We start from the raw sequence: 54,758 nt of genomic DNA on the forward strand, positions 1-54,758 counted from the left end.
GCACCGGACGCGCGGCGGGGCGGGGCTCCGGACGACGTGCGGCGCGGGCGGCGGCCCGGGCGGCACGGCGGGCGGCCAGCCGCTCGCGGCGCGCGGCGGCCCGCAGCACCAGGAGGTAGGCGACGACCGCGAGGTCGAGCACACCCTGCGCGATCCACAGCCACGGGCTCCAGACCAGTGCCCCGACCAGCGCCAGCAGCGTGAGCGCCACCAGCCCGGCGAGGGTCCGACGGCGCACCGCGTGCACGTCGACCCGCAGCTCCCCCGAGGTCAGCAGCTCACCGCGGTCGATCGAGACGCGCTCGGTCTCGGCGTGGACCGCGGGGTCCACCGCCCGACGCCGCTGCAGCGTCCGGCCGGAGCCGGCCAACCCGGCATGGGCCGGCTGCGAGTTGCCGCGCGTCACCACCATGGGCACCAGCACGACGAACCACAGCACGACCAGAGCGGCCAACAGCACGCCCGAACCCATCCAGAACACCACCCGTCACATGAGTAACTGCCCGGCGAAGTTAAGGCCTGGACCAACCCGGACGAGGGAGGCGCGCGGGCGTGTCTCTGTTGTGTTGTGTGACGGGAGTGCCGGTGGGGCGGCGTGTCGACATGGCGCCACCCGCGGACGCCCGGCGGGTCTGGTATGCGCCCGCGGTCAGCCGGACGCGCGGGCGCGCCAGCGGCTGAGCACGCCCGCGGGGGCGTCCTCGGCCAGCAGGGCGAAGGTGAGGTGGTCGCGCCAGTCCCCGTCGATGTCCAGGTACCGGCGCAGCAGGCCCTCGGAGCGGAACCCCAGCCGCTGCACCAGCCCCTGGCTCGGGCCGTTCTCGGGTCGGATGTCGGCCTGCAACCGGTGCAGCCGGCCCGGCCCGAACGCGTGGTCGCACACCAGCGCGACGGCCAGCGAGGCCATGCCCCGCCCGGCGACCGAGCGGTCGATCCAGTAGCCGAGGTTGCCCGAGCGCAGCGCCCCGCGGACGACGTTGTCGATGGTCACCTGCCCGGCCAGCCGTCCCTCGACCCGGACGACGAACGGCAGCGTCGTCCCCGCCGCGGCCCGCCGCAGCACGGCGCGGCGCATCGCCCGGTAGGCCTGCGGCGTGTGGCGGGCCGCCCAGGGCGCGGCGGCGGTCGGCTCCCACGGGGCCAGCCAGTCCTCGTTGGCCAGCCGCACCCGGCTCCACTCCTCGGCGTCCCGGCGCTGCGGCGGGTGCAGCTCGACGGGTCCCCATGCCAGCCGTGCGGGCCAGCCGGGGTGCAGGGCGGGATCGACCACGGGCGGTCAGCCGCCCAGCAGCAGGGGCATGACGGTGACCAGGCCGCCCGGTGCGACCTCGGTGACGTCCTCGTCGACGACGATCAGGCAGTTGGCGCGCGCCATGCGGGCCAGCATCGCCTCGTCGCCGTCCCCCAGCGGCTCGACGACGTAGCCGCCGTCGGGGTGCCGCATGACCTGGCCGTGCAGGTACTGCCGGTAGCCCAGCGGCGAGAGCAGCCGCTCGGCGGCGATCGCCTGCACGGTCCGGCGGAACAGCTGCCGCTTGCCGAGCATCATCCGGATCGCGGGGCGCACGAAGACCTCGAAGGCGACCAGGGCGGCGACCGGCTCCCCCGGCACGCAGATCACCGGGACCGAGTCGCGGCCCAGCCGGCCGAACGCCTGGGCCGGCCCGGGGTGCATGGTGACCTGGGTGAAGTCCATCTGCCCCAGCTCGGTGAGCACCTCGCGCACCTGGTCGGCCTCGCCCGCCAGCGTGCCGGAGACGAGGACCAGGTCGCTGCGCAGCAGCTGGCTCTCGATGACCTCGCCCAGCCGGCGCCGGTCGGCGGGGAGGATCCCCCAGCGGTAGGCCTCCGCGCCGGCGTCGCGGGCGGCCGCGGCCAGCGCGTAGCTGTTGACGTCGACGACCTGGCCCGGGCCCGGGGCCGTGCTGATGTCGACCAGCTCCGACCCGGCGGAGAGGACGGCGACCCGCGGCCGGGGGCGCACCTGCACGCGGTCGCGCCCCACCGCCGCCAGCAGGCTGATCTGCGCCGGCCCGATCGGCGTCCCGACCTGCACCGCCGTGGTGCCGGGCGCGACGTCGTCCCCCGCGCGGCGCACGTACCCGCCGGGCTCGACCGGCGCGTGGACGGCGACGGTGACCACGCCCCGGTCGGTCCACACCGCCGGGACGACGACGTCGGCGCCGGCCGGCAGCATCGCGCCGGCGGCCACCTTCTGCGCCATGCCGGGGCCGATGGACGTCGTCCCGCTGGGACCGGCGACGGTCTCCCCCACCACCGACAGCTGCGCCGGCACGGCGAGGCTGGCGCCCTCCACGTCCATGGCGCGCGCGGCGTACCCCTCGAGGGCGGCCTGGTCGAAGGCCGGCAGCGCGCGCTGGCTGACCACCTCCTCGGCGCACAGCAGGCCCTGCGCGTCGAGCACGGCGAGCTCGATCGCGTCTGGTTGCGGCACGGCGGCGAGGATCTCGTCGAGGTGCTGCTCCACGGTGCGCGGCGGAGCGGGCTCCGGCGCGACCGGCGGCGGCGGGACCAGGCCGCGCTCGATCGCCGTCGTCTCGTGCCGCGGGACCGCCGGCGCATCGCGCACGACGGTGCCCTGCCGCAGGTCCATCGCCGTGGTGTCCCGCTGTCGCGGGAGCATCCCGCCCGTGCCGTCCTCGGTCATCCCCACCACGGAGGTCGATGTTCCCCCTTCGGAGGCCGCGATCAGGCCTCCGACGCGCCCTTGCCGGGCAGGTCGGCGACGAAGTCGGCCAGCCAGGCCCGCAGCGGGGGGCCGAGGTCGTCGCGCTCGGCGGCCAGCTGGATGACCGCCTTGAGGTAGTCCAGCCGGTCGCCGGTGTCGTAGCGGCGGCCGCTGAACACCACGCCGTGCACCGGCTCGCCGCGCTCGACGAGGGTGGCCAGGGCGTCGGTCAGCTGGATCTCGCCGCCGCGGCCGGGCGGGGTCTCCCGCAGCACGCCGAAGACCTCGGGGGCCAGCACGTAGCGGCCGATGATCGCCAGGCTGGAGGGTGCCTCGTCGACCGGCGGCTTCTCCACCAGACCGGTGATCGTCACCACGTCGGAGCCGGCGTCCTCGACCGCGACCGCGCCGTACTTGTCGATGTTCTCCCGGCCGACGTCGAGCAGCGCCACGACCGAGCCGCCGTGCTCGGCCTGGACCTGCAGCATCTGCTCCAGCAGGTGGTCCCGCGCGTCGATGAGGTCGTCGCCCAGCAGGACGGCGAACGGCTCCTCGCCGACGAAGGCCGCCGCCTGCAGCACCGCGTGCCCGAGCCCGCGGGCCTCGCCCTGCCGGACGAAGTGCACCTGCGCGACCTCGGTGGAGGCGTGCACCGCCTGCAGCCGGTCGGCGTCGCCCTTCTTCTCCAGGGCGGTCTCCAGCTCCGGCTGGCGGTCGAAGAAGTCCTCGATCGCGGCCTTGTTGCGCCCGGTGACCATGAGCACCTCGCCCAGGCCCGCGCGCGCCGCCTCCTCGACGATGTACTGCAGCGCCGGCCGGTCGACCACGGGCAGCAGCTCCTTGGGCACCGCCTTGGTCGCCGGCAGGAAGCGGGTGCCCATCCCGGCCACGGGGATGACGGCCTTCCGCGTCGGTCGGGGGCTCGCAGTCGCCATGGGGCGGAGCCTAATCACGGGCCGGGTGATCGGCCCCGGCGTGCGGTGGAGACGGGGCCGTCCGGCGGCTGGCAGGCGCTACCGGCCGCTCACTGACACGCTGGTCGGCGTCCTCGTCACCGTCGACGGAGGAGAGTCCGTGTCCCCCGAGATCGTCACCATCATCGCGCTGGTCGTGATCTTCGCGATCGCCACGTTCCTGCCGATCAACATGGGGGCGCTGGCGTTCGTCGCCGCCTTCCTGGTGGGCACCCTGTCGGTGGGGCTGACCACCGACGAGATCCTGGCCGGCTTCCCCGCCGAGCTGGTGGTGACGCTCATCGGCGTCACCTACCTGTTCGCGATCGCGCAGAACAACGGCACGGTCGACCTGCTGGTCCGCGGCGCGGTGAAGCTCGTCGGCGGCCACGTCGCGGCCATCCCGTGGATCATGTTCTTCGTCACCGCGCTGCTCACCGCGATCGGCGCGCTCTCGCCCGCCGCGGTGGCGATCATCGCCCCGATCGCCCTGACCTTCGCCGCCCGCCACGGGATCAACCCGCTGCTCATGGGCATGATGGTCATCCACGGGGCGCAGGGCGGCGGGTTCTCGCCGATCAGCGTCTACGGCGTCACGGTCAACACGATCGTGGAGGACGAGGGCCTGCCCAGCAGTCCGGTGACCGTGTTCCTCGCCAGCCTGCTGTTCAACATGGCGATCGCGGTCGTGCTGTTCGTCGTCCTCGGCGGCCGGCAGCTGCTGGGCCGGAAGGTCGCCGCCGAGCAGCCGGTGCACGCCGCGCACGGCCCCGACCCGGTGGTGCGGGGCCACGGCGCCGCACCCGGCCCGGCGGTGGGCGGGGGCGGCGGCGGCGCGGGAGACGGCGACGACCCCGACCGCCCGCAGCGGGTCACCCCCGACCAGGTCCTGACGCTGGTCGGGCTGGCCGCGGTCGCCGTCCTCGCCCTGGTCTTCGACCTGGACATCGGCTTCGTCGCCATCACCGTCGCGACCGTGCTCGCGCTCTTCGCCGCGGCCCGGCACAAGGGGGCGGTGAGCCAGATCAGCTGGTCGACGGTGCTGCTCATCGCCGGCGTGCTGACCTTCGTCTTCGTGCTGCAGGAGGCCGGGACGATCGACTACGTCGGCGAGGCGGTCATCGGGCTCGGTGTCCCGCTGCTCATCGCGCTGCTGCTCTGCTACATCGGCGGGGTGGTGTCGGCCTTCGCGTCGTCGACGGCGATCATCGGTGTCGCCATCGCGCTCGCGGTGCCGTTCCTGCAGGCCGGGGACATCGGGGCCGTGGGCGTGGTGGTCGCCCTGTCGGTGTCCTCGACCATCGTCGACGTGAGCCCGTTCTCCACGAACGGGGCGCTGGTGCTGGCCAACGCGCAGGACGTCGACCGGGACCGCTTCTACAAGCAGATCCTCGCCTACTCCGGGATCGTCGTCGTCGCAGGGCCGTTCCTCGCCTGGCTGGTGTTCGTCGTCCCCGGGTGGCTGTGAACCCGCTCTGGCCGTAGATACCTCAGCGCTGAGAGACTGGCCCGCGCACCGCCGCGGGGCGGGCATCGAGCCAGGGAGATCGACATGTCCGGACCCCTCGACGGCACCCTCGTCGTCGACCTGACCCGCGCCCTCGCCGGGCCGCACGCCGGGATGATGCTCGGCGACCTCGGCGCCCGGGTGATCAAGGTGGAGAACCCCGGCAGCGGGGACGACACCCGCGGCTGGGGCCCGCCCTTCGTCCAGCCGGACGAGGGCGACCGGGAGTCCACGTACTTCCTCTGCACCAACCGCAACAAGGAGTCGGTCACCCTCGACCTCAAGGACGAGGGCGACAAGGACCTGCTGCGGGAGCTGATCCGCCGCGCCGACGTGCTGCTGGAGAACTTCCGCCCCGGCACGCTGGCCCGCCTCGGCTTCGGCACGCAGGTACTCGAGGAGCTCAACCCGCGGCTGGTGACCCTGTCGATCAGCGGGTTCGGCCACGACGGGCCCGAGGGCGGGCGGGCCGGCTACGACCAGATCGCCCAGGGCGAGGGCGGGCTGATGTCGCTGACCGGCTCCGGCCCGGACGACCCGCAGCGGGTCGGCGTCCCCATCGGTGACCTGCTGGCCGGCATGTACGGCGCCTACGGCGTGCTCGCCGCCCTGCTGGAGCGCGAGCGCACCGGCCGCGGCCAGGTGGTGCGCACCTCGCTGCTGGCCGCCATCGTCGGCGTGCACGCCTTCCAGGGCACCCGCTGGACCGTGGCCGGCGAGGTCGGGCGCGCGCAGGGCAACCACCACCCCTCGATCGCGCCGTACGGGCTGTTCCACTGCCGGGGCGGCAGCGTCCAGCTCTCCTGCGGCTCGGAGGGGCTGTGGCGCAAGCTGTGCGCCGAGTTCGGCCTGGACGCCGACGCCCCCGGGCTGGCCACCAACGGCGACCGGGTGGACAACCGCCCGCAGGTGATCGAGCTGCTCGAGGGCGCCTTCGCCGACATCGCGCCCGAGGAGCTGCTGGCCCGGCTGGCCGCCGCCGGCATCCCGGCGGGCAAGGTCCGCACCCTCGACGAGGTCTACACCTGGGACCAGACGCTGTCCCAGGGCCTGCTGGTCGACGTCGAGCACGCCACCCTCGGCCGGCTGCAGCTGCCCGGCCCGCCGCTGCGGTTCTTCGCGCCCGGCCCGGACGGCGAGACCGAGACCACCCGCCGCGACCACGCGGCCCCGCCGGTGCTCGGCTCCTCGAACGAGACGATCCGCGCCTGGCTGGAGTCGTGACGGGGCCGCTGGACGCCCGGACCCTGCGCGACCTCGTCCTCGACCCCGGCTCCTGGAAGAGCTGGGACTCCCCCATCGACGTCGGCGACGTCCCCGGCTCCTATGCCGCGGAGCTGGACCGCGCGGCCGAGAAGGCCCACCAGGACGAGGCGATCATCACCGGCGAGGGCCTGCTGCGCGGGCGGCGGGTGGCGGTCATCGCCGGGGAGTTCCGCTTCCTCGCCGGCTCGATCGGGGTGGCCGCGGCCGAGCGGCTGATCGCCGCGGTCGAGCGGGCCACCGAGGAGGGGCTGCCGCTGCTGGCCGCGCCGGTGTCGGGCGGCACCCGGATGCAGGAGGGCACGGTCGCCTTCCTGCAGATGATCGGGATCACCGCCGCCATCGCCCGCCACAAGGAGGCCGGGCTGCCCTACCTGGTCTACCTGCGGCACCCGACGTACGGCGGCGTCCTCGCCTCGTGGGGGTCGACCGGGCACGTGACCATCGCCGAGCCCGGGGCCTCCATCGGGTTCCTCGGCGCCCGCGTCTACGAGGCCCTCTACGGCGAGCCGTTCCCGGAGGGCGTGCAGACCGCCGAGAACCTGGCCGCGCACGGGCTGATCGACGCCGTCGTGCCGCACGAGGAGATCGCCGAGGTGGCCGACCGGGCGCTGCGGGTGCTGGCCGCCCGGCAGACCTGGCACCACGACGTCCGCGACGCCGAGCGGCTCCGCCCCGAGGACGGCCGGGACACCGACGACCCCGAGGACGGGCGGACCGCCTGGGACGTCGTCACCGCGTCCCGGCGGGCGGACCGGCCCGGCGTCCGGCGGCTGCTGCGGACGGCGGCCACCGACATCGTCGGCCTGTCGGGCACCGGCGCCGGCGAGAAGGACCCCGGCCTGCTGCTCGCCCTGGCCCGCTTCGGGGGCGCCCCCTGCGTGGTGCTCGGCCAGGACCGGCGCGGGCAGTCGCTGACCGCGCCGCTGGGCCCGGCCGCGCTCCGGGAGGCCCGCCGCGGCATGCGGCTGGCCGCCGAGCTGCGGCTGCCCCTGGTGACGCTCATCGACACCCCGGGCGCGGCGCTGTCGAAGGACGCCGAGGAGGGCGGCCTGGCGGCCGAGATCGCCCGCTGCCTCCAGGACCTGGTCATGCTGAAGGCCCCGACGCTGGCGGTGCTGCTCGGTCAGGGCACCGGCGGCGGCGCGCTGGCCCTGGTGCCGGCCGACCGGGTGCTGGCCGCGGCCAACGGCTGGCTCGGCCCGCTGCCGCCGGAGGGCGCCTCGGCGATCGTGCACCGCACCACCGAGCGGGCCGGCGAGATGGCCGCCGCGCAGGGGGTCCGGGCGACCGACCTGTGGCGGGCCGGGATCGTCGACCGGGTGGTGCCCGAGCGGCCGGACGCCGCCGACGAGCCGGTGGACTTCTGCCGCCGGCTGGGCCGGGTGCTCGGCGAGGAGCTGGCCGACCTGCTCGGGCGGGACGACGGCGAGCGCTTCCGCAGCCGGCTGCACCGCTACCGCCACCTCGGCCGCTGAGAACGTCGCGACCGTGGACCGACGACCCGTGCGCCGGTTCCGCCCCGACCCCGGCGCGCCCCGCCCACCGGACGGCGTCTGGCCGCTGACCGTGCCCGCGATCGCGCAGGTGCTCCGCGAGGGACTGGAGCTGGGCCCGGGCGCGACCGTCCTGGTCGGCGAGAACGGCTCGGGCAAGTCGACGGTGCTCGAGGTGCTGGCCGCCGCGCTCGGACTCAACGCCGAGGGCGGCTCGGTCAACGCCCGCCACACGACCCGGCGCAGCGAGCCCGGGTCCCTCGACCTCATCGTCGAGCGCAGTCCCGGCGCCGAGCGCTGGGCCTACTTCCTCCGCGACGAGACCCTGCACGGCCTGTACAGCTACCTGGAGTCGATCGGCGACCCGAGCTACCACGAGCTCTCCCACGGGGAGGGCTTCCTCTCGCTCTTCGGCAGCCGGGCCACCCGGCGCGGGCTCTACCTGCTCGACGAGCCCGACGCCGCCCTGTCCTTCACCGGCACGCTGTCACTCGTGGTGCGGCTGGCCGAGCTGGTCGCGGGCGGGGCGCAGGTCGTCGTCGCCACCCACTCCCCCGTGCTCGCCGCGCTCCCCGGGGCGCACCTGCTGGAGGTGGGCCCGTGGGGCCTGCGGCGTGCCGACTGGGCGGAGCTGGAGCTCACGGCGAACTGGCAGCAGTTCCTGGCCGACCCGGCGTCCTTCCTGCGGCACCTGACCTGAGGTCAGGCCGCCGCCAGCCCCCACGCCCCGGCGACCAGCTCCAGGCTGCGCAGCCGCTCCTCGACGCCGTGGGTCGAGGCCGACAGCACCAGCTCGTCGGCGCCGGTGTCGGCGGCCAGCTCCCGCAGCTGCGCGACGACGGTCGCGGCATCCCCGACGATGGCGTTGCTGGCCATCGACTCGGCCGCGGACCGGTCGGGGTGTCGCTCGGCCTCCTCCAGGCTCGGCACCGGCCGCAGCCGGTTGGTGCGGAGCCCCAGCCGCATGAGCTGCCCGGGCAGGGCGAGCCGCCGGGCCTCGTCCGCGGTGTCGGCGGCGAGCACGTTGGCCGTCACGATCGTGTACGGCTGCTCCAGCGCCGGCGACGGCCGGAAGGTGTCCCGGTAGAGGCCGACCGCGGCCAGGACGTCGGGGCCGCCGTAGTGGTGGGCGAAGGCGAACGGCAGGCCCAGGTGGCCGGCCAGCTGGGCGGAGAAGCCGCTGGAGCCCAGCAGCACGATCTGCGGCGCCGAGCCCGCCACCGGGGTGGCCCGGAACCGCTCGGCCAGGCCGCCCTCGACGCGCGGGTCGCCGAACAGGCCGAGCAGGTCGATGAGGTGCTGCGGGAAGTCGTCGGCCGACAGGGCGGCCGGATCGCGGCGCAGGGCGAGCGCCGTCTCCCGGTCCGTGCCGGGCGCGCGGCCGATGCCGAGGTCGACCCGGCCCGGGTGCAGCGCCTCGAGGAGGGCGAACTGCTCGGCCACGACCAGCGGCGCGTGGTTGGGCAGCATCACGCCGCCCGAGCCGACCCGGATCCGTTCGGTGACGGCGGCCAGGTGGGCGATGAGCACGGGCGGGTTGGTGCTCGCGACCGCCGGCGTGTTGTGGTGCTCGGCGACCCAGATCCGGCGGTAGCCGAGCCGGTCGGCGGCCTGGGCCACGCGGGTGGTCGCGGCGAGGGCGTCGGCGGTCGACTGCCCCGAGCCGACGGTGGCCAGCTCCAGGACCGACAGCGGCAGCGGCGCCGTCACCGGGTGTCCGCGCCGTGCTCGACGCGCATGCTGTGGTCGGGGTCCAGACCCTCCAGCAGGACCTCCAGGACGTCCCCCAGTGCCTTCGTCTGCTCGTCGGTCAGCGGGTCGAACAGGGCCGACCGCACGGCTGCCACGTGCCCCGGCGCGACCGAGCGGACGACGTCCCAGCCCTCGTCGGTGAGGACGGCGAGGTTGCCGCGACCGTCCTCGGCGGAGCGCTCCCGGCGCACCCAGCCGCGCTCCTCCAGCCGGGCGACGGTGTGCGACAGCCGGCTCTGCGACTGGTTGGCACGCCGGGCCAGGTCGCTCATCCGCCGGCTGCGCCCGGGTGCCTCCGAGAGCATGGCGAGGACGACGTAGGCGGCGTGCGTGATGCCGGCGTCGCGCTGCAGCTGGGCGTCGAGGACGCGGGGCACCAGCTCGGCGACGGTCAGCCAGGCACGCCATGCCCGTTGCTGCTGGCTGTCGAGCCACTCCTGCGCCACGGGAGGGAACGGTACTTCGGCAGGTCGTCCTGGTACGGACCGCCCGGCGCGGCCCGTGCGGAAGCGGCCGGAGGCCACCAGGACCGCGAACGGGGCGCTAGCGTCGCGCCTTCTGAGCCGAGGGGTGCCCGATGGCGAGGATGCCCCACCCGAGGGTGCTGGCCGAGGTGCTGCGCGGCGGGAACCTCCGCGCGCGGCTGCGGGCGGCGGGGGACGCGCAGGCGGCGGTCCGCCTGCAGCTCGTCGCGGCGGCCGCCGATCTCGGGGTGCTCGACGCGCTCGTCGGGGGGCCGGTCAGCACCGCCGCGCTGGCCGACCGCCTGGGTGCGCCCGATCCCGACCTCCTGGCGGCCTACCTCCGCGTGCTGGCGGCGGCGGGGTTCATCGCGGGCGAGAGCTCGTGGGCGCTCACCCGCGCCGGGCGCGCGGTCGTCGACGACGACCAGGTGCGGGCCGTCTACCAGGGCTTCGGCGGCTACCACACCGAGCTCTACCGGGAGCTGCGACCGCTGCTCTCCGGCGGCCCGCGACGCCGCGACATCGAGGAGCAGGCCGAGGTCATCGCCCGGCTCTCCGCCGTCCTGGAGCCGCTGCTCCACGACCTGCTCACCCGGACGGTCCGCGAGCGCCGGCCGCGCCGGGTGCTCGACGTCGGGTGCGGTGCCGGCCTGCACCTGGCCGCGATGCTGGAGGCCGCTCCGGACGCCACCGGCGTGGGCGTGGACGTCGACCCCGACGCCGCGGCGCTGGCCCGGCGCACCCTGAGCGAGCGGGGCCTGGCCGACCGGGCCGGTGTCGAGGCGGTCGACATCCGGACGGCGCTCGCCGCCGGTCACCCTGGCGCCCTCCCCGACCGCATCGACCTGGCCCTGCTCGCCAACGTCGTCTACTACGTACCGGTCGACGAGCGGGTGGAGCTGCTGAGCGCGGTCGCCCGCCTGCTCGCCCCCGGTGGCGCCCTCGTGGTCGTCACCACCGTGGCGGGGCCGCAGCTGTTCAGCCGGCACCTGGACCTGCTGCTGCGGGCGCAGGAGGGCCGCATGGAGCTGCCCGCCGTCGACCTGCTGCTCGGGCAGCTCCGCGAGGCGGGACTGCAGCCGGACCCACCGGAGCGGATCGGTCCTGCCGCCGCTGCCCTCAGCGCGGTGACGGCGATCCGCTGAGGACGCCGACGTGCACCGGGGCCCCCGGACGGCTGTCTCCAGGCGACGGCATACCCCGGCGGGCGCGCGCGTTGGACGGAGTGACACTCGCCGCTCGCACGTGGACGGACGCCGGACGAGCGCGCATCATTGGCAGTCGCCGGGCGAGAGTGCCAGCCCGGCCCGTCCTGACGAGGAGCCCTCCCGCCGTGCCGACCTACCAGTACGCCTGCACCAACACCGACGGCAAGCACGAGTTCGAGGTCGTGCAGTCCTTCACCGACGCCGCGGTCAGCGAGTGCCCGACGTGCAGCAGCCCCGTGCGCAAGGTCTACGGCTCGGTGGGCGTGGTCTTCAAGGGCTCCGGGTTCTACCGCACCGACAGCCGGTCGAACTCCTCCTCCACCGAGTCGAGCAGCACGTCCTCCACCGGCGCGAAGAAGGAGTCGACCCCGGCCGCGGCCACCGCCGGCACGACCGGCAGCTCGTCCTCGACGAGCAGCTCCTCGTCCTCCGCCGGCTCCTCCGGCAAGGCCGCCGCCGCGAGCTGACGACCGCCGGTCGACCGCCGCCGGCCCAGCCGTGCCGGCGGTCCACAGGCCGGCCGGTTCTCCACAACCCGGCCACGAGCGCCCTCCCGGCGCCCGCCGGCGGGCAGCGTGGCGGTCGTGATCCGCCTCCGCCGTCCCCGCTCCCTGCTGCACACCGCCCGGCAGGCCCTCGCCGGGCTGCTGGCGGCGGCCGCCCTCGTGCTGGCCCTGCGCCCCGACCCGGCCCCGGCCGTTCCCCCCGAGGCCCGGACCGCGCCGGGGGTGGTCGCCACCGCCGACCTGGCACCCGGAGCCGTGCTGGGCCCCGACGACCTCACCGTCGTCCGCTGGCCCACCGCCCTGCGGCCGGTCGGGACGGCGGCCGAGCCGGAGCCGCTGGTCGGGCAGGTCCTCGCGGGTGGCCTGCGGGCCGGCGAGCCGGTCACCGACGCGCGCCTGGTGGGCGCCGGCCTGACGGCCCTGCTGGCCCCGGGGCAGGTCGCCGCGCCGGTGCGGCCCGCCGACCTCGCGGTCAGCGCCCTGGTCCGCCCCGGCGACCGGGTGGACGTGCTCGCCACGGCGCCGGAGGCGGCACGGGCGGAGGTGGTGGCCGCCGCGGCGCTGGTCCTGGCCGCGCCCCGGCCGGACGACGACGGCGAGGGGCTCCTGCTGCTCGCCGTCGACGGCGCCACGGCCGCCGTCCTGGCCGCCGCGGCCACGACCGCCACCCTCACGCTGAGCCTCCCGCCCCCCGGACACGCCGCCTGACGTCGGCCCCGGCAGCCGTCGGTTGTGGGTGGATGAGCGCATGTTCCGGGGCTTCAAGGACTTCCTGCTGCGCGGCAACGTCGTCGAACTCGCGGTCGCGGTGGTCATCGGGGCGGCGTTCACCGCGGTCGTGACCGCCTTCGCCGACTCGTTCCTCACGCCGTTGATCGGCCTGGTGGGCGGCGGTGGGGAGCTGGGCGGCACGTTCACCGTCAACGGCCAGACCTTCGCGTGGGGCGCGTTCCTCAGCCAGGTGCTCACGTTCGTGCTCACCGCGGCGGTCGTCTACTTCCTCGTCGTGCTGCCGATGAAGACGATCATCGAGCGGCGCCGGCGCGGCGAGGAGGCCGGCCCGGCCGAGCCCACGCAGGTGGAGTTGCTCGTCGAGATCCGGGACCTGCTGCGCGCCCAGCAAGGCGCCGGTCCCGCCCCGGCCCCGTCCAGAGGCTCGCCGTGAGCGTGTGAACGGTGAGGAGGACGGGTCCTCCGTCAGTCGCTGCCCCAGTGGGGCGGGCGGTCCTCCAGGTAGCGGCGGTCGTCGGCGGACCGGTCCTCGGGCCGCTCGCCCCAGCCCAGGTCGCGGTCGTCGGGTGCCCGGACCGGGGCCGGGGCGGGCGCCGGCGGCGGCGGCTCGACCGGCTCCCGGCCGAGGTCCACGAGCACCTCGGCGCCCGGCAGGGCGGCCAGGACCGCGCCCGGCACGGCCAGCTTGCCGGCCCGGGTGCCCGACCCGACGACGACCAGGTCCGTGGCGGCCACCGCGGCGTCGACCAGCACCGGCCAGGACGGCGGCAGCCCGATCGGCGTGATGCCGCCGTAGGCCATGCCGCTCTCGGCCACCGCGACGTCCTGCGGCGCGAACGAGGCCTTGCGCGCACCGAGGTGCCGGCGGACCAGCCCGTTGACGTCGGCGCGGGTGCTGGCCGGCACCAGGCACGCGGCCAGCACGGTCTGCCCGGCCCGGCGGGCGGCGACGACCACGCAGTTGGCCGAGGCCGGCAGGGGCACGTCGTAGGCCTCGGTGAACGCGGCGGTGTCGGCGAGGGCGTCGTCGATCTCGGCGACCCACGCCGGTCCGGCGAGCCCGCCGAGCGCGGCCGCCACCGGCGCGGCGAGCAGCTCGGGCCGGTCGGCGGCCGGGAGCCAGGTCAGGGTGCCGAGCTGCGGGGGCGTCGGGTGCGGGTCCACGCCCCGATCCTGCCCGCTGGCCGGGAACCCCCCGGACGCGGCCGGATCTGCGCTGGTGGGGGCGGGGGTGGACCGTGAGGATGGACCCATGATCGGCCAGTTGCACTCCGTCGTCCTCGACGCACCCGACGCCCACGCCCTCGCCACCTTCTACGCGCAGCTGCTGGGGATGGAGGTCGCGGGTCAGCCGGGTGACGACTGGGTCGTCGTCACCGGGCAGGGCTTCCGGCTGGCCTTCCAGCAGGCACCCGACCTGCAGCCTCCCGACTGGCCGGACCCCGACCGACCCCAGCAGTTCCACCTCGACGTCCGCGTGGCCGACGTCGAGCAGGCGGAGCCGGAGGTGCTGGCGCTCGGGGCGCGGCGCCTGCCGGGGGGCGGCGGCGACTTCCGTGTCTACGCCGACCCGGTCGGGCACCCGTTCTGCCTGGTGTGGGACGCGTGAGCGCCGGCGCGGGCGGGCCGGGGAGCGCGCTGCCGTCGGTGGACCTCAGCGCGGCCAGCCGGTTCGTGGCCGCCTCGGGCTTCGTGGTCACCGAGGTCAGCGGCACCCGGGTGGCCGGGCACGTGGACATGGGCCCGGACCAGCACACGCCGTGGGGGGTCGTGCACGGGGGCGTGTACTGCACCGTCGTCGAGTCGGCGGCCAGCATCGGGGCGAGCGCGGCGGTGCTCGACCGGGGCCAGTTCGCCGTCGGGGTCAACAACAGCACCGACTTCCTCCGGCCGGTGACGACCGGGCGGGTCGACGTCCTCGCCGAGCCGATCCAGCAGGGTCGCACCCTGCAGCTGTGGCTGGTCACCCTCACCCGCAGCGAGGACGGCAAGCCGGTGGCCCGCGGGCAGGTGCGGCTGCAGAACGTGCCGCTGCCGGGCAGCCCTCAGTAGGCGCGGGCGACGACGGCGAGCGCGCCCGGCTCGTCGTCGCCGTCCGGCAGGCCGCCGTCGGGCCGGACGAGGCAGCGCACGGTGACGCCCCGCTCGGCCAGCCGCGCCTCGCCCTCGGTTCCCAGGCGGTCCCACGGCACCCGCGCCCAGCCCTCCTGGGCGGCGGCGAGGGCGTCCTCGGCCGTGGCCGCGTCGACCGTGCGCTCGTCGAGGCGGGCCCGGGCCTCGGCGAGCAGGGCCGCCTGGTCCTCCGCGAGGGCGCGCCGGGCCCAGCCGGCCACCTCGCCGAGCGGGACCGTGCCGGTCTCCCCGGACGCGCGGCGGACCGTGCTGGCCCGGCCCTGGGCCAGGTCCCGCGGTCCCAGGTCGATCCGGATCGGCACACCCTTGAGCTCGTGGTCGACGGCGCGGCGGCCGAAGGGGACGTCGGTCCGGTCGTCCACCTCGACCCGCACCCCCTGCGCCCGCAGCTCCCCGGCCACCGTCCGGGCGGCCGCCTCGACGCCCTCCCCGGCGCGCGCCACCAGCACGACCACCTGCACGGGCGCCAGCCGGGGCGGCAGCCGCAGCCCGGCGTCGTCACCGTGGCTCATGACCAGCCCGCCGAGCAGGCGGGTGGAGGAGCCCCACGACGTCGTCCAGGCCAGCCGCCGCCCGCCGTCGGGACCCAGGAAGTCGATGCCGAAGGCACGGGCGAAGTTCTGCCCGAGCTCGTGGCTGGTGCCCATCTGCAGCGCCTTGCCGTCGCGCATCATCGCCTCGCAGGTGAGCGTGTTGACCGCGCCGGCGAAGCGCTCCCGGCGCGTCTTGCGCCCCGGCACGACCGGGATGGCCAGCACCTCGGTCATGACGTCGGCGTAGACCTCGGCGAGGATCCGCCGCGCGTAGACGGCGGCCTCCTCCTCCGTGGCGTGCGCGGTGTGGCCCTCCTGCCAGAGGAACTCCGTCGTGCGCAGGAAGAGCCGGGGTCGCAGCTCCCACCGGACGACGTTGGCCCACTGGTTGAGCAGCAGCGGCAGGTCCCGGTGGCTCTGCACCCACCGCGCCATGTACTCGCCGACGACCGTCTCACTGGTGGGGCGGACGACCGCGGGGGCCTCCAGCTCCTTGCCGCCGGCGTGCGTCACGACCGCCAGCTCGGGGCTGAACCCCGCCACGTGCTCGGCCTCGCGCCGCAGGTAGGTCTCGGGGATCAACAGCGGGAAGTAGGCGTTGCGCGCGCCCGCGGCCTTGATCCGCGCGTCGACCTCGGCCTGCACCCGCTCCCAGATCGCGTAGCCGTCGGGGCGGACGACCATCGTCCCGCGCACCGGGCCGTTCTCGGCGAGTTCGGCCTTCGCGACGACGTCCTGGTACCACCGCGGGAAGTCGGTGGACTGCGGAGTGAGGACGGGGGGTCGGGCCACGCGCGCACCCTGGCACAGCGGGCCGGTCGCGCGCCGCTCAGTTGCCGGGCAGGTGCGCCGGGTCGAGGACGACGGAGAACAGGGCGCGCGGGTCCTGCAGCGTGGCCGGCGGGCGGGCGGCCGAGCGCGGCACCACGCGGTCCCACCGGGCCGGACGGCGGTGCGGCAGCAGCTCGCGCCCCTGGAACAGGTACTCCCCCACGACCTCGCCGAGCAGCAGGCCGGCCCCGTGCTCGATCGGCACGCCGACCCGGTCCCCGGGCCGCACCTCGTCGAGGAAGGTCGACAGCTGGCGGAGGTCCTTGGCCGGGCGCCGGCCGGAGATCTCCTTGGACAGGGTCCGCAGCTCGGCCGGGGTCAGGCCGGTGGCGTCGACGTCGATGCCCGACTGGGTGCCCAGCCCGACCACGCCCGCGGCCAGGCAGGCGCCGAGTTCGTTGTGCGCCCGCGGCCGCACCACCCAGACCCGTTCCCCCTCGGGCGCTGCGGCCGGTGGGACGTCGTCCGGCTCGGGCCAGACGTAGGGCAGGTCGTCGGGTTCCGGACCGAAGCGCTCGGTGAACCGCGCCCGGTAGAACCCGGGCTCCTTGGCCAGCAGGTTGGACCGGTGGGACAGGTGCAGCGCCTCGTCCCCCACCCAGGAGGGCAGCAGCCCGGCGCGGGCCAGCTCCTCCTGCGGCGTGCCGACGACGTCGGGCGCGAACTCGGCGATCAGCGTGTGCGTGGTGTCGGCGAAGCCCCGGTCCCGCCACACCCGGACCATCGCCAGCCCGTAGGCGACCAGCCCCGCGGTGCGCCCCCGCCACATCCGGACGACGGGGTGCGAGGTCCAGCCGTAGTCGGGCAGTTCGAGGGCCCGCAACACCTGCAGCGTCTCGACCCGCTGCTTGCCGAGGCGGGGCGAGTCCAGGAGCCGGGCGCTCTCCTCGAAGTCGGCGACGGGCAGGAAGGTCTGCATCGCCACTCCTCCTTCCCGGGCCGGCGCGGGGTCAACCGCCCGGTTCGAGCGCGACCAGCGCCGCCTCCCAGCGGGCCCGGCGCGCGTCGTCGTCCTGCTCCCACCAGGCCGGGCCGCGCTCCCCCAGCCCCGTCTTGGCCAGGTGGACGCGCGCGCGGGCGGCGGCCACCGCGGCGTCGTCCCCGGCGCGGCCGGCGGTCCGGACGGCGGCGCGGGCGACGCCGAGGTGGTGCAGCAGCCGGGCGCGGACGTCCTCGGGCAGCGCCGGGTCGGCGATGCGCCAGCGCCGGCCGTCGACGACGATCCACCGGCCGTCGTCGGTGCGCTCGACCCCGCGGCTCACGCGGCCAGGCGCGCGACCAGGTCGGGCAGCACCGTGCCCAGCGGGGCGTCCACCCGGACGTCGACCTTCGCGTCCCCGCGGGTGGCGCCGAGGTTGACCAGCCCCACCGGGATGCCGAGCTTCTCGGCGCGCAGCACGAAGCGGTAGCCGCTCATCACGGTCAGGGACGAGCCCAGCACCAGCAGCGCGCCGGCGTCCTCGACCATCGCGAAGCAGCGGTCCACCCGGTCGCGCGGCACCGTCTCGCCGAAGAAGACGACGTCGGGCTTGAGCGGGCCGCGGCCGCAGGCCAGGCACTCGACCATGACGAAGCCGTCGAGGACCTCGTCGGGCAGCTCGGCGTCGCCGTCGGGGTTCACCTCGTCGGCGTGCGGCCCGAAGTGCGGGTTGGCCGCCTGCAGCCGCTCGTCGAGCGCGGCCCGGCCGGCGACGTCCCCGCAGGCCAGGCAGATCGTGCGGTCCAGGCCGCCGTGCAGCTCGACGACGTCCTGTGCCCCGGCCGCCTGGTGCAGGCCGTCGACGTTCTGGGTGATCACCCCGGTGACCAGCCCGGCGCCCTGCAGACCGGCCACGGCGCGGTGCCCGGCGTTGGGCCGCGCCGCCCGGATCTGTCGCCAGCCGACGAAGCTGCGCGCCCAGTACCGGTGCCGGCCGCGGGGGTCGCGCAGGAAGGTCTGGTAGGTCATCGGCGTGTGCCGGCGCAGCGACCCGGTGGCGCCGCGGTAGTCGGGGATGCCGGAGTCGGTGGAGAGTCCGGCTCCGGAGAGGACGACGACGTCGCCGTCCCCCACGAGCCGGGCGAGCGCGTCGAGGCCGGCCGGGTCCACGGCGGCGGGTTCGACGGCGGCGGGCGCTGCGGTCACCCGGCCATCGTCCCCTCGAATCCCGGTCGCCGCCGCCGGCTCAGCCGGCCGACAGCTCGCGCTCGAGCCGACCCAGCAGGTCCTCGTACACCCGGCGCAGCCCCTTCGGCGCGAACGTGCGCTCGAAGAAGCCGCCGATGCCGCCGGCGCCGGTCCAGGTGGTGCGCACCCGCACCGTGGTCAGCCCGGCGTCGGCCGGGTGGACGGTCCACGTGGTCACCATCGACGACCGGGTGTCGCGCTCGACGAGCGTCGTGGCGTCGGGCTGGGCCACCTCCACGACCTGGTCGCGCACCCGCTTGGAGGTGGCGGCGAACCGCCAGGCGACGCGGGTGCCCGCACCCTGACCGCCGGCCTCGACGCGGTAGTCACTGAACTGCTCGGGGAGCACCCGGCGGCGGGTCTCGGTGTAGTCCGCGAGCGCGGGGAACACCCGCTCCGCCGGTGCCCGGACCACCCGCTCGGCGGTGGCGACGACCTGTCCCATGCCCCCATCCTGCCCAGTCGCCTCAGCCGCGGGTGACCCCGGGCACCGCCTGCGGGTCCAGCCCGGTGCGCAGCCGCCAGGCGGCCAGGGCCACGCCCAGGCCGACGTGCTGCGCGGGGTCCTCCACCGGGGCGCCGAGCAGCTGCTCGATCCGGTCGAGCCGGGCGTAGAGCGACTGGCGCCGGATGCCGAGCAGCTCCGCGGTCCGCGTCTTGCTCAGCCCGGTCGCCAGGTGCGCGTCGAGGGTCCGCAGCAGCTCGGTGCCGTGCGCGGCGTCGTGGTCGACCAGCGGGCCGAGCTGCCCGGCGACGAACCGGGTGACCTCTCCCGGCGCCACGCCGGTCGCCAGCAGCCGGTGGATGGCGACGTCCCGGGCCAGCACGACCGGCTCCCGGCTGCCGATGCGCCGGCTGAGTGCCACCACCTCGCGCGCCTCGGCCACGGCGGACGGGACGTCGGCCAGCGCCTCGCCCGCGTCGGCCACGCCGACGGTGCGGATCGCGGCGGCGAGCGGCCCCGCGCACAGCCGGGCGCGCAGGGCGGCGACCGCCTCCCGCTGCCGCCGGAGCGCCGACCGCGGCCAGCCGCGGGCGAGCACCAGCACGGCGCTCCCCGCCGCCCCGACCAGGCACTGCCCCAGGACCTCCTCGGCGGCCTGCCGGACCGCGGGCACGGCCTCGCTGGCCGGGGTCCGGCGGTCGAACTCGACCGCGACCACCAGGACCGGCACGCCGGTCGCCGGCACCCACCCGGCGGCGGCCAGGCGGGCCCGCAGCTCCCCCTCCGACACCAGGACGCCGGCGACGAGGTCGGTGACCACCGCCTGCGCCAGCGAGGGCCGCGAGCCGACGTCGGGGTGCCGGCCGAGCTCCAGCGCGACCGCGACCGCGGCCCGGTCGGCGACTCCCGTCCGGCGGGCGGTGCGCCGGCCCAGCAGCACGAGCCGGCCGACCGGCCCGTGCGGCCCGCGGACCTCCGCCACCGTGCGGTCGGTCGGGTGCGCCTGGCCGGGCAGGCGGCTGCGCTCCACCACCCGGCCGTCGACGTCGACCAGCTCGGCGGGGCAGTCGGCCAGCCGGGCCACCGCGTCGAGCAGCCCGGCCAGCCCCTGCCCGGAGACCACCAGCCCGAGCAGCTCCTGCCAGACCGGCTCCCCGGCGTGCCGCCAGGAGAGCTTCCGGCGCAGCAGCAGGTCGGCGAAGTCCTCGACCATCCGCACGAACGGCACGACCTCGCGCAGCGCCAGCAGGACGACGTCCCGCCGTCGGGCCGTGTCGACCAGCTCCGGCGGGACGACGGAGAAGGTGCGCCCCACCTCCAGCGCCAGCGCCGCGCACCCCGCGTCGGCCAGCCGCTCGACGTAGTCGACGACCTGCTGCGCCGACCGGCCGTGCAGGCCCAGGCCGGTGGTCAGCAGCAGCTCGCCCCCGGCCAGCAGCCCGCCCATCTCGTACACCTCGGAGGAGTGCACCCAGCGGACGACGGCGGCGTCCGGGTCCCCCGCCAGCACCACGGGGTCGGCGGCGCGGACCGCCGGCAGCTGGAGGACCTCGGAGACGGTGGGCAGCACGGGGATGCAGCGTGCGGAGCGCGGGACACCACGTCAAGCCGCAGGCCGACCGGACCGGACACGACGCCCCTTGTCGTGCGCGGTCCCGCACGAGTTCGCTGACCCCCGACCCGCCCCCCGCCCGCCTCGCCTGGAGGACCCATGACCACAGCGGACCTGCCCACCGTCCCGCCCGACCTCGACCCCGCGGCACGCGACCGGTTCTTCCTGGGCCTCGCCGTCGAGCAGGCGCGGATCGGCTGGGAAGAAGGCGGCGTCCCGATCGGCGCGGCGCTGGTGGACGGCGACCGCGTGCTGGCCGTCGGCCGCAACCGGCGCGTGCAGATGAGCAGTGCCATCCGGCACGGGGAGACCGACTGCATCGAGCAGGCCGGGCGGCTGCCGGCGTCGGTCTACCGCCGCAGCACCCTCTACACGACGCTCTCCCCCTGCTTCATGTGCGCGGGGACGGCGCTGCTCTACGACATCCCGCGGATCGTCATCGGCGAGAACCGCGCCTTCCAGGCGTCGGAGGAGCTGCTGCGGTCGAAGGGCGTGCAGGTCGACGTCCTGGACGACGCCGAGTGCATCGCGCTCATGGAGCGGATGCTCGCCGAGCGGCCGGAGCTGTGGCTCGAGGACATCGGGGAGGAGTCGTGACCGCGCCCGACCGCGCGGCGACCCCGGCGACCGACGCGGGCGTCGTCGACCCGGACTACCCGGTCACCCCCGTCCCGGCGCACGCCCGGAAGTCGTTCTTCTCCGTGGCGGTCGTGCTGCTCGGCTTCACCGTCTTCACCCCGACGATGCTCGCCGGCGCGGCCCTGGGCCCGGCGTTCGGCTTCGGGGACCTGCTCCTGGTCATCCTCGCCGGCTCGGCGATCCTCGGGACCTACGTCGCGGTGATGGGCTGGATCGGCGCGCGGACCGGGCTGACCACCGTGGTGATGTCCCGCTACACGCTGGGCTCGCGCGGCGCGAAGCTGGCCTCGATCCTGCTGGGCGGCACCCAGATCGGCTGGTACGCCGTCGTCGTCGGGACCATCGGCGACCTCACCGCCGAGGCGACCGGCTGGGACTCCTACGGGGCCCGGGCCGCGGTGATGGTCGTGACCAGCGCGCTCATGTGCGCGACGGCCTACTGGGGCTACCACGGCATGTACTGGGTGTCGCTGGTCTCCACGCCGCTGATCCTCATCCTGGCGTTCTGGGTGCTCGCCCGGTCGCTGCAGGAGGTGGGCGGCTTCGCCGGCCTGGCCGACGTCCAGCCGACGACGTCGATGGCGATCGCCGTGGCCATCACCACCGTCGTGGGCACGTTCGTCTCCGCCGGCACCCAGGCACCGAACTGGACCCGGTTCGCCCGCCGCGGCTCGCACGCGGTGTGGGCCTGCGTCATCGGCTTCCTCATCGGCAACGGGCTGATGATCTTCTTCGGCGCGGTCGGGGCGCTGACGTTCGGCGAGGGGGACTTCGTCCTGGTGCTGTACCAGCTCGGGCTGGTCGGCTGGGGCCTGGTGCTGCTGTTCGGCAACCTCTGGAAGAGCAACGCCGACACCGCCTACGCCTTCGGCGTGGCCGGCGCGGAGCTGTTCGACCGGCCGAGCAAGGCACCGTTCGTCATCGGCGGGTCGGTGATCGCCACCGTGCTGGCCCTCACCGGCGTGCAGAACCACCTGGTCGACTACCTGGTGCTGCTCGGGACGTTCATCCCGCCGCTGGGCGGCGTCATCATCGGCGACTTCCTCGCCCGCTGGCGCCGCGGCATCCCGTCGGGGACCGTCCCGCCGGCCGTGCGGTGGCCGAACCTGCTCGCCTACGCGGTGGCCGCCTTCCTGGCGTGGCTCAGCGGCGAGCTCGGCATCGGCATCCCGCCGCTGATCGGGATCGTCGTCGCCGTGGCGCTGTCGGTGGGGCTGTCCCGGATTGGCACCGGCCGGCCCGAACCGGTCGGCGCGGGTCGCTGATCCCGAGCTCAGCAGGGGTGCACCGCACCCTGCGGCCGTGGCGTGACAGGACTCACGCCACGGCCGTTGCCTGCCCGGGTACTGGGAGGAAGTGACCGCACTGCTCCACGTCGACCGCTCCGGCTCCGGTGAGCCCCTCCTCCTGCTCCACGGCATGGGCAGCTCCCGCCGCGACTTCACCGGCGTCCTCCCCCAGCTGACCGAGCGCTTCGACGTCCTGAACGTCGACCTGCCGGGCGTCGGCCGCTCGCCCGCCCTGGCCGAGCGGCCGAGGGTCCCGGCGATCGCCGACGCGGTCGAGCGCACCCTCGACGCGGAAGGCGTCAGCCGGGTGCACGTGCTCGGCAACTCCCTCGGCGCGCGGGTGGCGCTGGAGCTGGCGCGGCGCGGCCGGGCGGCCTCGGTGGTCGCGATCGCGCCGTCCGGGCTCAACGTGCTCCCCGAGCGCCTGTTCCAGGGCGTCGGCATGGGCGCCGCCCGGGTCGTCCTGCGGACCGTGGCCCCGCTGATCGAGCCGCTGTCCCGCACCGCGCCCGGCCGGGCGGCCGTGCTGGCGCCGCTCAAGGCCACGCCGTGGACGACGTCGCCCGAGGAGGCGATCGGCGCCCGCGAGGGGTTCGCCGACTCGCGTGACTTCTGGCGCACCCTGTTCTGGGGGCTGATGCTCGACGTCCCGCGCGGGCTGGGCCGCATCGACTGCCCGGTCACCCTCGTCCAGGGCACCGCCGACTGGATCGCGTCCGGGCAGACGGTGCGCTACCTGCCGCTGATCCCGGGGTCGCGCTTCTCCCCGCTGCTGCTGGCCGGGCACGCGCCGCAGTCCGACCGGCCGAAGACGATCGTCCGGCTGGTCGAGCAGGCGGCGGAGCGGGCGGTCAGCCCGGTCGTTCCTCTGCGTTCAGGTAGGAGCAGCGGAACCGCGCGCGCGACATCGACTCGGTGAACCGGGACTCCCAGGCCGGGTCCGCGGCCGGGAAGGTCTCGAGCACTCGCTCCTCCAGCACCACCGGCAGCCCGTCGAGACCGGTGTAGGACCGGCGCAGCAGCACCCGCGTGACCCCGTCCACCTCGTCGTGGGCGGGGGTCCAGCGGGCCTGCGCGACGGCCGCGGCCAGCTCGGCGCGACGGCGCGCGGGCAGGCGGGCGGCACCGGCCGGGCGCGCCGACCACACGCCCAGCGCGTACACGAGCAGCCCGGCCACCAGCACCAGCAGGGTGAGCTCGGCGAGCAGCACCACCATGCCCCGACGGTAGCCAGCTGCGGCGCCCGTGGTGCGGTCCGCGGCGCGCCGACCGGCCCGCAACGGCGACGTGCCAGGATGGGCCCGGCGTCCCGGCCGTCTCGGCGGTGCGCTCGGCCCCGTAGCTCAGGGGATAGAGCAACGGTTTCCTAAACCGTGTGTCGGAGGTTCGAATCCTCTCGGGGCCACAACTGAACACGCAGGTCGGCGGCTCGTCAGCTGGTCTGGAGGAGCGGCTGGACGGGCCCCGGACCAGCGCACGAGCGTCGCGCGCCAGACCCGAGGAAGCCGTACCTCGATCTTCGGGCTCGCGAGGCCTACCGGTGGCTCCACACCTCGATCGCGGACCAGACGAGCAGCAGTCCCAGCAGCGGGATGAGCACCGCGTCGACGACGACGCCGACCTGGATGCGTACCACCGGCGCGAGGTCCAGCGGGTCGAACGAGCCGAGATGAGTGACGAGCAGCGCTGCGGCGATGAGCACCAGCAGGACGGCGAGGACGCGAGAGAGCGTGCGCGACGCCTTTCTGGTCGCCCAGCTCGCACCGACCCACGCGCCGATCAGGCTTCCGGCGAGCAGGTTGGCCGCCACCGTCCAGTGTTCCGCGACGTCGCTGTAGGGCACGCCGAGCAGTCGGGCCGGCAGCGCTGTCGTGACCACCACCAGGCTCATCGCCTTGTTCAGGATGACTGCCTGCAGCGCGACGAAGCCGAACAGGCCCATCAGCAAGGGGAGGCGGAACTCGGCCCCGCCCAGGCCGACCATCCCGCCGAGGATGCCGACGCCAGCACCGGTGAGAGAGGCAGCCGCCGGCGAACGTCGCGGCCCCGCGCCCGGCCCAGCCTTGGACGAAGCACTGATCGCCGGCTCCGCGCTCACCGCGTGACCGTAGGTGAAGCACCCACATCAGAGCCACGCCCGCACCGACCTCGTGAGTTGGGCACGCTCGACACTGCGGCGCGTCCCGGGTCGGAGTGGCACGTCCTCGACACCTGACCCCGCTGACGCGCCTCCGGCAACGGTTCAGGGAGGCCGCCGGCGACCAGATGGGCCTCGCCGGCAAGCTGATCGCTGAACGGCGCCTGGAAGCTGCAGTCGAGGACGGCTCGATCGGCAGGTGATCGTCCTCGACGCCTCTGCCCTGCTGGCTCTCATCAACAACGAGCCCGGCGCCGATGTTCGGAGCTCGAGCAGCCTCGTGCAACGACGCGACGATCAGCTCGGTGAACCGTGCCGACGTCCTCCGGAAGATCTCGCGTCTCGTGTGACCGCCGAGGACGTCGATGCTGCGCTGGATGCCCTCAGCGTCACGATGAGCCACTTCGGCCGCCTCGACTGGGTGTTCAGCCGGTGTTCACTCATCGACGACCATCGCATCGACAGGTATCACTACCATCCTCGTCGATGACTGGCGAAGCGCACGAGACGATGAACGGCCCCGGTGTCGCCTGTTGCACCCCGTCAGCCGGCACCGCGATGAGCGAGGAGCAGGCGGAGCAGGTCACTCCCCTCCTCAAGGCCCTGGCCGACCCGGTGCGGCTGCGCCTGGTCAGTCTGATCGCCTCCGCACAGGCCGGTGAGGCGTGCGTGTGCGACCTCAACGAGGCCTTCGACCTCACCCAGGCCACGATCAGCCACCACCTGAAGGTGCTGCACTCGGCCGGCATCGTGGATCGCGAGAAGCGCGGCGTGTGGGTCTACTACTCCGTCCGCTCCGAGGCGCTCTCGGCGGTGGCCAACCTGTTCACCTCGGCCAGCCTGGCTGGTGCGAGCGCATGAGCGACACCGTGGGCGAGACCGCCCGTCCCGGCACCGGCCTCGACGCCCCGGTCCTGCAGCGCCTGTCGACCCTCGACCGGTTCCTGGCGGTCTGGATCATCGCCGCCATGGCCGCGGGTCTGCTGCTGGGCCGCCTCATCCCCGGCCTCGACGAGGCTCTCGACGCCGTGAAGGTCGGCGACGTCAGCCTGCCGATCGCCGTCGGTCTGCTGCTGATGATGTACCCGGTGCTGGCCAAGGTCCGGTACTCCGAGCTGGACCGCGTGACCGGCGACCGCAAGCTGCTGGCCGCCAGCCTGCTGCTCAACTGGCTGATCGGCCCGGCACTGATGTTCGCCCTCGCCTGGCTGCTGCTGCCGGACCTGCCCGAGTACCGCACCGGGCTGATCATCGTGGGCCTCGCCCGTTGCATCGCGATGGTGCTGATCTGGAACGACCTGTCCTGCGGCGACCGCGAGGCGGGCGCGGTCCTGGTCGCCATCAACTCGGTGTTCCAGATCCTCGCCTTCGCCGCCCTGGGCTGGTTCTACCTGCAGGTGCTCCCGGGCTGGCTCGGCCTGTCGACGACCTCGGCGGAGTTCAGCGTCTGGGCCATCGTGCTCAGCGTCCTGGTCTTCCTCGGCATCCCACTGGTCGCCGGCTTCCTCACCCGGACCCTCGGCGAGCGGGCCCGCGGGCGGGAGTACTACGAGACCCGGGTGCTGCCGAAGATCGGCCCGATCGCCCTCTACGGACTGCTCTTCACCATCGTCATGCTCTTCGCCCTCCAGGGCGACGCGATCACCTCACAGCCTTGGGACGTCGCGCGGATCGCGCTGCCGCTGCTGGCCTACTTCTTCCTGATGTTCGGCGGCAGCTTCCTGCTCGGGATGCGCCTGGGCCTCGGCTACGCGAAGACTGCGACGCTGGCCTTCACGGCAGCGGGCAACAACTTCGAGCTCGCCATCGCCGTCGCGATCGGCACCTTCGGCGTCACCTCCGGCCAGGCACTGGCCGGCGTCGTCGGGCCCCTCATCGAGGTCCCGGTCCTCGTCGCGCTCGTCTACGTCGCCCTGTGGGCCGCCCGGCGCTTCTTCCCCGGCGACCCGACCGTCCCCGATGCTGTGAGGAGCACCCGATGACCGACCAGCCCCAGGCCGTCTACGGCCTGCTGACGCCCGAGGCGACCCTCCACCGCCTGGCCGATCAGCTCGCCGCCCGCTTTCCCGGGATCTTCACCCGAGAGACGATCGACCGCTACGTCGTCGAGTCCTACACCGCGCTGGCCCGCACCTCCACGGTCACCACGCACCTCCCGGTGCTGACCGAGCGCTTCGCCACCGAGCGCCTCACCGCCCTCGCCCAGGCCAAGGGCGCCATCGACAGCGACGTGTGCGAGACCCTCTTCGTCTGCGTGCACAACGCCGGGCGCTCGCAGATGGCGGCCGCTCTCATGGCCCTCCACGGCGGCGACCGCGTGCACGTGCGCTCGGCCGGCTCCCAGCCGATGGCCAGCATCGACGACGCCGTCGTCGCCGCCATGGCCGAGGTCGGCATCAGCCTGGGCGAGGAGTTCCCCAAGCCGCTGACCGACGACGTGGTCCGAGCCGCCGACGTGGTCGTGACCATGGGGTGCGGCGATGCATGCCCCGTCTATCCCGGCAAGCGCTACCTGGACTGGCAGGTCCGCGATCCCGCCGGACTCTCACTCGGCGAAGTGCGTGCCATCCGTGCCGACATCGACACCCGTGTCCGTGCGCTCCTGGCCGAGCTCCACCCCGCCATCACACCGGCCTGAGCCGGTCTACCGACGACGTCTCGATCGAGAGGCCCACCGTGTCTGACAAGCCCAGCGTCCTCTTCGTCTGCGTGCACAACGCCGGCCGCTCCCAGATGGCCGCCGGCTGGCTGCGACACCTCGCCGGAGATGCCGTCGAGGTGCGCTCCGCCGGCTCGCTGCCCGCCGACCGGATCAACCCCGCCGCCGTCCAGGCCATGACCGAAGTCGGCATCGACATCACCGACCAGCACCCCAAGGTGCTCACCACCGAGGCCGTCGAGGCCTCCGACGTCGTCATCACCATGGGCTGTGGCGACGCCTGCCCGATCTTCCCCGGCAAGCGCTACCTGGACTGGGCACTGGAAGATCCCGCCGGCAGGGGCGTGGAGTCGGTGCGTCCGATCCGCGACGAGATCGAGACCCGGATCCGTGGCCTCCTCGCCGAGCTGGGGAGCCCTGAGAGCGCTCACGCCTGATGCGTGCCACGCCGAGGCTCCTGTCCTGTTCGTCTGTGTGAGCAACGCAGGTGAGTCCCAGATGGCGGCCGGCCTGATGTCGGACCACGTCGGCGACGCCGTAGAGGTCGCCTCGGCGGGCACCGAGACCGAGCCTGCGCTCGACGAGCTGTCGGTGCAGTCTCTCGCCGAGGTCGGAGTGGACATCGCTGGAGAGCACCCCGAGCAGCTCACCGACGATGCACCGCGTGACGCTGACCTCGTGGTCATCCTGGGTTCCGAGGCGCAAGTCCCCGAGGTCGCCGGCACGCACGTCGAGCGCTGGGTCACCGACGAACCGTCGGAGCGCGGCATCGAAGGCCTCGAGCGGTTGTGCCTCGTGCGCAACGACATCGCTGCTCGCGTGCGAGAACTCGCCCTCGACCTCGGGATCGCGGTCAGCGGCGACTGACTCGAGCGGTGGCGGCCGCTCGCGCCGATCCTCTCCAGGCCAGCGCTGCGGCCACGACGACGAGGCCGGCGAGCAGCCCGAACACGGCGGCGTAGCTGCCCATGGCTTCGGCCAGGGCGGTTCCGGCCCACGGTGCGAGTGCCGTCGCGGCGGTGATGGGTGCGGTGAACAAGCCTGACAGCGTGCCGTAGCGGGCGGTGCCCCAGCGGTCGGCAACGACGGTGGCCTGCAGCAGCGTGCAGGCGCCGCGCGCGGCACCCAGAGCCACCGCTGCGGCGACGAGGGCCATGGCTGGCCCCTGGAGGGCTCCGAGGAGCCCGATGGTCAGCGCCGAGGCGCCGATCAAGGCCACTGTGCGACCGGTCGGTGAGGTGCGGGCACTGAGCGGGCCGTAGGCGATCCGGCCGAGCAACTGGCCGGCGCCGAGGAGCCCGAGGGTGGTGGCTGCCAGCGAGGCGGAGAAGCCTCGGCCGGTGAGCAGGGGGATCACCGTCAGGCTGGTCGCACAGAGGCCGAAGGCGGTCAGAGTGAGCGCTGCCGACAGGGTCAGGAACTCGCGACTACGCACCTCACGGGGAACACGATGCGCTCGCGGACGGTCGACGCCGCTGGGATGCGACTCGGTGGCCCAGGGCGCTCCGAGCGTGACGACGTGCAGGGGGACGGTGACGACGGCGAGGATCACCGCGAGCACCAGGTACGTCCCTCTCCAGTCGAGTCGCCCGAGGAGCGCGTTGGTCAGCGGCGCGAAGAGCGGGCTGGCCAGGCCGGCGACGAGGGTGAGGGCGGTCAGCGCCTTGACTCGGCGGTCGCCGTACCAGCGGGTGAGCGCCGCGAAGGCCGCCTGGTAGAAGACCGCGGCCATGGCAGCCCCAGCCACCAGCCAGGCCATCAGGAAGGCCGCGTAGTTCGGCGCCAGCGCGATGCCGACGACCGAGGGCACGGCGAGCAGGGAGCCACCTGTCATCACCCGACGCGGGCCGTGGCGGTCCAGCCAGTGCCCCACCGGGATGCCGGCGAGGGCGGAGACCACCAGGCCGGCCGAGAAGGCTGCAGTGGCCGCCGTTGCCGACCAGCCGGTGTCGGCGGTGATCGAGGCAAGGGCGACCGGGAAGGCGTAGTAGAGGACACCCCAGCTGGTCACCTGGGTGATGCACAGGCCGATCAACGCCCGCCGCGGCGAGGGCCGAGAACTCCCGGCGCCCGCCGCGACGGCCCGCGCTGATCCCACGCCTCGACGCTCAGCCCCCACAGGAGGGCGAGGACACCGACACCGACACCGGCGCCGGCGCACTGCCGCAACAGTTGTTCCTAGGCGCCGGCTCCTCGGCCGAGTAGCCGTGCTCCGAGCCGGTGGCGAAGCCCACTCCCCCGGTGCCGCAGCTCGCCGCCTCGGCTGCCTCGGCTGCACCGAGGTCGGTGGAGCAGACCCCCGTCTCGGGCAGAGCGAGCTCTACCCGAGAGGCGGCCTCGGTGTCGCCGGCGAGGGCCGCAGCGATGGAGCGGACCTGCTCGTAGCCGGTGGCCAGCAGGAACGTGGGCGCGCGTCCGTAGGACTTCATGCCCACGATGTAGAAGCCCTCGTCAGGGTGGGCGAGCAGCGCCTCACCGTGGGGCGGCACGGTGCCACAGGAGTGGGAGTTGGGGTCGATCAGCGGCGCCAGCGCCGACGGGGCCTCGACGCCGGGATCGAGGCTCAGGCGTACCTCGCGCAGCATCTCGAGGTCGGGTCGGAAACCGGTTGCCGCCGCGACGGTGTCGACCTGGAGGCTCATCGACGCCCCATCACGCCCGGTGCCAGCAACCGTGACCCGTCCGGTCCCATCGGCCGGCGGGGCCAGGGAAGTGATCGTGCACTCGCGGACGAGCGTCACCGCACCACCGGTGACGGCTTCCTTCAGCGTCGAGCCGAGCAGGCCGCGGGCGGGCAGGCCGTCGGCGTCTCCTCCGCCGTAGAGGCGCGCCGGCGAGCGACCGCGGATGGCCCAGGTGATCTCCGTGCCCGGCTCCTCCTCGCGCAGCTGCACCAACGCGAGCAGCGTGTTGGCCGCCGAGTGCCCCATGCCCACGACGAGCGTGTGGCGTCCGGCGAAGCGCTTGCGGTCGACCCCGAGAACGTCGGGCAAGGGGCCGGCCAACCAGGCATCGACCCGATCCTCCCCGATGGCCGGCAGCCCGGCGGCGCCGAGCGGGTTCGGCCTGCCCCATGTTCCCGAGGCGTCGAGCACCGCACGGGCGACGATGTCCACGACCTGTCCGTCGCGCACCGATCGCACCACGTAGGGCCTGCCCTCGCGACCGACGGTGCGGGTCTTGTCGACGCCCTGGCGACTGACCGCGAGCACCCGGGTGCTCGTCTGGATGCGCCCCGCCAGCTGCGGCGTCGCCGCCAGGGGAGCCAGATAGGACTCGACCAACTCGGCCCCGGTCGGGAGTTCGTCGCGATCGGGCGACTCCCAGCCCTGGGCCTCGAGGAGGCGCTGTGCGGCTGCGTCGACGTCGTACTGCCACGGGGAGAACAGGCGCACGTGGCCCCACTCGCGGATGGCCGCGCCGACGTGGTCGCCGGCCTCGAGCACCAGGGGCTCCAGTCCGCGCTCCAGCAGGTGGGCGGCCGCAGCGAGCCCGACAGGGCCGGCTCCGATGACGACGACGGGCAGGTTGGGGTCCACCGGTTGCATCCCGATCCACTCCTCGAGCAGTTCGACGCCTGTCTATGGAGGCAACGTAACAGTAGGCACTGTTGATAACAACCCCGGCATGTCATACTCCCGGCATGCGCCAGGAGCTCGACGTCCGCCTCCTCGACCCTGAGGGGTCCACCTCCGCTGCCGACCGGGCTCGCCTGCTCGCTCCGCAGCTCAAGGCCCTGTCGGATCCGAACCGGCTGCATCTACTGCTACTCCTGGCCGAGGGTCCACGATCAGTCCGTGAGCTCACCGAGCTGAGCGGGATGAGTCAGACGCTCGTCAGCCACCACCTCGCCCCCTTGCGCGAGCAGGGGCTGGTCACCATGACGCCCAGAGGCCGCAGCAACGTCTACTCCATGTGCTGCGAGGCCCTCGCCGGTCCCGTCAAACTGCTCGCAACGCTCGCGGCCCTCACTCCGGAGGGAGCCGATGCCTGCTGCACGCCCTGACCGGGCCAGACACGCCCTGAACGCAGCCCGCCCTGCACGCGCTCGTGGAAGGCGGGTCGTTCTGCCCGCCGTAGCGGCACCCGTTCGAGATCAGGTCCATCGACGCGGCGGCCGAGGCGGAAGCCGTCCGGGCCAACACCGAGATGCCGCCAGTAGCGCAGCGTGGCCACCGGTGTGCGGAGAACGACCGCCGCCTCCTGCAAGGTCAGCAGCTCAGCCGCCGTCCTCCAGTTCGCTGCTGATGGCCACCGTCAGCGGAGGAGCCAGCCGCTCCGTTGTTGCGCCCTCCACACCCCTGACCGCTTTCCACAACCGGCCTCTCAGCCGGCAAGCTCGGCCGACTGTGCCACTCAGCCACGAGACGCATTCCTGAACCGTGTGTCGGAGGTTCGAATCCTCTCGGGGCCACCCAGCGGTGCCGGTCCTACCGTGGGTGCATGACGACGCGTCCGGCGGCAGCCCGTCGGGCGGTCGCCCCGCCGGCCGAGCAGCCGGGGTCCGCGCGTCCCCGGCCGCGGCTGCGCGGGGTCGACGTGCTGCGGGGTCTCGCCGTCGTCGGGATGCTCGTCGTCGACAACCGCGGCAACGGCGCGATCCCCGACCAGCTGGAGCACGCGGCCTGGAACGGGCTGCACGTCGCCGACGTCGTCTTCCCGGTCTTCCTGCTCGTGGTCGGCGTGTCGGTGCCGTTCTCCCGGCGGGCCGACCGGCCGCGACCGGCGCTGACGCGGGTGGTCAAGCTGGCCGTCCTGGGCTGGCTGGTCGTGACGGTCAAGTACGGGTCGGCCACCGCCGGGGTGGGCGTGCTCGGCCACATCGCGGGCGCCTACCTGCTGTGCTGGCTGCTGCTGCGGCTGCCCCGCCCGGCGCAGGTGGCCACCGCCGCTGCGCTGCTGGTCGCAATGAGCGTGGCCACGGTGGCCGGGGGCGACGAGCCCGACCGGTCGTGGGGGCACACCGTGGACGCCGCGCTCGGCGTGCCCTTCTCCGCCGAGGCGCCGCACGGCTACCTGGCCGGCGCGGTGACCGTGTTCCTCGGCGTGCTCGCCGGGCGGGCGCTGCAGTCCGGCGCCGGGCGGCCCGCGCTCGTCCGGCTCACCGCGGGCGGTGCCGCGCTCCTGGCCGGCGGGCTGGCGCTGGCCGAGGTGGTGCCGGTCAACAAGCGGCTGTGGTCGCCGTCGTTCGTGCTGGTCACCGGCGGGATCGCGCTGCTGGCGCTGGCCGTCCTGCACTGGCTGGTCGACCAGCGCGGCCTGGCGCGCCCGTTCCGGCCGTTCGAGGTGCTGGGGCTCAACGCCATCGTCGCGTTCGTGTTCTCCGAGGTCGTGTTCCGCGCCGTCCTGTCGCACGGGGTCCAGCCGGCCGTCGACGCGTGGGTGAGCTCGGTCGCCGGGGCGGTCGTCTCCGCCTGGGTCTACCCGGTGCTGTCGGTCGCGGTGGTCTGGGCGGTCTGCGCCGCGCTGCTGCGCCGCGGGGTGGTCGTCCGGGTCTGAGGCCGCCTCAGTCGCCGTTCGGCGCCGGTGGCGCGCTTCCCCCGATCGGCTCGGTCACGCTGCGCTCGAGCAGCCGGTTCGCGCTGATCAGCGCGATCCCGCGGTCGGCGATCTGCTGCAGCGCGGACGGCAGCGCCCGCACCTCCAGGTCGCGTCGCTCGGCCAGCGCCACCGCGAAGGCCGCCTGCGGGTCGAACGTCCCCCGGCCGATGCCGTCGTGCAGACCGAGGACGTCGCCGGCCGCGACCGTCTGCCCCATGTAGTCGCCGATCTCCGCGACCTGCTTCTTGTCCCCCGGCCCGCGCGTGACCGACCAGATGAAGGTGTCGTAGCCGAGCTCGGCGGCGATGCGCAGCGCGAAGCCGGTGAGCTCGCCGCGCGGTGGCCGGAAGCTGGTGAAGGGCTGCCCGAGGAGGGCCTCGACCTCGTCCTTGCAGCGCACCAGCTCGTCCCGGGTCTGCTCCTGGGTGAGCGACGTCAGGTCCCGGTGGGTCCAGGTGTGGTTGCCGATCTCGTGGCCCGCGGCCACCACGTCGCGCAGCACGTCGGGGTGGTGGACGCCGTTCCAGCCCATCACGTTGAACGTCGCCGTGACCCCCGCCTGGTCGAGCGCGTCCAGGATGCGCGGGGTGTACTCCGGCGTCGGCCCGTCGTCGAAGGTGATCGCCGCGACCGGCTCGGTGACCGTGGTGTTCCAGACCACGCGGCGGGTGCCGAGCCGGGCCACCCCCTCACCCTCGTCCGCGGCGCCTCCGGCCTCCAGGAAGCGCTGCTGGGCACTCGCGGTCGCCCGGCGCCGCGCCTCGTCCTCGCCGCTCGTGACGAGGACGCCGCCGACGGCCCCCACCGCCATCCCGGCCGCACCCGCCCCGGCCCCCAGCAGGAACCCGCGTCTCGTGGTCATGGGTGAGGTCCTAGACCCCGTGCCGGGGGCCTGGGAAGCCGTCCGGGGCCGCGGGCGTCCTCGGCCGCCGGCCCGGCCCGGCGCGCCGGTGCGGTCCGCCGGTCCGCGGGTACCACTGCCGACATGGCTGTGCGCAACGCGGCGGTGGCGGCCGCGGACCAGTGGAGAGACCCCGACGACGGCATCCGCTACCCGGCCGGCGAGGTGCACGCCTGGGAGCGCGGGCGCAACGAGACCGTCTGCGGACTGTCGCTGAGCCGGTCCCGGTTGGCCCGCTTCCCGCACGTGACCTGGGCCGACGTCCAGCCGGAGTCGGGCCGGCACGCCGAGGGCGTGCAGGACGTGTGCCGCCGCTGCCGCGCGGCGCAGGGTGCCCGGCGGGACGACCGCGGCTGGACCCGGACCAACCCGCGGCCCTGAACCGCCCGTCAGCCGCCGGCGGCGAACAGCGCGGCGTAGCGGTCGAGGTAGAGCGGCCAGCCCTGGTCGTGCCCGACCCCGTCGCTGACGGCCTCCCAGCCGGGGCCGTGCCGGTCGATCCCGCGGTGCTCCAGCTCGACCCGCGTGCGCTCCGGCGTCTCGGCGACGAACCGGACCTCGACCTCGCTGGTGTTCCCCGCGTCGGCCTCGACCTGCCAGGTCGGGCCGATGTCCCAGCTGAACACGACGCGGTGCGGCGGCTCGTAGACCAGGACACGGGCCCAGCGGCACTCGCTGCCGTCGGTGCCGCGGTCGTAGATGGAACCGCCGACCCGCGGCTCGAAGACGGTCTCGGCGATGGGGACCGCGAGCATGTTGTGCTCCGGTGGCTTGAAGTCACCGAAGCGGCCCGTGAAGACGGCGAACGCCTCCTCGACGCGCGCTCGCACCACGATCTGCCGACGGACCACCGTGGCCGCTGTCTGCGTCATGACCTGTCCTCCGCTCCTCGTTCGACGACGTCTCCGTACGCGGCGAGCGCCCGGCTCCAGAAGGTGTCGAGCTGGTCCCGAAGGGCAGCGACCGCCACGGGGTTCAGCCGGTAGATCCGGCGGGTGCCCGCCGCCTTCTCCGTCACCAGCCCCGCGTCCTTGAGCACCTTGAGGGCCTGCGACACCGCGGGTCGGCTCACGGGCAGCTCCGCGGCCAGCTCGCCCACCGCGCGGGGACGCTCGGCCAGGCACGCGACGATCGCGCGCCGGGTCGGGTCACCGAGGGCGGTCCACCCCTCGGCATCTCGGTAAGCGTCCACGAACGGTCAGCCTCCGCTTACCGATGGCCCGCGTCAAGAGATCCAGCAGCGGACCCGCCGGGACCCCGCCCCCGACGGGGTGACACCCGGCGCGGCGAAACCCTCGGGGGCTCCGAGGCGTTACCGTCTCTGTACGCATGACGAACTCCGGCAACGGCGCCGGAGCGAGCGGAGGTGGGCACGAACATGGAGACCAGCGTGGTCGACGTCCCGGATCACGGGCGCTTCGAGGTCCTGCTCGGCGACCGGGTCGTGGGCCTGGCCAGCTACCACGTCGAGAACGGCACCATGGCTCTGCCGCACACCGAGGTGGACCCCGCCGTCGGCGGCCAGGGCATCGGCAAGGCGCTCGTCGCGGGCGTCCTCGCGGCCGCCCGCGAGCGCGGGCTGCACGTGCTCCCCTACTGCTCGTTCGTCCGCCACTACATCCAGCAGCACCCCGAGGAGGTCGACCTCGTCGCCGAGGCCGACCGACCGCACTTCGGACTGGCCACCGCCGACCACTGACCCTGCGAGTCGATCGCGCACAACCTAGTCTGCGCGGGTGTCGACGTCGCTCCTGTGGTTCCGCCGCGACCTCCGGCTGGCCGACCACCCGGCGCTCCTGGCCGCCTGCGAGGCGGCCGGTCCCGAGGGCGCCGTCCTGCCGCTGTTCGTCCTCGACCCCCGGCTGTGGGACCCCGCCGGCGGCCCGCGCCGCCGGTTCCTGCTCGACTGCCTGGCCGACCTCGGCCGGGAGGTCGGCGGCGCCCTGGTGCTGCGCACCGGGGACCCGGCCCGGGTCGTCCCCGAGGTCGCCGCTGAGGTGGGTGCGGACAGCGTGCACGTCTCGGCCGACGCGGGCCCCTACGGCCGGCGCCGCGACGCCGCCGTGGAGCGGGCGCTGGGCGAGGTGCCGCTGGTCCGCACGGGGTCGCCGTACGCGGTGACCCCCGGCCGGGTCACCACCGCCGACGGGCGGCCGTTCCGCGTCTTCTCCCCCTTCGCGCGGGCCTGGCGAGCACACGGCTGGCGCGACCCGGCGCCGCGGCCACGCTCGGTGCCCTGGGCCGGCGGCGTGCGGTCCGACGACCCGCCGCCGGTGTCCCTGGACGGCGTCCGGTTGCCCCCGGCCGGCGAGGCCGCGGCGCAGGCGGCCTGGCAGCGTTTCCGGGACGAGGGGCTGACCGGCTACCGCGACACCCGCAACACGCCGGGCACCGACGGCACCAGCCGGCTGTCGGCGTACCTCAAGTACGGCTGCCTGCACCCGCGCACCCTGCTGGCCGACCTGGCCGGGGTCGAGGGCGAGTCGGCCGCGACCTACGCGACCGAGCTGGCCTGGCGGGAGTTCTACGCCGACGTGCTGTGGCACCGCCCCGAGACCCACCGGGAGGCGTTCGACGAGCGCATGCGGGCGATGGCCTACGACACCGGCCCGGACGCCGACGCGCGGTTCGCCGCGTGGGCGGAGGGGCGGACCGGCTACCCGATCGTGGACGCCGGGATGCGGCAACTGCGCGGCGAGGCGTGGGTGCACAACCGCGTCCGCATGATCGTGGCGTCGTTCCTCGTGAAGGACCTGCACGTCGACTGGTGGCGCGGAGCCCGGCACTTCCTGGCCCACCTCGTGGACGGCGACCTCGCGAGCAACAACCACGGCTGGCAGTGGGTGGCCGGCACCGGCACGGACGCCTCCCCCTACTACCGCGTGTTCAACCCCGTCCGGCAGGGGAAGCAGTTCGACCCGGACGGCGCCTACGTCCGGCGGTGGGTGCCCGAGCTGCGCGACGTCCCGACCCGGTACGTGCACGAGCCGTGGCTCAGCCCGGACGGCGTCCCCGAGGGCTATCCGCTGCCGGTCGTCGACCACGCCGAGGAGCGCCGGGTGGCCCTGGACCGCTACGAGCGGGTGCGCCGTGCCTGAGGGCCACACCCTGTTCCGGCTGGCCCGGGACCAGTCGCTGGCCTTCGCCGGGCGCCCCGTGCACGTGAGCAGCCCGCAGGGCCGGTTCGCGGCGGGCGCGGCACTGCTGGACGGGCGGGTCCTCGACGAGGTCACCTCCTACGGGAAGCACCTGTTCGCCTGCTTCGGCGCCGACACCCTGCACGTGCACCTCGGGCTCTACGGCACCTACACCTCGGGGACCGGCGTCCCGCCCGCGCCGCGCGGCGCCCTGCGGATGCGCTGGCTCGGCGCGGGCCTGGACGGCGGCGGCGTCTGGACCGACCTGCGCGGCGCGACCGCGTGCGAGGTGCTCGCCGAGCCCGAGGTCGAGAGCATCCTCGCCCGGCTGGGTCCGGACCCGCTGCGGTCGCCGCGGGGCGGGGCCGCGGCGCACCGGCGCATCGGCGGCAGCCGCACCGCCATCGGCGCCCTGCTCATGGACCAGTCGGTGCTGGCGGGGGTCGGCAACGTCTACCGCGCGGAGTTGCTGTTCCGGCACGGGGTCTCGCCGTTCCGCCCCGGCCGCGAGGTCGACGCCGACCTGTGGGCGCGGATGTGGGCCGACCTGGTGGTGCTCTTGCGCGCCGGCGTGCGGATGGGGCGGATCGTGACCACCCGCCCCGAGCACCGCACTCGCCGGCGCGGCGCGGTGGTGCGGGAGGACGCGCACTACGTCTACCGGCGCACCGGGCTGCCGTGCCGGGTCTGCGGCACCGAGGTCAGGACCCAGGAGATGGTGGGACGCAACCTCCACTGGTGCCCGGTCTGCCAGGCGGTCTGACCAACTCGGGGGGTGCCCCGCGAGGGTGAGTGACCCGGGCTCCCCTCGTCGTTATCGTGGCCGGATGCCGAGATCGCTGCGCACCCTCGTGGTCGCCGCGCTCGCCTGCGCCGGCCTGCTGGCCGGCGCCCCCGCGGCCGCCGCGGACGAGGACTCCGACATCGGCTACGACGTCTCCCACCCGCAGTGCGACGCCGACCTGCCCGAGCGCGCGGCCTTCGGCATCGTCGGCGTCAACGGCGGTCTGCCGACCCGGGCCAACCCCTGCCTGGCCGAGCAGCTGGCGTGGGCGGAGGAGGCGACCGGGGAGGGCCGCGGCCAACCGGGGCTGCAGCTCTACGTGAACACCGCCAACCCCGGCCAGCTGCTCGACCTGGTGCACACCTGGCCGCTGGCCGGGGACAGCCCCCACGGCCACTGCGACGGGGACAACAGCGCCGCCTGCTCGTGGCGGTACGGCTGGCTGCGGGCCTACCTCGACGTCGAGGCGTTCTTCGGCCCGGCCGCCGAGCAGGCCGGCGTCGACCCCGACCCGGCGGCGCACCGCTGGTGGCTCGACGTCGAGACCATGAACACCTGGCAGTACGGCTCCCCCGTCGCCCAGGACCGCAACCGCGCGGTGCTGGAGGGCATGACCGACTACCTGACCGGCCGGGGAGCCGAGGTGGGGCTGTACTCGACCGGACAACAGTGGCGCCGGATCGTCGGCGACGTCCCGCGGACCAGCGTCCTGTACGACCTCGACAGCTGGCTGGCCGGCGCGGACGACGAGACCGGCGCGCGGGCGACCTGCCGCCGGAGTCCGCTGGTGGACGGCGGCGAGGTGGTCCTCACCCAGTACGTCGACCGGGGCTTGGACCACAACCACGTCTGCGACTAGATCGCGCCCTTGGCGTCGTCCCCGGCCGGGACGGCGGTCAGCACCTGCAGGTCCGACCGGCCGGCGAGCTTGCCCTCGAGCGCCCGGCTCAGCTCGGTGAGCGCCGGCCCCTTGCCGTGGGCGGCGAGGGCCTCGGGGCTCTCCCACTGCTCGATCATGACCAGCCGCGCGTCCTGCCCCTCGTGCAGCGCGTAGCGCTGGCAGCCCGCCTCCTCGTGCACCTGCGGGATCGCGGTCAGCACCGCCTCCCGGACGGCCTCGCGGTGCTCGGGCAGGGGGCTGATGGTGGCGACGACGACGACGGGCACGGGCTGCTCCTCGGGCGGGGACGGGCGGCGGATGCCTGGTGCATTCCCACCCGGGCGGGTCAGGATGCCTGTCGTGTCGGTCGACGTAGACCCCGGTCCCCCGTCTCCCCTGCCGCCCCTGCGGGTGGCCGTCGTCGGCGCCGGCCCGGCCGGGATCTACGCCGCGGAGGCGCTGAGCCGGCAGGACGCCGTCCCCGTGGCCGTGGACCTCATCGACCGGCTGCCCACGCCGTTCGGGCTGGTCCGGCACGGCATCGCCCCCGACCACCCGAAGATGCGCGCCATCCGCGACACCCTGCACCGGGCCCTGGACCACCCGCTGGTGCGGTTCGTCGGCAACGTGGAGGTGGGCCGCGACATCTCCAGCACCGACCTGCTGCGCGCCGTCGACGCCGTCGTCTACACCTACGGCGCGGCGCTGGACCGCCAGCTGGCCATCCCGGGCGAGGAGCTCCCCGGCAGCCTCGCGGCCACCGAGCTGGTCTCCTGGTACACCGGCCACCCGGACGCCGACCGCGCCAAGGTCGAGGCGGCGCTGGCCCGAGCCCGGTCGGTCGTCGTGGTCGGGGTGGGCAACGTGGCGCTCGACGTGGCCCGCGTGCTGGCCCGCACGCCCGCCGAGCTGGAGCCGACCGACATGCCCCAGCACGTGCTGGACACGCTCGCGGCTGCCCCCGTGCAGGAGGTCACCATCCTCGGCCGCCGGGGGCCGGTGCACGCCACGTTCACCACGCAGGAGCTGCGCGAGCTGGACGAGCTGGCCCAGGCCACCGTCCTGGTGGACCCGGCCGACCTGGAGCCGGCCACCGCCGCCGAGGAGCAAGCCGCCGAGGAGCGGCACGTCGCGCGCAACCTCGCGGTCCTCCGCGAGTGGGCGCAGCACACCCTCGAGCCCGGGCGCACGCCGCTGCGGCTGCGGTTCCACGCCCGGCCGGTGCGGCTGCTCGGCGAGGACCGGGTGACCGCCGTCGAGGTGGAGCGCACCGTCGTCGACGAGGAGGGCCGGGCCTCGGGCACCGGCGAGGTGGACCTCCTGCCGGCCGACCTGGTGGTGCGCTCGGTCGGCTACCGGGGCACTGGGCTGCCGGAGCTGCCGCTGGACGAACGCCGCGGCACGGTGCCCAACGAGGCCGGCCGGGTCCTGCGCGACGGGCGGACCTCGCCCGGCGAGTACGTCGCCGGCTGGATCAAGCGCGGCCCCAGCGGGGTGGTCGGCACCAACAAGCACGACGCCCGCGAGACCGTCGCCGCGCTGCTGGACGACGTCGCCGCCGGAGTGGTCTGCCCGGGCGGCGGCGGGGTCGACGACCTGGTGTCCGAGCTGCGCACCCGCGGCACGGACCCGGTGCTGCTGGACGACTGGCGGGCGATCGACGCCGCGGAGGTCGCGCTGGGTGCCACCCGCGGCCGCGCCCGCACCACGCTGCACGAGTGGGAGTCGCTGCTGGCGGCGGTGCGGGAGGCGGCCGCGCGGGCCCGCTGAGCCGGGTCAGCCCGCGGTTGCCGGGCGTTCCCGCGGGAACGCCGACGCCCCTCGGTGGGGTCCCGGGCGTCAGCCCCCGGACGACTCGGGTGCCGGTGCGAAGAACCCCAGCAGTTCCCGGGCGGCCGCCTCGCTGCCGGCGGCGACGAACCGGATCAGCGTGTCGGTGTCCGGCCGCAGCCGCACCGGCTCGCCGTCGGCGGTCAGAGCCACACCCCCGGCGGCGGCGAGCACGGCCAGCGCGCCGGCGACGTCGTGCACGTGCGTGCCGCTGCGGTCCAAGTCGTGCCACGCCCCGGCCGACCCGTCGGCGACCAGGCACAGCTCGACGGCGGTGCAGCCGGTGACCCGCACCCGCCGGGCGCCGGCCGGAACGGCGACCGCCGACCCGGGCGGAGCACTGGGGACGACGACCGTTCCGCCCGCCCGCGGCGCGATCGGCACCCCGTCGCGGACCACACCGGCACCCACGGCCCCCGACCAGCGCCGGCCCGACGACAGGTCGACCACGACCCCGGCCACCGGGCAGCCGTCCTGCACCAGCCCCGCGGAGAAGGCCCACGGCGGCAGGCCGGCCCGGAAGTTGCCGGTGCCGTCCAGCGGGTCGAGCACCACCCACGGCGCGGCGGGGTCGACCGGGTGGTCCGGCCGCTCCTCGCTGAGCAGCGGCACCCCGAGCGCACCGAGCACGCCGACGGCGGCCACGTGCGCGGCCTCGTCGGCGGCCAGCGAGGGGCTGCCGTCGCCCTTGACGCGGTCCTCCCCCGCGCCGCGGGCCAGGGCGACGGCGGTCTCGACGCGGGTGGCGGCCAGCGCCGCCAGGTGCCGGAACCGCTCGGCCAGGGGTGCGGTGACCGGTGGCTCCGGAACGGCGACGACACCGCGGCCGCCGGGCCGGTCCCGCACCCGCTCGCACCCCCAGCCGGCCGCGGTGTCGAGCACCGCCGGGGCGTCGGGCGAGAGGCCGGCCGAGGCCAGCACCACGGCCTCCGGGGTCCCCTCCACCGTCCACTGCCGGCGCAACAGCACCGCCGCGCCGTCGCTGCCGGCGAGGACGCGGTAGGCGGGGTCGCTGACGGCGGGGGCCAGCGCGGCCGGCGCCAGGCCGAGCGCGGCGGCGGCCGCCACCAGCCGGGGGCCGGCCGCCACCACCGCGTCCACGACCGCGGGGCTCACCACCGTCCACCGCGGGCGGGCCGGCAGGCTGGCGGCGTGAGCCGAGGGGTGGGCCGGATCTCCCTGGCGCACCTCGACGTCCCGCACCCCGGGTACTGGAAGACCCCGGAGCGCGAGCCCGAGCTGCGCCGGCGGATGGCCGACGACCTGTTGCACGTCGGCACTGCGACGCTCCTCTTCCTCGCGGGCGTGTACGCCCTCGTGGGACACGCGGCGGTCGCCGGGTCCGACGTCCTGTCGTCCGACGTCCTGTCGCCGTGGGCGGTCGTGCTCGTCGGCGCGTTCACGGCCGGCGTCCTCGCCTGGGTCGCCGAGGTGCTGCTCCGCCGGTACCGCCCGCCGTCCGGCGTCGGCTGATCAGCCACTGTTGCGCAGCGCCGTCGCGATGCCGTTGATGGTCAGCTGGATGTTGCGGCGGACCAGCTCGTCGTCGTCCCCGCCGCGGCGCCGGCGCAGCATCTCGACCTGCAGGTGGTGCAGCGGCTCGAGGTAGGGGAACCGGTTGCGGATCGACCGGGCCAGCGACGGGTTGTCGGCGAGCAGGCCGTCGTCGCCGGTGACCGCGAGGAGCATCCGGCAGGTGCGCTCGTGCTCGGCGGTGATCTGGTCGAACACCCGGTGCCGCAGCTCCTCGTCGGGCACCAGCTCGGCGTAGCGGGCGGCCAGGCCCAGGTCGGTCTTGGCCAGCACCATGCCCATGTTGGACAGCACCGTGCGCAGGAACGGCCAGCGCTGGTGCAGCTCCCGCAGCCGGTGGAGCCGCGCGTCGTCGCCGGCCACCCAGCTCTCCAGCGCGGTGCCGGTGCCGTACCAGCCGGGCAGCATGATCCGGGCCTGCGACCAGCTGAACACCCACGGGATGGCCCGCAGGTCGGCGATCGAGGTCCCGGCCTTGCGCGACGGCGGGCGGCTGCCGATGTTCAGCTCGGCGAGCTCGCCGATCGGCGTCGCCGCGCGGAACCAGTCGACGAAGCCCGGGGTCTCGTGCACCAGGGCCCGGTAGGCCTGCTGCGCGCGGGCGGCGAGGTCGTCGAGCAGCTCGTAGGCCGGTTCGGCGTCCTCGCCCAGGCCCTCGACGTCGAGCAGCGTCGCCTCGAGGGTGGCCGCGACGATCGCCTCCAGGTTGCGCCGGGCGAGGTCGGGGTCGGCGTACTTGGCGGCGATGACCTCGCCCTGCTCGGTGATCCGCAGCGCGCCCGCGACCGCGCCGGGCGGCTGGGCGCGGATCGCGTCGTAGCTGGGGCCGCCTCCGCGGCCGACCGTGCCGCCGCGGCCGTGGAACAGCCGCAGCCGGATGCCCTCGCGGCGGGCCACCTCGACGAGGGCCAGCTCGGCCCGGTACAGCGCCCAGTTGGCGGCCAGGTAGCCGCCGTCCTTGTTGCTGTCGGAGTAGCCGAGCATGACCTCCTGCACGTCCCCCCGGTTCGCCAGCAGCGCGCGGTAGAGCGGCTGGCCGAGGACGGCGGTCATCGTGTCCGCGGCGCGGTGGAGGTCGCCGATGGTCTCGAACAGCGGCGAGATGCCGACCGGGCAGCTGGGGCCGTCCTCGCCGTCGGGGTCGAGCAGGCCCACCTCCTTGAGCAGGACGGCGACCTCGAGGACGTCGCTGACCGACTCGCACATGCTGATGACGTAGTTGGGGATCGCCCGCGGCCCCAGCAGCGCCACCTGGTCGGCGGCGGCCTCCAGCAGGTCGAGCTCGCCGCGCGCCAGCTCGGACAGCTGCGCACCGGGCCGGACCAGCGGGCGGCGCATCCGCAGCTCTCCGACCAGCAGGGCCACCCGCTCGTCCTCGCCGAGGGCGGCGTAGTCGGGGCAGACGCCGGCCCACGCCAGCAGCTCGCCGAGGACCTCCTCGTGGACGGCGGAGTTCTGCCGCATGTCCAGCCCGGCGAGGTGGAAGCCGAACACCTCCACGGACTCCCGCAGCCGCGCCAGTCGGTCGTCGGCCAGCGCGCCGGCGCCGTGCCGGCGCAGGGAGGTGTCGACGGTGGCGAGGTCGGCCAGCAGCTCGTCGGGGCTGTCGTAGGGCTCGAGCTCGTGGTGCGGCGGCCGCCCGGGGACCGATCCGAGGACCCGCTTCGCGGTCGCGGCCAACCGCGCGTGCATGCCGTACAGCGCGCGGCGGTAGGGCTCGTCGGCGCGGAACGGCGAGTCGTCGCGGGAGATCTCGGCCAGGTGCGCCATCTCCGGCGTGGGCGTGATCAGGCGCTCGGAGATCGACAGCTCGTCGTGCAGCGCGAGCAGCTCGCCCAGGTGGTGGGCCAGCGCCGTCTCGGCCTGCCGGGTGCTGGCCCGGCGGACGGCGTCGGCGGTGACGAACGGGTTGCCGTCACGGTCGCCGCCGATCCACGAGCCGGGCAGCAGCATGGGCCGCGGCAGCAGCCCGGCGTGCGGCCAGCGCTCCCGCAGCGCCCGGCGCACCTCGGCGTTGATCGCCGGGACCACCTCGAACAGGGACAGCTCGTAGTAGCGCAGCGCCTCGTCGATCTCGTCGGCCAGCCGCAGCCGGGACAGCCGCAGCAGCGCGGTCTGCCACAGGGTGAGTACCGCCCGGTGCAGCTCGGCCGCCCACTCGGCCTCGTCCACCTCGCCGGGCGCGGACCGGTCGCGGCGGCGGATCAGCTCGGTGACCTGACGCTGCACGCGGGAGACCGTCCGGCGCCGGACCTCCGTGGGGTGCGCGGTGACGACGGGGCACACGAGCGCCCCGCTGAGCTCCCGGGCGACGACGTCGGGGTCGAGCCGCTCGGCGTCGAGGAGCAGGAACGTGGCGGCCAGGCTGCCGCGCTGCGGTGGCGAGCCCTCGCGCCGGTGGTAGCGGCGGCGCCGCTGGTGGTGGATGTCCTCGGCGAGGTTGGCCAGCACCGAGAAGTGGCTGAAAGCCCGGATCACGTGGTTGGCCGAGCGGACGTCGAGGTCCCCGAGCCGGTCGGCGAGCTCGGCGCGGTCGACCTCCGAGCGGCGGACGCGGAAGGCCTCCACGCGCGTGGACTCGACCAGTTGCAGGACGTCGTCCCCTGACTGCTCGCCGATCACCTCGCCCAGCACCCGGCCCAGGAGCCGGATGTCCTCCCGCAGCGGGGCATCGGCGGCGTCCCCGCCACCCTCAGGCGCTCCGTGGTGGCGCAGGTCAGCGACGTCGACGGTGGCTTCCGACACCCCGTGAGTATCGACGGTCCGTGTGACGGGCGGGTGTCCTGGGCCGTCGCGGATGCGCCGACGGCCCCGGCGGTGCGTCTTCCGGGGAGACGCGCCGCCGGGGCCACCGGCGTTCAGGGAGTGCGGTCGATCAGTCCTGTGCGGTCCGGCGACGCCGGCTCACGACCAGGAGCGACCCGCCGACGGCGAGCGCACCGAGGCCCAGCAGCGCCGGGACGAGCGGCTCGGCGCCGGTGTAGGCGAGGTCGCCGGCCTCGTCGGTGGCGGTGGCGACACCAGCGGCGTCCACGGTCACGTCCATCCGCAGGAACCGCTGGGTGCCGTCGGGCGCCGTCCCCGAGGCGATCAGCGAGTGCCGGCCGGCGGCGAGATCGGCCGGCACCTCGACCTCGAGGCGGAAGGCGCCGTTGCCGTCGGTGCGGACCGTGCCGAGCACCTGCGGCTCGGAGTAGATGATCACGCTGACGTCGGTGCCCGGGGCGAAGCCGGTGCCGACCACCACGAGCTCCTCACCGGGCGTCACCTCGGTGATCCGGCCCTTGTCGGTGGTGAGCGTCAGCGGCGCGTCCGGCACGGTGGGCGGCACGACCGGGGCCTGCGGCCCCCGCGGGACGGTCGGAGCCGGCGTCGTCGGCGTCGTCGGCGTGGCCGGGGTGGGCGCGGGGCGCGTGGAGACTGTGACGGCACCGAAGGCCTGGCTCGCCGGTCCGGTGCGGCCGTCCTTCGCGGCGCGGACCTGGAAGACGTACTCGTGTCCCTCGACGAGACCGCCCCGGGTGGCCGTCAGCTCCCCGGTCTCCGGGTCCTCCTGCACGCCGCTCAGCGCCGACCAGGTCTGCCCGCCGTCGGAGCTGACCTCCCAGCCCGGGTCGAGCGACTCGTCCCCGGTCTGGACGGTCCACGCCAGGCGGACCTCGCCGGCGGAGTCGGACTCCGCGGACGCCGGCGTGACGATCACGGGGAGCGGCGGGCAGGCGACCGCCGTGACGTCCACGATGCCGTCCGCGGTCGCGATGGACGACCGGCCGTTCCAGTCAACGGAGATCGACGGGTCCTGGGCGATCCAGTTGGCGCCGCCGCCACCGCCCGCACCGCGGTATCCCTCGTTGCCGGAGTCGTAGGCGCTCGCACCGGAACCGCCGCCCCCGTGCCCGTTGCCTCCGGCGCCCGCGCCCTCGGGGGCGTCGGCACCCAGCCACTGCCCGCCGGTGTGTCCGTCGAAGTGGTCCGTCGCCATCTGGCCGGCGGCCCCACCCGCGCCGGCGGTCCCGGGTCCACCGCCCCCGACCGTCACGCCGTCGACGACGGCGTCGGCCGCGGCCGTGGCCGACTCGTCCGCGCCGGGGTCGCCGGGCGCGCCGCCGCCGTGGCCGCCGAGTGCTCCGGGCACGGTGCCGCCGCCGCCACCACCCGCGGCGACGAGGAGCGCGGTGAGCTCCCGCACCGCAGAGGTGCCCGAGCCGGTCGTGGTGACGAGGGAGACGACCGAGGCCGCACCGCCGTACCCGCCGTTGCCGAAGTCCCCCTGCGCGCCGGCCCGGACGTCGAAGACCTGGCCGGCCGACACCTCGACGCGCGCCTCGACCGAGCCACCGTTGCCGCCCGCGGACAGGTACCCGCCACCGGCGCCACCGGCCAGCACGAAGACCAGCTCGCAGACGCCGGGGGCCACGGTGACGTCCTCCGGTCCGCCGCCGGGCAGGAACGTGCCCAGGTGGGTCGTCGTCCGGCCGTCGTCGGCCGCCGCCACGCCGGGGAGCAGCACGCCCCCGCCGAGGGCCACCGAGAGCCCGACCGCACCCGCGGCCAGGGCCCGGACGGCGCTGCGCCGCTCACCAGAAACCGCACTCACAGATGTCCTCGTCCCATCGGGGCGACCGCACCGCGGCGCCAACACGCACTCGTGGTGTGCGTATCGGCAGCTCGGGTGGCGGACGAGCGTCGAGCGGGCCACGAGATGTGCCCATGCGCGCGGCTCCTCCTGGCACTCCTCGGCGGGGCGCCTCACCTGCACCAGGCGTTCCAGGCGGCCCACCCGGAGACGCCGACGGCGAGCGCACCGAGGCCCAGCAGGGCCGGGACGAGCGGCTCGGCACCGGTGTAGGCGAGGTTGTCGCCCGACTTGGCGCCGGTCGCCGTGCCGGCGGCCGCGACGGTGACGTCCATGCGCATGAAGCGCTGCTGGCCGTTCGCGTCGAGCCCGGAGGCGACGAGCGAGTGCTGACCGGCCGGCAGGTTGGCCGGGACGGTGAACGCCTTCTGGAAGTTCCCGTTGGCGTCGGTCAGAGCGGTGCCGAGGACCTGCGGCTCCGAGTAGATGATCACCGTGACGGTGCTGTTGGGCGCGAAGCCCGTACCGATGATGGTCACCTGCTGACCGGGGGCCGCCTCGGTGATCTTGCCCTTGTCCGTGGTCAGCGTGAACGGCGTGCTGGGGGCCGTGGTCGGGACGACCGCCTTGGCCGGCACCTGCGGCGTACCCGGCGTCGCCGGCACCTCGGTCACCGGCACGGGCACGGGCACGATCTCCTTCTCCGGCGTGGTTCCGGTGCCGTTCTCGCCGGTGCCGTTCTCGCCGGTGCCGTTCTCGCCGGTGCCGTTCTCGCCGGTGCCGTTCTCGACGGGCGCGCACTCGTCAGCCGAGATCTGCACTTCCTCCGGTGCACTGGCCGCGCTGTGGTCGTCGCCCACGCGGGCCTGAATGGTGAAGTCGTACCAGTCACCGGGGTTGTAGTCTCCCGGCTTCGCAGTGAGGACGTCACCGACCTGCACCACCGTCAACTGGTAGTAGCCGTCCGTGGTCAGCTCGATGTCGCCAACGGGGGTCCCGGAGCCCTGGTCCCCCTCGATGAGCGGCACCTCGCCGGTGCCCGTGGAGCCCTCGCCGGTGCCCGTGGAGCCCTCGCCGGTGCCCGTGGAGCCCTCGCCGGTGCCCGTGGAGCCCTCGCCGGTGCCGGTCGAGCCCTCGCCGGTGCCGGTCGAGCCCTCGCCGGTGCCGGTCGAGCCCTCGCCGGTGCCCGTGGAGCCCTCGCCGGTGCCCGTGGAGCCCTCGCCGGTGCCGGTCGAGCCCTCGCCGGTGCCGGTCGAGCCCTCGCCGGTGCCGGTCGAGCCCTCGCCGGTGCCGGTCGAGCCCTCACCCGTGCCGGCCGAACCATCACCCGGGTTTCCGGGGCCGTCGCCCTGGGCCGCAACGGCCTTCACCCAGTACGTGATCTCGCCCGTGGCGTCACCGGTGTAGGTGGCCTTGCTGAAGGTGAGGGCGACAGTTCCCTCGCACGTGTCCGTCTTGTCGCTGTCGATCACCGGAGCGACCCAGGTGGAGGTCTCCGCCCCGGCGACACCGGGGAGCAGCAGGGTCCCGCCCATCGCGATCGAGAGCCCGGTCGCCCCTGCAGCCAGGGTCCAGGCGACCCCACGCCGTCCGTCAGAAGTTGTCTTCACAAGTGGTCCTCTCCCCGTCAAGTGCCGAACTGGCGCCCGGCATCGGTACTGGGGGTATTCATACCTGCACTCACAGCGAGTTCTCAGGGCCTCAACCCGACAAAAACTGCCAAGGCTCGTATCGATTCGTCGGAAGCGGGCCGGTGATCTCCCCCACCCGTCACACCGGCATCTCTGACGCCATCCGTCACCGGGCGCGAGGGGTGCGGGGACCGGAGAATGCCCTCGTGGAACGCCTGCGCGCCGCCGCCGCCGCCCTCGGTCCCGCGCAGCACGGCGAGGGCCCGACGTGGGACGCCGACCGCGGCGAGCTGCTGTGGGTGGACATCGCCGGCGGGCTCGTGCGGCGGGCGACGGTCGCCGCCGACGGCACCCTCACCGAGACGGCGTCCGACCACGGCGGGGACACCGTCGGCGCCGTCGTCCCCGCCTCCGCGGGAGGCTGGCTGCTGGCCGCCGGCGGCGGGTTCACGCACCTGGCCGAGGACGGGACGGCGCGGGTCCTCGCCACGCTCGCCGGCGAGGGCGGCACCGAGGACAGCGGCGGCACCCGCATGAACGACGCCGGGTGCGACCGCGCCGGGCGGTTCTTCGCCGGGACGATGGCCTTCGACCAGCGGCCCGGCGGCGGGACCCTCTACCGCCTCGACGTCGACGGCACGGTCACCACGGTGCTCGAGGGGCTGTCCGTCTCCAACGGCATCGGCTGGTCACCGGACGACCGCACCGTCTACCTCGCCGACTCCGGGCCCGGGGTGGTGCACGCCTTCGACTACGACCCGGCCGCCGGCACCTTCTCCCGCGGCCGCGTGCTGCTGGAGTTCGACGGGACCGACGGCGTCGCCGACGGCCTGACCGTCGACGACCAGGGCTGCCTGTGGACCGCGCTCTGGGGCGGCGGCCAGGTGCGGCGCTGGTCCCCGGACGGCGACCTGCTGGCGGTCGTCGACGTCCCCGTCGCCCAGACGTCCAGCTGCGCGTTCGCCGGGCCCGGCCGGGACCTGCTGGTGATCAGCACCTCCACCGAGGGCTTGGACGACGCCGCTCGGGCCGCCCAGCCGGACGCCGGCCGGCTGTTCACCGCGCGCCCGGGCGTCACCGGCCCGGCGGCGTTCCCCTACCGCGGCCCGCTCGGTGCCCTGCGCCAAGTCGTGTGAGCGCCGTCAGCCCTCGAGCTCCCGCAGCGCCTGCGCCGCCAGGTCGTCGCCGTCGGCCGCCCCGAGCCGAAAGTGCTCCAGCGCGCCGTCCAGGTCGCCCCGCTCGGCCAGCAGCACCGCGAGGTTGTGGTGGCAGTACGGGTCACCGGCGGCGATGCCGGCGCGGTAGGCCTCCTCGGCCGCCTCCAGGTCGCGCAGGTCCTCGACGTAGAGGTTGCCCAGCGGCAGCCACGCCGGGGTCTCGCCGAGCTTGGCGCCCCGCTCCAGGGTGAACCGCGCCTCGGCGAGCCGGTCGGTCGCCCGGAGCAGTGCGGCGAGCGCGGTGCGGGCGCCGGCGAACCGGCCGGCGCCCATCCGCAGCTCGCCCTCCAGGGCGACGTCGCCGGTGGCCGCCCACTGCCAGCTCGCGACCACGGCGGCCGCACCCGCGTCCCCCGTCGCCGCCACCTGCTCGGCCACCGCCAGCGCCTCCTCCGACTCCCCCTGCTCGCGCAGGAGGAAGGCCAGCTGCAGCCCGCCCTGGCTGTCGCCGGCCCGGCCGGCCCCCTCGTAGGCGCGCATCGCGCCCGCGAGGTCCCCGAGCTCCTCGAGCACCAGGCCGAGGTTGACCCACGCGTCGGCCTCCCCGCCGGCGAGCGCCTGCTCGTAGGCGTCGGCAGCCTCCTCGACCCGCCCGCGGGCGGCGAGGCTGTTGCCCAGGTTGAACCAGCCCAGCGCCGCCCCCAGCTCGGCGGCGCGGCGGAAGCAGCGTTCGGCGTCCCGGTCGCGTCCGGCGTCGGCCAGGTCGCAGCCCAGCTCGATGATCACGTCGGCGTCCCGGCAGGCGTGCAGCCGCCGGAGGCGCCCGTCCAGGTCCTTCCCCATGCCGGTGATCATCGGGGCGGCCGGTGGTCGGCGTCGTCCCCCGGGAGTGGCGTCTCACCCCGAGGAGGCGGTGCCCCGGCTCACCCCCCGAAGGCCTCCCGCCAGGCCGGCAGCAGCGTCCGCTGCGTCCACTCCAGGAACGGCGCCTGGTGCTCTCCGCCGATCTGCACGAGCGCGAGGTGCGTGAAGCCGGCCTCGGCGTAGGCCCGCGCCCCCTCGATCACCGCCGCGACGTCGTCACCGCACGGGATGCTCGCGGCGACGTCCTCCTCCCGGACGAACTGGCTGGCCGAGTCGAAGGCCTGCGTGCCCGGCAGCTCGGCGTTGACCTTCCAGCCCAGCCCGAACCAGCGGAACAGCGTGTGCGCGCGGGTCACCGCCGCCGCCCGGTCGGTGTCGAAGCAGATCGGCATCTGCCCGATCCGGGGCTTGCCCGCCCCGCCCGCGGCGTCGAACTGCTCCCCCAGCTCGGCGTTGGGCTCGACGGCGATCATCGCGTCGGCGAGCTCGCCGGCGATCCGGCAGGACTGCGGCCCCGAGACGGCGACGCCGATCGGCACCCGCTGCTCGGGGAGGTCGAACAGCTTGGCCGACTCGACGTCGAAGTGCTCGCCGCGGACGTTGGTGTACCCGCCGTCGAACAGGTCGCTGATGATCTGGATCGCCTCGACCAGCATCTCCTGGCGGACGTCGGCCGGCGGCCACCCCGCACCGACGACGTGCTCGTTGAGGTTCTCGCCGGCGCCCAGGCCGAGGGTGAACCGGCCGTCGGCGAGCAACTGCAGCGTCGCGGCCTTCTGCGCCACGACCGCCGGGTGGTACCGGAAGCTCGGGCAGGTCACGTAGGTCATCAGCGGGATGCGGCTGGTGGCCTGCGCGGCGGCACCCAGCACCGTCCACGCGTGCGGCGCGTGACCCATCTCGTCCAGCCACGGGAAGTAGTGGTCGCTGCTGACCGCGAAGTCGAAGCCGACCTCCTCGGCGCCGACCACGTGGCTGACGAGGTCCTTGGGCCCGGCCTGCTCGGTCATCATCGTGTAGCCCAGCTGCATCGCCATGCCGCCGCGCTACCCGGGGCCGGCGGGCGGCAACCCGCGCCGCCGGCCCCGTCCGCCCTCAGGCGCTGCCGGCCCGCAGCGCCTCGCGGATCTTCGTCTTCCCGCTGGTGCGCAGCAGCGCGCCGGCGTACACCCGCCCGCCGAGCCGCACGATGAGCGCGATCGCCACGAGCATGAGGACGACGGCCAGCGCCACCTCCCACAGCGCGACCTCCCCCGTCGCCTGCCGCACCGGCATCACCAGCGGGGACAGGCCGGGCACGTAGGAGGTGACCGTGGCCAGCGTGCCGGTCGGGTCCCCGGCGGCCTGGATGGCGACGATGAAGCCGACGACCAGCAGGATCGTCGTCGGCGTCAGCACGCTGCCGAGGTCCTCCTGCCGGCTGACCAGGGAGGCGGCGACGGCGAACACCGAGGCGTAGAAGGCGTAGCCGAGCACGAACCAGGCCACGACGGTGAGCACGGTGCTGATCAGCTCGCCGGGCACCGAGACGACGTCGAAGGCCAGGGCCGCGCTCACCCCCACGATGCCGATCACCACGATCTGGCCCAGGCCCAGCACACCGAGGCCGAGGATCTTGCCCGCCAGCAGCTGCCAGGGGCGCATGGTGGCCAGCAGCAGCTCGACGACGCGACTGCTCTTCTCCTCCACCACGCCCTGCGCCACGAACTGGGCGAAGAGGATCAGCAGGCTGTACAGGACGGCGACGCCGATGATCGCCACGATCACCCGCTGGCCGTCGTCCTCGGCGTCGCCCAGCGGGGTCACCGCGACCTGGGGCAGGGTCTGCAGGTCGACCCCGGCCTCGAGCAGCCGGTCGGAGATCGCCGCCCCGGTGACCGCGCCGCTGACGACGGCCTCCATCGTCGCGTCCCGCTCCCCCACGAGCAGCTCGGGGTTGGGTCCCGCGCCCTCGACCAGCGCGCCGTCGACCTCCTCGTCCTCGACCGCGGCGCGGGCGGCGGCCTCGTCGGCGTACTCGACGATCTCGACGTCGACGCCGACGGTCTCACCCTGCGCCTGGATCGCCGGACCCAGCTGACCCGCGTCGCCGACGATGCCCAGCCGTCCCTCGTTGCCGCCGGAGTTCACGGCGACCTGGAAGGCCATGACGCCCACCAGCAGCAGGACGATGACGATCGAGCTGATGATGAAGTTCTTGTCGCGGATGCGGCTGGAGATCTCCCGGCCGGCGACCAGCCGGACCAGGGCCGCCGCACTCGGCGTGCGCGGCTCGCTCATGCCGCCACCTGCTCGCCCTGGGCAGCGGGCTCGGCCACGGCCTCCCGGAAGAGCTCGACCAGCGTCGGCTCGCGCCACGCGAAGTGGGTGACCCGGCCGGTCCGCAGCGCCGCGGCCAGCACCCCCTGGTCGTCGGTGGTCGGGTCCAGCTCGAGCAGGGTGTCCCCCGCCTGCTGGGAGACGACCCGCACGCCGGGGAGCCCGGCGGCCCAGCCCTGCGGCGCGTCGGGGACGACGACCCGCAGCAGCCGGCCGGCCTCGCGCCGCCGCAGCTCGACGACCGGGCCGGTGGCCACCATCCGGCCGCGGGCCAGGATGCCGACCGAGTCGCACAGCCGCTCGACCAGGTCGAGCTGGTGGCTGGAGAACACGACGGGGACCCCGCCGCGCACCTGCTCCAGCAGCGCCTCGGCCAGCGAGTCGACGCCGACCGGGTCCAGGCCGGAGAACGGCTCGTCGAGGATCAGCACCTCGGGCCGGCTGACCAGGGCGGCGGCGAGCTGGACCCGCTGCTGGTTGCCCAGCGACAGCTTCTCCACCGGGTCGCCGCGGCGGGCGCCGAGGCCGAGCCGCTCGGCCCAGTGGTCGGCGGCCTGGGCGGCCGGGGCGGGGTCGAGGCCGTGCAGCCGGGCGAAGTAGGTGAGCTGCTCGCGGACCTTCATCTTCGGGTAGAGGCCGCGCTCCTCCGGCATGTAGCCGATCCGCCGCCGCACCTCCTGGTCCAGCGGCCGCCCCTGCCAGCGGACCTCGCCGGCGTCGGCGCGGGCCAGGCCCATCGCGATCCGCATGGTCGTCGTCTTGCCGGCCCCGTTGGCGCCGCAGAAGCCGAACATCGACCCCGGCGCGACCGAGAAGGACACCCCCTCGAGCACCCGGTTCGACCCGTAGGTCTTGTACAGCCCCTCGAACTCCAGCACCGTTCCTCCATCCGTTCCGCGCCCCGACCGTATCGGTGGGCTGCGGTCGGCCCCCGGAGCGGTCCCGAGGACGGCGCGCCGTCAGGCCAGCCGGGCGCCGGCGCGCAGGGCCGTCACCGTGGCGCCCGCGCCGTCGCCGCGGACCCGCCAGGCGGTGCCGTGCCCGGCCACCCGGGCGCCGTCGCCGGTCAGGTGGACGGCGGTGTCCTCGTCGAGCGCCAGGCCCTGCCCGTCCGCGACCCCGGCCAGGGCGGTCACCAACCGCGGGAGCGTCCCCCACTGGGCGCAGTGCACGTCCACCGTCCAGGGCACCAGCCCGAGGCCGGCCACGACCGTGACCTCGTCGAGGTCCTCGGCCGAGTCCTCGGGGCACACCGGCACCCCGGAGGACCGCCAGCCGCCGACCAGCGCCCGGCCGGACGCCACGGCGGCGCCGGCGGAGAAGCCGGCGTAGGGACGGTCCCCGGCGGCCAGCCAGTCCCGGACGCCGGCCGCTGCCGGGGCGAGCGCGTCGGCGTAGGCCGGGGTCAGGCCACCGCAGACGAGCAGCGCGTCGGCGTCGCCCAGCGCGGTGGGCTCCAGCCGGCTCCCGAGGCGCACCAAGACCGGCACCGGGTCGCACGGCGCCGTCCGGCGTAGGACGCCGGCCCAGCGGCCGAACTGCTCCGCGCCGTCGCCCTCGTCGAGGACGACGGTGGCCACGGTCGGCGCCGCGCCCGCGGCCTCGAGGAACGGCCCGTACAGGGCCGCGGCAGCGGAGGGGCCCCAGCCGCCGCCGATCAGGTGGACGGACGACACGACGCAGACTCTCCTCGCGGACGGGGCAGGGCCGGCACAGTGTGCCCGCCGGCGCTGCGGCCGGCGCGCATCTGCGGTCTGATCGGGCCATGAGCCAGGAGAACGTCCCGGCGCAGCCCCCGACCGGGGTGGGACTGGACGGGCTGCGCACGGCCGCCGCCGGGTGCACGGCCTGCGAGCTGTGGGAGGGCACCACCCAGACGGTGTTCGGCGAGGGGCCGGAGACCGCGCGGATCGTCCTCGTCGGGGAGCAGCCCGGCGACCAGGAGGACCGCACGGGCGAGCCGTTCGTCGGCCCGGCCGGCCGGCTGCTGGACAAGGCGCTGACCGACGCCGGCATCGACCGGCGCGACGCCTACGTCACCAACGCGGTCAAGCACTTCCGGTTCACGCAGAAGGGCAAGCGGCGGATCCACCAGACGCCCGGGCCCGAGCACCTGCGCGCCTGCCGGCCGTGGCTGGAGGCGGAGTTCGCCGTCCTGCAGCCCGAGGTGGTGGTCTGCCTCGGCGCGACCGCGGCCAAGGCGCTCATCGCGCCGTCCTTCCGCATCACCAAGGACCGCGGCCAGCTCCTCCCCTGGACGGCGCCGGGCGCGACCGGGGAGCCGGCCGACGACGAGGAGGACGCGCCGCACCAGACCTGGATGCTGGCGACGATGCACCCCTCGGCGATCCTGCGGACGCCGGACGAGGCGCGCGACGCCGCCTACGACGCGCTCGTCGCCGACCTGCGGGTGGTCGCCCACGCCCTCGCCTGAGCGTTCGACATGCGGAACGACTCGGTCCGGTCATGAAGTGGTGGGACCCGGCCGGTCCTCGCCACTCTCGGGGGCGGGCGAGGCCGGCCGGGACCCTGCCGGCGTGGTGGCGTAGCCGGTCCGCGACGCCCGGAACGCCCAGAACGACGGCACGGC

General features: G+C 75.0%; 61 protein-coding genes, 1 tRNA gene and 1 pseudogene (1 of these 63 running past the window's edge). 31 read left to right on the forward strand and 32 right to left on the reverse strand.

All coding sequences use genetic code 11. From position 1 onward, the window contains the following. The 4 genes from PGN05_RS11130 to galU all read right to left on the reverse strand — a co-directional run. On the reverse strand, positions 1-472 hold a 472-nt coding region (locus tag PGN05_RS11130; RefSeq protein ID WP_419752604.1), incomplete at its 3' end, for a hypothetical protein. Between the two features lie 177 nt (positions 473-649). Then, entirely contained in the window at positions 650-1,270 is a 621-nt protein-coding gene (locus PGN05_RS11135) for a GNAT family N-acetyltransferase (protein WP_419752605.1), read from the reverse strand. A gap of 6 nt (positions 1,271-1,276) precedes the next feature. Continuing rightward, on the reverse strand, positions 1,277-2,668 hold the full coding sequence (gene glp / locus PGN05_RS11140; RefSeq protein ID WP_419752606.1) for a gephyrin-like molybdotransferase Glp: 1,392 nt from the start codon (positions 2,666-2,668) through the stop codon (positions 1,277-1,279). A gap of 41 nt (positions 2,669-2,709) precedes the next feature. Further along, complete coding sequence (gene galU / locus PGN05_RS11145; protein WP_419752607.1) at positions 2,710-3,624, reverse strand: UTP--glucose-1-phosphate uridylyltransferase GalU; 915 nt, start codon at positions 3,622-3,624, stop codon at positions 2,710-2,712. A 139-nt stretch (positions 3,625-3,763) separates the two neighbouring features. Between galU and PGN05_RS11150 the strand changes: the two genes are divergently transcribed. From PGN05_RS11150 to PGN05_RS11165, 4 genes are all read left to right on the forward strand, one after another. Then, positions 3,764-5,110 (forward strand): SLC13 family permease, encoded by a 1,347-nt coding sequence (locus tag PGN05_RS11150; RefSeq protein WP_419752608.1) that lies wholly within the window; start codon positions 3,764-3,766, stop codon positions 5,108-5,110. Positions 5,111-5,194: 84 nt separating this feature from the next. Then, entirely contained in the window at positions 5,195-6,373 is a 1,179-nt protein-coding gene (locus PGN05_RS11155) for a CaiB/BaiF CoA transferase family protein (RefSeq protein ID WP_419752609.1), read from the forward strand. After that, a complete protein-coding gene (locus PGN05_RS11160) occupies positions 6,370-7,890 on the forward strand; it encodes a carboxyl transferase domain-containing protein (protein ID WP_419752610.1) in 1,521 nt (506 codons plus the stop codon). The genes PGN05_RS11155 and PGN05_RS11160 overlap by 4 nt, the downstream gene beginning before the upstream one ends. A 13-nt stretch (positions 7,891-7,903) precedes the next feature. After that, positions 7,904-8,608 (forward strand): AAA family ATPase, encoded by a 705-nt coding sequence (locus PGN05_RS11165; RefSeq protein ID WP_419752611.1) that lies wholly within the window; start codon positions 7,904-7,906, stop codon positions 8,606-8,608. A 2-nt stretch (positions 8,609-8,610) separates the two neighbouring features. Here PGN05_RS11165 and PGN05_RS11170 read toward each other — a convergent pair whose 3' ends face one another. Further along, complete coding sequence (locus PGN05_RS11170; RefSeq protein ID WP_419752612.1) at positions 8,611-9,618, reverse strand: LLM class flavin-dependent oxidoreductase; 1,008 nt, start codon at positions 9,616-9,618, stop codon at positions 8,611-8,613. Next, the gene (locus PGN05_RS11175; protein WP_419752613.1) at positions 9,615-10,106 is read right to left on the reverse strand and encodes a MarR family winged helix-turn-helix transcriptional regulator; all 492 of its coding nucleotides are present in this window, start codon (positions 10,104-10,106) and stop codon (positions 9,615-9,617) included. The genes PGN05_RS11170 and PGN05_RS11175 overlap by 4 nt, the downstream gene beginning before the upstream one ends. Before the next feature lie 140 nt (positions 10,107-10,246). Here PGN05_RS11175 and PGN05_RS11180 point away from each other — a divergent pair, with 140 nt between their 5' ends. The 4 genes from PGN05_RS11180 to mscL all read left to right on the forward strand — a co-directional run bounded on the left by PGN05_RS11180 (position 10,247) and on the right by mscL (position 13,003). After that, the gene (locus PGN05_RS11180) at positions 10,247-11,269 is read left to right on the forward strand and encodes an SAM-dependent methyltransferase (RefSeq protein ID WP_419752614.1); all 1,023 of its coding nucleotides are present in this window, start codon (positions 10,247-10,249) and stop codon (positions 11,267-11,269) included. A 188-nt stretch (positions 11,270-11,457) separates the two neighbouring features. Next, on the forward strand, positions 11,458-11,799 hold the full coding sequence (locus PGN05_RS11185; RefSeq protein ID WP_419752615.1) for an FmdB family zinc ribbon protein: 342 nt from the start codon (positions 11,458-11,460) through the stop codon (positions 11,797-11,799). 117 nt (positions 11,800-11,916) lie between these two features. Beyond that, the gene (cpaB, locus tag PGN05_RS11190) at positions 11,917-12,546 is read left to right on the forward strand and encodes a Flp pilus assembly protein CpaB (protein WP_419752616.1); all 630 of its coding nucleotides are present in this window, start codon (positions 11,917-11,919) and stop codon (positions 12,544-12,546) included. A 40-nt stretch (positions 12,547-12,586) separates the two neighbouring features. Continuing rightward, positions 12,587-13,003, forward strand: coding sequence for a large conductance mechanosensitive channel protein MscL (mscL, locus tag PGN05_RS11195; RefSeq protein WP_419752617.1), 417 nt, complete (start codon positions 12,587-12,589; stop codon positions 13,001-13,003). A gap of 32 nt (positions 13,004-13,035) precedes the next feature. Here mscL and PGN05_RS11200 read toward each other — a convergent pair whose 3' ends face one another. Continuing rightward, positions 13,036-13,734, reverse strand: coding sequence for a YbaK/EbsC family protein (locus tag PGN05_RS11200; RefSeq protein ID WP_419752618.1), 699 nt, complete (start codon positions 13,732-13,734; stop codon positions 13,036-13,038). Positions 13,735-13,822: 88 nt separating this feature from the next. Between PGN05_RS11200 and PGN05_RS11205 the strand changes: the two genes are divergently transcribed. Both PGN05_RS11205 and PGN05_RS11210 read left to right on the forward strand, forming a co-directional pair. Beyond that, positions 13,823-14,179 (forward strand): VOC family protein, encoded by a 357-nt coding sequence (locus PGN05_RS11205; RefSeq protein ID WP_419752619.1) that lies wholly within the window; start codon positions 13,823-13,825, stop codon positions 14,177-14,179. Then, positions 14,176-14,622 (forward strand): PaaI family thioesterase, encoded by a 447-nt coding sequence (locus PGN05_RS11210; RefSeq protein WP_419752620.1) that lies wholly within the window; start codon positions 14,176-14,178, stop codon positions 14,620-14,622. Before PGN05_RS11205 ends, PGN05_RS11210 begins: the two co-directional genes overlap by 4 nt. On the opposite strand, the gene proS is transcribed toward PGN05_RS11210, so the two are convergent. The 6 genes from proS to PGN05_RS11240 are packed head-to-tail and all read right to left on the reverse strand — an operon-like array spanning position 14,616 to position 20,249. Beyond that, positions 14,616-16,028, reverse strand: a complete 1,413-nt coding sequence (proS, locus tag PGN05_RS11215; RefSeq protein WP_419752621.1) for a proline--tRNA ligase — start codon at positions 16,026-16,028, stop codon at positions 14,616-14,618. The two genes, PGN05_RS11210 and proS, sit on opposite strands and share 7 nt — an antisense overlap. 37 nt (positions 16,029-16,065) lie before the next feature. Beyond that, on the reverse strand, positions 16,066-16,986 hold the full coding sequence (locus PGN05_RS11220; RefSeq protein ID WP_419752622.1) for an MSMEG_6728 family protein: 921 nt from the start codon (positions 16,984-16,986) through the stop codon (positions 16,066-16,068). 31 nt (positions 16,987-17,017) lie between these two features. Further along, on the reverse strand, positions 17,018-17,329 hold the full coding sequence (locus tag PGN05_RS11225) for a biopolymer transporter Tol (protein WP_419752623.1): 312 nt from the start codon (positions 17,327-17,329) through the stop codon (positions 17,018-17,020). Beyond that, entirely contained in the window at positions 17,326-18,192 is an 867-nt protein-coding gene (locus PGN05_RS11230) for an NAD-dependent protein deacetylase (RefSeq protein ID WP_419752624.1), read from the reverse strand. Before PGN05_RS11230 ends, PGN05_RS11225 begins: the two co-directional genes overlap by 4 nt. Before the next feature lie 40 nt (positions 18,193-18,232). Continuing rightward, positions 18,233-18,679 (reverse strand): SRPBCC family protein, encoded by a 447-nt coding sequence (locus PGN05_RS11235; protein WP_419752625.1) that lies wholly within the window; start codon positions 18,677-18,679, stop codon positions 18,233-18,235. A gap of 22 nt (positions 18,680-18,701) precedes the next feature. Then, complete coding sequence (locus PGN05_RS11240) at positions 18,702-20,249, reverse strand: PucR family transcriptional regulator ligand-binding domain-containing protein (RefSeq protein ID WP_419752626.1); 1,548 nt, start codon at positions 20,247-20,249, stop codon at positions 18,702-18,704. A 141-nt stretch (positions 20,250-20,390) separates the two neighbouring features. On the opposite strand from PGN05_RS11240, the gene PGN05_RS11245 reads away from it, so the two are divergent. From PGN05_RS11245 to PGN05_RS11255, 3 genes are all read left to right on the forward strand, one after another. Beyond that, on the forward strand, positions 20,391-20,888 hold the full coding sequence (locus PGN05_RS11245) for a nucleoside deaminase (RefSeq protein ID WP_419752627.1): 498 nt from the start codon (positions 20,391-20,393) through the stop codon (positions 20,886-20,888). Beyond that, the gene (codB, locus tag PGN05_RS11250) at positions 20,885-22,195 is read left to right on the forward strand and encodes a cytosine permease (RefSeq protein WP_419752628.1); all 1,311 of its coding nucleotides are present in this window, start codon (positions 20,885-20,887) and stop codon (positions 22,193-22,195) included. Before PGN05_RS11245 ends, codB begins: the two co-directional genes overlap by 4 nt. A 91-nt stretch (positions 22,196-22,286) precedes the next feature. After that, entirely contained in the window at positions 22,287-23,138 is an 852-nt protein-coding gene (locus PGN05_RS11255) for an alpha/beta fold hydrolase (RefSeq protein WP_419752629.1), read from the forward strand. Here the strand turns inward: PGN05_RS11255 and PGN05_RS11260 are convergent. Further along, on the reverse strand, positions 23,071-23,436 hold the full coding sequence (locus tag PGN05_RS11260; protein WP_419752630.1) for a hypothetical protein: 366 nt from the start codon (positions 23,434-23,436) through the stop codon (positions 23,071-23,073). The genes PGN05_RS11255 and PGN05_RS11260 overlap by 68 nt on opposite strands. A 115-nt stretch (positions 23,437-23,551) precedes the next feature. Here PGN05_RS11260 and PGN05_RS11265 point away from each other — a divergent pair. Beyond that, positions 23,552-23,624, forward strand: a tRNA-Arg gene (locus tag PGN05_RS11265). A gap of 129 nt (positions 23,625-23,753) precedes the next feature. Here the strand turns inward: PGN05_RS11265 and PGN05_RS11270 are convergent. After that, positions 23,754-24,317 carry a TSUP family transporter gene (locus tag PGN05_RS11270; protein WP_419752631.1) on the reverse strand — a complete coding sequence of 188 codons (564 nt, stop codon included), beginning with the start codon at positions 24,315-24,317 and terminating at the stop codon, positions 23,754-23,756. A gap of 238 nt (positions 24,318-24,555) precedes the next feature. On the opposite strand from PGN05_RS11270, the gene PGN05_RS11275 reads away from it, so the two are divergent. From PGN05_RS11275 to PGN05_RS11300, 6 genes are read left to right on the forward strand one after another with little or no spacing between them, the layout of a single operon-like run. Next, positions 24,556-24,846, forward strand: a complete 291-nt coding sequence (locus PGN05_RS11275; RefSeq protein ID WP_419752632.1) for a hypothetical protein — start codon at positions 24,556-24,558, stop codon at positions 24,844-24,846. Further along, positions 24,843-25,217, forward strand: coding sequence for a metalloregulator ArsR/SmtB family transcription factor (locus tag PGN05_RS11280; protein ID WP_419752633.1), 375 nt, complete (start codon positions 24,843-24,845; stop codon positions 25,215-25,217). The genes PGN05_RS11275 and PGN05_RS11280 overlap by 4 nt, the downstream gene beginning before the upstream one ends. Then, complete coding sequence (gene arsB / locus PGN05_RS11285) at positions 25,214-26,338, forward strand: ACR3 family arsenite efflux transporter (protein WP_419752634.1); 1,125 nt, start codon at positions 25,214-25,216, stop codon at positions 26,336-26,338. Before PGN05_RS11280 ends, arsB begins: the two co-directional genes overlap by 4 nt. Beyond that, on the forward strand, positions 26,335-26,994 hold the full coding sequence (locus PGN05_RS11290; protein WP_419752635.1) for a three-helix bundle dimerization domain-containing protein: 660 nt from the start codon (positions 26,335-26,337) through the stop codon (positions 26,992-26,994). Before arsB ends, PGN05_RS11290 begins: the two co-directional genes overlap by 4 nt. Before the next feature lie 38 nt (positions 26,995-27,032). Continuing rightward, a complete protein-coding gene (locus PGN05_RS11295) occupies positions 27,033-27,452 on the forward strand; it encodes an arsenate reductase ArsC (RefSeq protein WP_419752636.1) in 420 nt (139 codons plus the stop codon). Positions 27,453-27,477: 25 nt separating this feature from the next. Then, entirely contained in the window at positions 27,478-27,882 is a 405-nt protein-coding gene (locus PGN05_RS11300; RefSeq protein ID WP_419752719.1) for a low molecular weight phosphatase family protein, read from the forward strand. On the opposite strand, the gene PGN05_RS11305 is transcribed toward PGN05_RS11300, so the two are convergent. Together PGN05_RS11305 and PGN05_RS11310 are read right to left on the reverse strand one after the other, a co-directional pair. Beyond that, positions 27,869-29,050: an MFS transporter gene (locus PGN05_RS11305; protein ID WP_419752637.1), complete on the reverse strand. Its 1,182-nt coding sequence runs from the start codon at positions 29,048-29,050 to the stop codon at positions 27,869-27,871. The two genes, PGN05_RS11300 and PGN05_RS11305, sit on opposite strands and share 14 nt — an antisense overlap. Before the next feature lie 73 nt (positions 29,051-29,123). Continuing rightward, positions 29,124-30,563, reverse strand: coding sequence for an FAD-dependent oxidoreductase (locus PGN05_RS11310; RefSeq protein WP_419752638.1), 1,440 nt, complete (start codon positions 30,561-30,563; stop codon positions 29,124-29,126). 95 nt (positions 30,564-30,658) lie between these two features. Between PGN05_RS11310 and PGN05_RS11315 the strand changes: the two genes are divergently transcribed. Then, positions 30,659-31,021, forward strand: a complete 363-nt coding sequence (locus tag PGN05_RS11315) for an ArsR/SmtB family transcription factor (RefSeq protein WP_419752639.1) — start codon at positions 30,659-30,661, stop codon at positions 31,019-31,021. Positions 31,022-31,122: 101 nt separating this feature from the next. On the opposite strand, the pseudogene PGN05_RS11320 reads toward PGN05_RS11315, so the two are convergent. Next, positions 31,123-31,233, reverse strand: a pseudogene (locus PGN05_RS11320) (DNA-binding protein); the annotation flags it as partial. Positions 31,234-31,458: 225 nt separating this feature from the next. On the opposite strand from PGN05_RS11320, the gene PGN05_RS11325 reads away from it, so the two are divergent. Continuing rightward, complete coding sequence (locus PGN05_RS11325) at positions 31,459-32,514, forward strand: heparan-alpha-glucosaminide N-acetyltransferase domain-containing protein (RefSeq protein WP_419752640.1); 1,056 nt, start codon at positions 31,459-31,461, stop codon at positions 32,512-32,514. A 7-nt stretch (positions 32,515-32,521) separates the two neighbouring features. Here PGN05_RS11325 and PGN05_RS11330 read toward each other — a convergent pair whose 3' ends face one another. Then, the gene (locus PGN05_RS11330) at positions 32,522-33,418 is read right to left on the reverse strand and encodes a polysaccharide deacetylase family protein (protein WP_419752641.1); all 897 of its coding nucleotides are present in this window, start codon (positions 33,416-33,418) and stop codon (positions 32,522-32,524) included. Positions 33,419-33,541: 123 nt separating this feature from the next. Between PGN05_RS11330 and PGN05_RS11335 the strand changes: the two genes are divergently transcribed. Then, on the forward strand, positions 33,542-33,838 hold the full coding sequence (locus PGN05_RS11335; protein ID WP_419752642.1) for a hypothetical protein: 297 nt from the start codon (positions 33,542-33,544) through the stop codon (positions 33,836-33,838). Positions 33,839-33,846: 8 nt separating this feature from the next. Here the strand turns inward: PGN05_RS11335 and PGN05_RS11340 are convergent, their stop codons facing one another. Next, the gene (locus PGN05_RS11340) at positions 33,847-34,329 is read right to left on the reverse strand and encodes an SRPBCC family protein (protein ID WP_419752643.1); all 483 of its coding nucleotides are present in this window, start codon (positions 34,327-34,329) and stop codon (positions 33,847-33,849) included. Beyond that, positions 34,326-34,649 (reverse strand): ArsR/SmtB family transcription factor, encoded by a 324-nt coding sequence (locus PGN05_RS11345; protein WP_419752644.1) that lies wholly within the window; start codon positions 34,647-34,649, stop codon positions 34,326-34,328. The genes PGN05_RS11340 and PGN05_RS11345 overlap by 4 nt, the downstream gene beginning before the upstream one ends. A gap of 186 nt (positions 34,650-34,835) precedes the next feature. On the opposite strand from PGN05_RS11345, the gene PGN05_RS11350 reads away from it, so the two are divergent. The 4 genes from PGN05_RS11350 to PGN05_RS11365 all read left to right on the forward strand — a co-directional run bounded on the left by PGN05_RS11350 (position 34,836) and on the right by PGN05_RS11365 (position 38,237). Beyond that, entirely contained in the window at positions 34,836-35,156 is a 321-nt protein-coding gene (locus PGN05_RS11350; RefSeq protein WP_419752645.1) for a GNAT family N-acetyltransferase, read from the forward strand. A 37-nt stretch (positions 35,157-35,193) separates the two neighbouring features. Then, complete coding sequence (locus PGN05_RS11355) at positions 35,194-36,555, forward strand: cryptochrome/photolyase family protein (RefSeq protein WP_419752646.1); 1,362 nt, start codon at positions 35,194-35,196, stop codon at positions 36,553-36,555. Continuing rightward, positions 36,548-37,357 carry an Fpg/Nei family DNA glycosylase gene (locus tag PGN05_RS11360; RefSeq protein WP_419752647.1) on the forward strand — a complete coding sequence of 270 codons (810 nt, stop codon included), beginning with the start codon at positions 36,548-36,550 and terminating at the stop codon, positions 37,355-37,357. Before PGN05_RS11355 ends, PGN05_RS11360 begins: the two co-directional genes overlap by 8 nt. Before the next feature lie 64 nt (positions 37,358-37,421). Next, complete coding sequence (locus PGN05_RS11365) at positions 37,422-38,237, forward strand: hypothetical protein (protein ID WP_419752648.1); 816 nt, start codon at positions 37,422-37,424, stop codon at positions 38,235-38,237. Here PGN05_RS11365 and PGN05_RS11370 read toward each other — a convergent pair. Next, positions 38,234-38,545, reverse strand: coding sequence for a putative quinol monooxygenase (locus tag PGN05_RS11370; RefSeq protein WP_419752649.1), 312 nt, complete (start codon positions 38,543-38,545; stop codon positions 38,234-38,236). The two genes, PGN05_RS11365 and PGN05_RS11370, sit on opposite strands and share 4 nt — an antisense overlap. A gap of 64 nt (positions 38,546-38,609) precedes the next feature. Here PGN05_RS11370 and PGN05_RS11375 point away from each other — a divergent pair, with 64 nt between their 5' ends. Then, a complete protein-coding gene (locus PGN05_RS11375) occupies positions 38,610-40,028 on the forward strand; it encodes an FAD-dependent oxidoreductase (RefSeq protein WP_419752650.1) in 1,419 nt (472 codons plus the stop codon). Positions 40,029-40,097: 69 nt separating this feature from the next. On the opposite strand, the gene PGN05_RS11380 is transcribed toward PGN05_RS11375, so the two are convergent. Beyond that, positions 40,098-41,204, reverse strand: a complete 1,107-nt coding sequence (locus tag PGN05_RS11380) for an inositol monophosphatase family protein (protein WP_419752651.1) — start codon at positions 41,202-41,204, stop codon at positions 40,098-40,100. A 36-nt stretch (positions 41,205-41,240) separates the two neighbouring features. On the opposite strand from PGN05_RS11380, the gene PGN05_RS11385 reads away from it, so the two are divergent. Next, a complete protein-coding gene (locus PGN05_RS11385; protein WP_419752652.1) occupies positions 41,241-41,561 on the forward strand; it encodes a hypothetical protein in 321 nt (106 codons plus the stop codon). On the opposite strand, the gene ppc is transcribed toward PGN05_RS11385, so the two are convergent. The 3 genes from ppc to PGN05_RS11400 form a co-directional block, all read right to left on the reverse strand. Beyond that, a complete protein-coding gene (gene ppc, locus PGN05_RS11390; protein ID WP_419752653.1) occupies positions 41,562-44,366 on the reverse strand; it encodes a phosphoenolpyruvate carboxylase in 2,805 nt (934 codons plus the stop codon). 130 nt (positions 44,367-44,496) lie between these two features. Continuing rightward, a complete protein-coding gene (locus PGN05_RS11395; RefSeq protein ID WP_419752654.1) occupies positions 44,497-46,218 on the reverse strand; it encodes a fibronectin type III domain-containing protein in 1,722 nt (573 codons plus the stop codon). Positions 46,219-46,370: 152 nt separating this feature from the next. Further along, positions 46,371-47,732, reverse strand: a complete 1,362-nt coding sequence (locus PGN05_RS11400; protein ID WP_419752655.1) for a hypothetical protein — start codon at positions 47,730-47,732, stop codon at positions 46,371-46,373. 302 nt (positions 47,733-48,034) lie between these two features. Between PGN05_RS11400 and PGN05_RS11405 the strand changes: the two genes are divergently transcribed. After that, the gene (locus tag PGN05_RS11405; protein WP_419752656.1) at positions 48,035-48,964 is read left to right on the forward strand and encodes an SMP-30/gluconolactonase/LRE family protein; all 930 of its coding nucleotides are present in this window, start codon (positions 48,035-48,037) and stop codon (positions 48,962-48,964) included. Between the two features lie 6 nt (positions 48,965-48,970). Here PGN05_RS11405 and PGN05_RS11410 read toward each other — a convergent pair whose 3' ends face one another. The 5 genes from PGN05_RS11410 to PGN05_RS11430 all read right to left on the reverse strand — a co-directional run bounded on the left by PGN05_RS11410 (position 48,971) and on the right by PGN05_RS11430 (position 53,844). Beyond that, positions 48,971-49,828, reverse strand: coding sequence for a tetratricopeptide repeat protein (locus PGN05_RS11410; RefSeq protein ID WP_419752657.1), 858 nt, complete (start codon positions 49,826-49,828; stop codon positions 48,971-48,973). Between the two features lie 80 nt (positions 49,829-49,908). Continuing rightward, positions 49,909-50,886, reverse strand: a complete 978-nt coding sequence (locus PGN05_RS11415; protein ID WP_419752658.1) for a TIGR03557 family F420-dependent LLM class oxidoreductase — start codon at positions 50,884-50,886, stop codon at positions 49,909-49,911. A gap of 58 nt (positions 50,887-50,944) precedes the next feature. Then, positions 50,945-52,129, reverse strand: a complete 1,185-nt coding sequence (locus tag PGN05_RS11420) for an ABC transporter permease (protein ID WP_419752659.1) — start codon at positions 52,127-52,129, stop codon at positions 50,945-50,947. Further along, complete coding sequence (locus PGN05_RS11425; RefSeq protein WP_419752660.1) at positions 52,126-53,046, reverse strand: ABC transporter ATP-binding protein; 921 nt, start codon at positions 53,044-53,046, stop codon at positions 52,126-52,128. The genes PGN05_RS11420 and PGN05_RS11425 overlap by 4 nt, the downstream gene beginning before the upstream one ends. An 81-nt stretch (positions 53,047-53,127) precedes the next feature. After that, positions 53,128-53,844 carry a hypothetical protein gene (locus tag PGN05_RS11430; RefSeq protein ID WP_419752661.1) on the reverse strand — a complete coding sequence of 239 codons (717 nt, stop codon included), beginning with the start codon at positions 53,842-53,844 and terminating at the stop codon, positions 53,128-53,130. Between the two features lie 89 nt (positions 53,845-53,933). Between PGN05_RS11430 and PGN05_RS11435 the strand changes: the two genes are divergently transcribed. After that, on the forward strand, positions 53,934-54,602 hold the full coding sequence (locus tag PGN05_RS11435; RefSeq protein WP_419752662.1) for a UdgX family uracil-DNA binding protein: 669 nt from the start codon (positions 53,934-53,936) through the stop codon (positions 54,600-54,602). 30 nt (positions 54,603-54,632) lie between these two features. Here PGN05_RS11435 and PGN05_RS11440 read toward each other — a convergent pair whose 3' ends face one another. Then, positions 54,633-54,758, reverse strand: the final stretch of a protein-coding gene (locus PGN05_RS11440) for an MFS transporter (protein ID WP_419752663.1). It continues 1,263 nt past the right edge of the window; only the last 126 of its 1,389 coding nucleotides appear in the window; the start codon falls outside the window, past its right edge; it ends in the stop codon at positions 54,633-54,635.

It is taken from the genome of Geodermatophilus sp. CPCC 206100 (genome assembly GCF_048569675.1).
GTDB lineage: Bacteria > Actinomycetota > Actinomycetes > Mycobacteriales > Geodermatophilaceae > Geodermatophilus.

Bases quoted from the DNA above. Each gene is read 5' to 3' on its own strand.
- PGN05_RS11155 (WP_419752609.1), top strand. From the start codon at position 5,195: ATGTCCGGACCCCTCGACGGCACCCTCGTCGTCGACCTGACCCGCGCC.
- PGN05_RS11235 (WP_419752625.1), bottom strand. From the start codon at position 18,679: ATGGGACAGGTCGTCGCCACCGCCGAGCGGGTGGTCCGGGCACCGGCG.
- PGN05_RS11220 (WP_419752622.1), bottom strand. From the start codon at position 16,986: ATGCAGACCTTCCTGCCCGTCGCCGACTTCGAGGAGAGCGCCCGGCTC.
- PGN05_RS11290 (WP_419752635.1), top strand. From the start codon at position 26,335: ATGACCGACCAGCCCCAGGCCGTCTACGGCCTGCTGACGCCCGAGGCG.
- glp (WP_419752606.1), bottom strand. From the start codon at position 2,668: ATGACCGAGGACGGCACGGGCGGGATGCTCCCGCGACAGCGGGACACC.
- PGN05_RS11340 (WP_419752643.1), bottom strand. From the start codon at position 34,329: ATGACGCAGACAGCGGCCACGGTGGTCCGTCGGCAGATCGTGGTGCGA.
- PGN05_RS11280 (WP_419752633.1), top strand. From the start codon at position 24,843: ATGACTGGCGAAGCGCACGAGACGATGAACGGCCCCGGTGTCGCCTGT.
- PGN05_RS11260 (WP_419752630.1), bottom strand. From the start codon at position 23,436: ATGGTGGTGCTGCTCGCCGAGCTCACCCTGCTGGTGCTGGTGGCCGGG.
- PGN05_RS11335 (WP_419752642.1), top strand. From the start codon at position 33,542: ATGGCTGTGCGCAACGCGGCGGTGGCGGCCGCGGACCAGTGGAGAGAC.
- PGN05_RS11180 (WP_419752614.1), top strand. From the start codon at position 10,247: ATGCCCCACCCGAGGGTGCTGGCCGAGGTGCTGCGCGGCGGGAACCTC.
- PGN05_RS11435 (WP_419752662.1), top strand. From the start codon at position 53,934: ATGAGCCAGGAGAACGTCCCGGCGCAGCCCCCGACCGGGGTGGGACTG.
- PGN05_RS11420 (WP_419752659.1), bottom strand. From the start codon at position 52,129: ATGAGCGAGCCGCGCACGCCGAGTGCGGCGGCCCTGGTCCGGCTGGTC.
- PGN05_RS11365 (WP_419752648.1), top strand. From the start codon at position 37,422: ATGCCGAGATCGCTGCGCACCCTCGTGGTCGCCGCGCTCGCCTGCGCC.
- galU (WP_419752607.1), bottom strand. From the start codon at position 3,624: ATGGCGACTGCGAGCCCCCGACCGACGCGGAAGGCCGTCATCCCCGTG.
- mscL (WP_419752617.1), top strand. From the start codon at position 12,587: ATGTTCCGGGGCTTCAAGGACTTCCTGCTGCGCGGCAACGTCGTCGAA.
- PGN05_RS11245 (WP_419752627.1), top strand. From the start codon at position 20,391: ATGACCACAGCGGACCTGCCCACCGTCCCGCCCGACCTCGACCCCGCG.
- PGN05_RS11415 (WP_419752658.1), bottom strand. From the start codon at position 50,886: ATGGCGATGCAGCTGGGCTACACGATGATGACCGAGCAGGCCGGGCCC.
- PGN05_RS11350 (WP_419752645.1), top strand. From the start codon at position 34,836: ATGGAGACCAGCGTGGTCGACGTCCCGGATCACGGGCGCTTCGAGGTC.
- PGN05_RS11325 (WP_419752640.1), top strand. From the start codon at position 31,459: ATGACGACGCGTCCGGCGGCAGCCCGTCGGGCGGTCGCCCCGCCGGCC.
- PGN05_RS11375 (WP_419752650.1), top strand. From the start codon at position 38,610: ATGCCTGTCGTGTCGGTCGACGTAGACCCCGGTCCCCCGTCTCCCCTG.
- PGN05_RS11330 (WP_419752641.1), bottom strand. From the start codon at position 33,418: ATGACCACGAGACGCGGGTTCCTGCTGGGGGCCGGGGCGGGTGCGGCC.
- PGN05_RS11315 (WP_419752639.1), top strand. From the start codon at position 30,659: ATGCGCCAGGAGCTCGACGTCCGCCTCCTCGACCCTGAGGGGTCCACC.
- PGN05_RS11205 (WP_419752619.1), top strand. From the start codon at position 13,823: ATGATCGGCCAGTTGCACTCCGTCGTCCTCGACGCACCCGACGCCCAC.
- arsB (WP_419752634.1), top strand. From the start codon at position 25,214: ATGAGCGACACCGTGGGCGAGACCGCCCGTCCCGGCACCGGCCTCGAC.
- PGN05_RS11400 (WP_419752655.1), bottom strand. From the start codon at position 47,732: ATGGGCGGGACCCTGCTGCTCCCCGGTGTCGCCGGGGCGGAGACCTCC.
- PGN05_RS11410 (WP_419752657.1), bottom strand. From the start codon at position 49,828: ATGGGGAAGGACCTGGACGGGCGCCTCCGGCGGCTGCACGCCTGCCGG.
- PGN05_RS11310 (WP_419752638.1), bottom strand. From the start codon at position 30,563: ATGCAACCGGTGGACCCCAACCTGCCCGTCGTCGTCATCGGAGCCGGC.